Genomic DNA, 55188 nt, shown 5'->3' with positions numbered 1-55188 from the left:
TCTTCTGCCGTTGACACGTAGTGGTCGCCCCACGCGCTCGGCGCGCGTCTTTGACCGAGGCCAGGTCCGAGCCCGCGCCGGGCTCAGAATAGCCCTGGCACCACCAGTCGGCGCCGCTCAGGATGCGCGGCAGCCAGTAACGCTTCTGCGCTTCATTACCGTACTTGATGAGTACCGGGCCCAGCATGCTCACGCCGAACGGCACGATGCGCGGGCCGCCGGCCAGTGCGCATTCGGTATCGAAGATGAACTTCTCGACCGCGCTCCAGCCCGGGCCGCCGTGCTCCTGGGGCCAGTGGTTGGCCAGCCAGCCGCGCGCGTTCAGGATGGCGTGCCACTCCTCCTGGTCGGCCTTGGTCAGTCGCTGTCCGGCCTTGACCTTGGTAGCGATGCGCACCGGCAGCTCGGCCTTCAGGAAGGCCTGCACTTCGGTGCGGAAGGCTTCTTCCTGCGGTGTGAATTGGAGATCCATTTGCTATTTCCTCAGTCGTCCCTGGAACCAAGCGCCTTTCGCCCCCGCCGGGGAGACGGCGCACAGCGATTCAGGGGCATCAATACATCTCGAACAGGCCGGCCGCTCCCATGCCGCCAGCGATGCACATGGTCACCACGCCGTATTTCGCCTTGCGGCGCCGGCCTTCGAGCAGGATGTGGCCGGCCAGGCGCGCGCCCGTCATACCGAAAGGATGGCCGATGGAGATGGCTCCCCCATTGACGTTCAGGCGTTCCATGGGAATGCCCAGTTGTCGCTGGCAGTACAGGGCCTGCGAGGCGAAGGCTTCGTTCAGCTCCCACAGCCCGATGTCATCCACCGTGAGCCCATGGCGCTTCAGGAGCTTCGGCACTGCGAACACCGGGCCGATGCCCATCTCGTCCGGTTCGCAGCCCGCCACGGCCATGCCTCGAAAGACGCCCAGGGGCTGCAGGCCCAGGCGTTCGGCCTGCCTGGCTTCCATCAGCACGCAAGCGCTGGATCCATCGGACAGCTGCGAGGCATTGCCGGCTGTCACGAAGTGGCCCTCGCCTCTGACGGGTTCAAGTTTGGCCAGCCCCTCCAGCGTGGTGCCGGGGCGGTTGCAACTGTCCCGGGTGGCGATCACGTCGCGGTAGGTGACCTCCCCGGAGTCTTTGTTCTTCTCGGCCATGCGTGCGGCGCAGGCGATGATTTCCTCGGCGAACACGCCCTTGTCTTGCGCGGCGGCGGTGCGTTGCTGGCTCTGCAGCGAGAAGGCGTCCTGGTCTTCGCGCGTGATGCCATAGCGCTGGGCCACCACGTCGGCCGTGTCGATCATGGCCATGAACAACTCGGGCTTGCACTCCACCAGCCAGGGGTCCAGGTCGGCCGGGGTGCCCAGGGCGCGCGCGCCCGAGATGCTTTCCACCCCGCCAGCGATCATGGCATCCACGCCTTCGGCAACGATACGGCCGGCAGCGATGGACAGCGCCTGCAGACCCGAAGCGCAGAAACGCGTGACCGTGGTGCCAGCGATAGACAGCGGCAGCTCGGCCCGCAACACCGTTTGGCGGCCCAGATTCTTGCCCTGCATGCCCTCGGGATTGCCGCAACCCAGGATGAGGTCCTCGATCATCCCCGGGTCGATACCCGCGCGCTCCACGGCGGCCTTGACCGAATACGCCGCCAACTGGGGCGCAGGGGTGGCGTTGAACTCGCCGCGGTGGGACTTGGCCAGGGGCGTGCGGGCGGTGGAAACGATGACGGCTTCGCGCATTTTTTTCTCTTGTCTCGGTGGGTGGTTCACTGCGTTTTCAGTAGCGGCTTGCGCTGGCGCCACGGAAGACCCAGCGCCAAAGGCATCTGAATCTGCCGACAGTCCAACAGCAAACGCTCTCAGTTTTGATTTCGACCGACAGCGCCCGTCTCAGGCCTTTGCCACAGCTTGGTTCAGGCTGTCGAAGTTCCGGCCTTCGGCCACCAGCTTTTCCAGCAATGGCGCAGGCTGCCAGAACAGCGGGTCCTCCTTCGCGAACTCGCGGATGTCTGCCAGGATGGCGTCCAACCCCACCATGTCGGCGTACTTCATCGGTCCGCCGCGAAAACGCGGGAACCCGTAGCCCGACAGGAAGGTCACGTCCACATCCAGCGGGCGCAGGGCGATGCCCTCGTCCACGACCTTGGCGCCTTCGTTGACCATCGCGGCCATGTAGCGGCGAACGATCTCTTCCGGGGTGAAGCTGCGCGGCGTGATGCCTTTCCTGGCGCGCTCGGCATCGACGATGGCCAGCACCTCGGAGTCGGGCTGGCCCGCGCGGGCGCCCTGTGGATACACATAAAAGCCCCGGCCTGTCTTCTGACCGAACCAGCCGCGCTCGCAAATGCGGTCGGCGATCTCCACATAGCGGGCCTTCGGGTCGCGCGTAGCAGCGCGGCGCTTGCGCGTCGCCCAGCCGATGTCGCCACCCGCCAGGTCGGTCACCTGGAAAGGGCCCATGGGGTAGCCGAAGCCGCGCAACGCAGCGTCGATCTCATAGGGCGAAGCGCCGTCTTCCATCAGGAAGTCGGCGGCCTGCTTGTACACCGCCAAGATGCGGTTGCCGATGAAGCCATCGCACACGCCAGCGCGCACCGGAGTCTTCTTCATGCGCTTGGCCAATTCGAAGGCCGTCGTCACCACGTCGGGGGCGACCCGGGCCGGCACCACGATTTCCAGCAGCTTCATGATGTTGGCCGGGCTGAAGAAGTGCAGACCGATCACATCCTGCGGGCGCGAGGTGGCCGCCGCAATGGCATCGATGTCGAGGTACGAGGTATTGGTGGCCAGCACCGCACCGGGCTTGCAGACACGGTCCAGCTCTTTGAACACGGCCTTCTTGACCTCGATGTCCTCGAACACGGCCTCGATCACCAGGTCCACCGCCTGGATGTCTTCATAGCGGGTGGTCGGCACGTAGCGTGCCAGGATGGAAGCCTTGGCCTCATCACTCATGCGGCCCTTGGCGATCAGGCCGTCATAGACTTTTTCTACATTGGCCTGGCCCCGCGCGATGGCCTCGGCATCACGCTCCAACATCACCACCGAGAATCCGGCATCGAGTGCAGACACCGCAATGCCCGCGCCCATGGTGCCGCCCCCGATGACGGCGATCCGATCGACAGTGCGCGGCGCTGCGGCCCGGGCCTCGGGGATCTTGGCAGTCTCGCGCTCGGCAAAAAACGCATGAATGAGGCCAGCGCGCTGTGGGCTGTTCAGGCACTCCACGAACAGCGCGCGCTCCTTGGCCAGTCCCTCGTCGAACGGCAAGTCGACTGCGGCGCGCACGCATTCGACGATCTTCGAGGGTGAAAACAAGCCTCGGCTCTTTTTGGCCGTGTCGATTGCCAACGCGTCCAGATCGGCCAGCGCCGCAGCCGCGTCCGGAATGGGCAGGTCGCGCGTGCGGCGCACCGGAGCGTTCTGGGCCAGCAAGGCGTTGGCAAAGGCCAAGCCTGCAGCCGTGGCATCGGAACCCTCCACGCACTGGTCCAACAGGCCTGCGGCCAGCGCCGCCCGTGCCGACATGGGCTTGCCGCTCAGCATCAGTTCGGCTGCGGCCTTGGCACCCATCAGGCGCGGCGCACGCTGCGTGCCTCCAGCGCCTGGCAGCAGGCCCAGATTCACTTCGGGCAGGCCCAATTGCGCACCACCGGCAGCGTTGTGCAAGCCCAGGCGGTAATGGGCCGCCAGCGCCACCTCCAGCCCTCCGCCCAGCGCAGCACCATGGATGGCAGCGACGACCGGCTTGGTGCACGCCTCGATCCGTGCACAGACTTCAGGCAGCGACGGCAGCACGGCAGGCTGGCCGAATTCACGGATATCGGCACCAGCGATGAACGCCTTGCCCTCGCCCACGATCAGCACGGCCTTCACCGCTGCGCTGGCTTCGGCCTGCGCCACCGCAGCCAACAGGCCCTGGCGCACGGCAGCGCCCAAGGCATTGACGGGCGGATTGTGGATGCCGACCACCAGCACATCGCCTTGTTGGCGGGTTGGAACGACGGAAGCCGCTGCCTCACGGGTCATGCGTTTGTCTCCTTTGTTGTGGATCTCGTCCAGCATCCATTCTTACGGCGACAATGATTTCTAACAATCCCATGAATCATTGACAGACTGTCAAATGATTTAAACCAATACGCTTGAGACATGGACTCCCAATCGCTGACCCTGCTGGTGGAAATCATCGACAGCGGCAACCTGAGCCAGGCTGCCCGCAAGCTGAAGATGACGCGCGCCAACGTGAGCTACCACCTCGCCAAGCTGGAGAAGGACGTGGGCGTGCAGCTGGTGCAGCGCACCACGCGCCGCGTGGAGCCCACGGAGATCGGCCTGCGCCTTTACCAGCACGGACGCACCATCCACAACGAGATGCTGGCCGCGCGTGAAGCCATCACGACCCTGGGCCAGGGCTTGCAGGGCCGCGTAGGCATCAGCGTACCCAGTGGCTATGGACAGATCGTGGTGAGCGACTGGCTGATCGAGTTCAAGCGCGCTTACCCGGGCATCGTGCTGGACGTGCTGTTCGAGAACCGCGCCGACAATCTGCGCGACGAAGTCGATATCGCCATCCGCGTGGTGCAGGAGCCGCCACTGTCATTGGTGGCCCGCAGCCTGGGCACCGTGCGCTACCTCGCCTGCGCCTCCCTCGACTATGCTCATCGCCACGGGCTGCCGCGCACCCTGCATGCCCTGCGCACCAGCCCTGTGATCACCGCCGGCGTGACCGGGCGGCAACTGCGCCTGGCGGCCTACCAAGGCAGCGAACGGAATGAGGTGATGCTGGAGCCCACGCTGATCTCCGAGCATTTCCCTTTCCTGCGCCAGGGCATCCTGGCCGGCCTCGGAGTCGGTCTGGTGCCGGACTACGTGGTGCAGGACAAGCTGGAAAGCGGCGAGGTGCTGACCACGCTGGACGAGTACCGCCTGAGCATCTTCGGCACCCACATGTACCTGCTGTATCTGCCCAACCGCCACCAGACGCGGGCGGTGCGCACCTGTATTGACTTTCTTCTGGCCAAGGCCTCACCTGGAAGCGGTACCGTCGAGAGCGTGAGATGAACCTCCTGCCGCTGCCAAGTCTTTGCTCGCCGGCCGGGGTGCCATACATCGAAAGAGATGCGCTCAACGCGCCGCAGCCCTCGCTACCGCGCAGCATCGGGAAGCATGCGCAACATGGATTTTCCTCGGCCCAGCCAGTGCAATGCGTTGAAGGCTTCACGCAAGCCATGCTCGCACTGCGGCGCCTGCAGGTTCACCCATGCCAGTCGTCCTGATGCTCCCAGCTTGCCAGGGCGGCGGTTCGATGGGCCTCCACTCTAGCGGCGCTCTCGCCAAGCCAGGAAACCGCCCATTTGCAAACCGTGCGAGAGCACGTTGAGATATTCCTCGCGCCTTGGTTCAGCAGAGAGCGCATCGTGGGGCCAGGCGTCGAGCAGGCCTTGCAGCCGCTGCAGATCGAGTACACGGCACGCGAGAGGAGACGTGTGCAACCGATCGAGTTGCTGCTGCAGTGCTCCTCGCTGCGCGCTCAAGCGCGCGAACCAGTCACCGTGCTGCACACCCACCGCGCGGTTGGCATGCACCTCGGCTGGACCGCCTTGTGCCGCCAGCAGGCGCCGAGGCAGGGAGCGGCGAATGCCATCGCGCAGAAACTGGTCCAGCGGCAAAGCACCGAAGAAATCGATCACACGCCGGTCGCCCAGGGGCATGCGCACATCAGTGCCGGATATGGCACGCAGCGCACCCCATCCGTCCATCGCAGCGGCATTGCCCAGGAGCCATTCACGCAACACGCTCAACGATCGATGGCTTCCACCCAATCGAATCCTGTAGCGACCGCGGTCCAGCTTTTGGTGCATGCCGAGTTCCTGCGCCAGTGCGGGATGCAGGGCCCCGTGACGCTCCCATACCGCCGCTGGCAGACCATGCCAGTAACGCAGGAGCGTCGTCGGGGCAAATGGCCGCAGCAGATAGCGCTGAAAGGCTTTGCGCGCGCTCAACCCCTCGGCCTTCGCCAGGGCACGCGTCTGCCGCGCCAACGTCCGCCAATCGCCGTCGCGCAGCAGTTGCGGCAGGCGCAACAGGCCGTCGTAGCTGAAAAATGCATTGCCAAGCTCACCACCGATCAAAACGCGCCCGCCACGTGCATGCAGCAGACGGTAAAGCGGAAAGAACCAGGCCATGTTCAGCGGCGAGCGTGTTGGCTGGCCGCTCTCCTTCCACCAGCGCTCCGGATCGTGTTCGCCCCAATCGTCGCCATCATCGCCCACGGGATGCCAGTCGATATTGGAGCGGCTGGCAGCCAGCAGGCGCGCACGGGGCGATTCATCGTAATAGTGGTTCGCATTGGCCCTGGCAGTTTCCATCCTCGGAATCCGCGTGAGGGTCAGCAAGGGTGCGGGTGCCAGCTGCCGTGAGGCGGAAAGCACCATCGAGCCGCTGTCGAGCCCTCCAGTGAGGCACGCCGCCACGGGCCCCCGTGCCCGTAACGCATCGGCCACGGCACGGTCCACAACCTCGGCTGCGGCCGCCTCGACCTCGGCATCACTCCGCAGGCACAAAGAGCCTGCCTCGGGTGGCCGCCACCATCGTTCGCTATGGGTCGTCTCCCATGTCAGCACCATGAAATGCGCCATCGGCACCCTGTCAATGGCGCGGTAGATCGTGCGCGAGGCACGCGACGGGTCCATGACGAGCTGATCGGCCAAGGCCTGCTCGTCCAGATCGAGTGAAATCCCGGGAATCGCCAGTAAAGCCCTCAACCGCGTGGAAAACGCGATCATGCGCGGCCCGCGATGCACGAACAAAGAGCGCTGTCCTAAAGGGTCACGCGCAAGCAAAAGCTGCCGCCGCGTCGGACTGTAGAACGCCAGTGAAAAGGATCCATGAAGGCGCGACAGCGCATGAATATCCCATCGCTGCAAAGCATCCAACATCAGATCGCCGTCGGGACGTGCGGGGTGTGCCGTTACGCCCAGCGCAGTGGCCAGTTCAACACGTGCCCCCAGGCAAACGTCTGCCGCCAGTACGGCGCCCGAGTCACCAACCCGCGGCATGGTTTCACAGTGGTCTTCGTCTGTGAAAAAGTGCTGGCGGTGCACCATCGCCATGTCGCCGCCGTGCCAGATTACGGGAGGTCCGATGCCCCGCCCCTCTAATTCCTCCCCCAGCGTGATGACCCACTCACGGGGTACGGACTTTCCGTCCAGATGCCAGATTCCAGCGAAGTCGCTCATTCAACTCGCGGCGGCGGCAAATGCCGCATTCATGAACCGTTGGTCGAGCCAACGCCATCGTTGCCAATGGTGGGACCATTTGCTGTTTCTTCGATCGCCAGAAACGAGACCACTGGCGCCGTCCAAACCTTGCGCACAACTTGCGCCGGCTGATCGTTGCACACGGGAGGATTTTGTTCGTTCATCTCGGTATCCTTGCAGTTTCAGTCGCGAGACGCGGCGCCCGCCGCACCATCGGGCCGATGATACGACGGTCTGCTGGCCAGTCTCGCACGCGAGCCGTGGAAATCACCGTTCGCCAATGTTGGATCGCCCATGCACTTTCTTGCCGCCCGGCTTTGCCGGATCGACCGCCACACCAGGCCTGTCAGCACCCTGCCCAATGCACTCAGGGCGTGGTGTGGCAAAAAACCGTTTCCATGAGCTGGCCCGTCTTTGATTGGCGCAGTCTGCTGGAGCGCGTCGGAGGGCGCCTGCTCTACCGCGCGCTGCGTCATCGCGAGGGCCGCAGCTACGTCTGGCTGCGACTGACCTCTTCGGCACCGCTGTTCCAGGACTACGGCACCACTTCGATGAATCGATATCCTCGCCTGTTCGCGTTCGTACGTGAAGCACTGACAGACTGCGCGTCTCCCAGACTGCTTTCATTCGGCTGCTCCACGGGCGAGGAAGTCCTCAGCCTGCGCCAATACTTTCCCCACGCCGACATCACGGGCCTGGACATCCATCCAGGCCACATTTCCCGATGCCTTCAACAGCAGCAGGGGCAGCCGGATCCCGGCATGCGATTTCGCGTGGCAGGCGATACCGCTGCGGAGGCTACCGCCACGTACGATGCGATCTTCTGCCTGGCTGTGATGCGGCGGGGCGACTTGGCCAGGCACCGCGGCGAATGCTGCGACCATCTCATTCGCTTCCAGGATTTCGATGCCCAACTGGAAGATTTTGCCCGCTGTTTGCGACCTGGCGGCTTCCTGGTACTGCGTCACGCCAACTTCCGGTTGCGCGACGCCCGCGCGGCACGCTGGTTCGACCCGGTCCTGCGCGTGCCAACACCAGCACGGGCGGACACCCCCCTTTTTGGCCCGGACAACCGGCGGCTCGCAAAACAGGGTGACGACGAGGCAGTATTCCGGCGCCGATCCTCCCCTCATGCGGCTGGATCGGGCAGCGGGATTCAGTGACCGCTCCGAAATGCCACTATAGAATTTGAACTCCTGTGTCCCTGAGCGATGTGCCCTTTTTTGAACGAGAGAAGCCACGGATGAACGTCGATTCGGATGCCTTGATTGCCCAAACTCCGGATTGCCTCGCTGCTGACATGGGCGAGGAACTGGTCATCATGATCGCCGGACGTTCCATCTATCTGGCCTTGGATCCGATCGGACGGGATGTGTGGTCGCGCATTGCAACGCCTTGCACGTTCAGTGCCTTGTGCGACGGGCTGAGCGAGACCTACGAAGCATCCAGAACCAGCATTGAGGCGGATGTGGCCACGTTGCTCGGCACCCTTCACGATGCCGGCGCAGTCGCCATAAGCCACTGAACAGCGGCCTAACCAGGGCGATTGCAACATCCGACCAGGGACCTTGCCTGTGAGCCTATACGAGTACCAACTGTGCGGATGGCACGTTCGCAGCGAAATTTTCCTGCCCGAGCTGCCCGAATGGACGGGAGCCGGTGCGGGAGAAGACCTCATCATCGAGGAAGGGCCGGTGCCTGAGCGGCTTGACGGCTTTGAAGGCCCATCGCCCTGGTTGAGCGTGAGTCCGGATGGGAGCGTTCTGTTGAGCATTCAGAACTTGGTGCGCATCCTCATCCGGGACGGCCGTTCCATACGGGTGGATCGTGTGCAAACACAAGACGAGGGATGGCGCTTGTTTCTGCTCGGATCGGCACTGGCCTACTTGTGCCTTCAGCGCGGCCTCTTTCCGCTGCATGCAGCATGTGTGCGTGTCGGGACGCGCACACTGGCCATTGCGGGGCACAGCGGTGCTGGCAAGTCCACGCTCGCCGCGGTGCTGCTCCGGCGAGGCCATTGCCTCCTGAGCGACGACCTGACCGTTTTGCAGACGTCCCAGGACCGCGGCATTGAGGTGCTGCCCGCTTTCCCGCGGCTGAAACTGTGGCGCGAAACGATGGATGCACTGGAAATTCCCGTGAATGGGCTGCCGCAGATACGACCCGGCATGAACAAGTACGACCTGCGGCCGCATGCGGGCTTCGATGTTTCGACGAAACACCTGGATGCGGTACTGGTGCTGCGCGATGCGCCTTCCCCTCTATTGAAGCGTTGTACACCTTCGGAAGCCTTGCCGATGCTGCACGGTTATCTGTCGCGGCCGCAAGTCGCTCACCGCCTGGGCCTGCGTGCGGCCACATTCGCCCAGGCAGCTGCGGTAGGCCGGATAACCCCCGTCTGGGAATTGCACCGTCCGCGAAGTTTCGATGCACTTGATGCAACTGCCGATTTGATCGAAGCGAACTTCACCCCATGAACCGCCGCGGCATCTTCTGGATCGCCTCGTATCCAAAATCAGGCAATACGTGGGTGCGGTGTTTGATCACCAGTCTCCAAGCGCAGGGGGCGCCTGTGAAACTGCACGGCCTGGGCAAAGCCTTGCCCAATGCCGCAGTGCGCACCTGGCTGGAAGCCTATGTGGATGTGGCAAGCGAGGATCTGAATCCGGACGAACTGCGCGCCATGCGGTTGCAGGCATACCAGCTGTATGCAAAGCAGCACTGGGGCATGCTGAAGGTGCACGACCGCTATGACGCGGCGCTGTTCCCCGCAGATGCCAGCCTGGGAACGGTCTACATCGTTCGCGATCCGCGCGACATCGCTCCTTCTTGGGCCGACCACATGGGCGTGGATGTGGAGACCGCCATTGTGCGGATGGCCGATGCCGAATTCACTGTAGGCCGTGGCTTTTCTGCATTCACATTACAGGCTCCGCAACATCTTGCCTCCTGGTCCGAGCACGTGCGGTCTTGGCTGGATGATGCACCAAGTCCGCTATTGTTGTTGCACTACGAGGCCTTGCTGACTGAACCGCTGCGCGAAGCCGCGCGGCTTGCGGAGTTCCTGGGTCTGCCAGCGGATTCCGGGTGCGTGGCGCGTGCTGTCAGTGCGTGCAATTTCCAGACACTGCGCAGCATGGAGGAGGAGCATGGTTTCATTGAGCGCCGCGCGGTGCAGCAGCGGTTCTTCCGCCAAGGCCGGGCGGGTGCATGGCGTGGGACCTTGCAACCCGATCAGGCCGAGCGCTTGGCGGAACAACACGGGACCATCATGCAGCGGCTGGGTTACGCCTCTGACCGAGCGCCCATAGACAACCTGCAGGCCCGATGATGAAGGCCAACCCGCAGGTCACCGCAAGCTCGCACACCACGGCAGGGCCGGGTACGGCTCTGGAACGCATCGGGGTTCTATGCGCCCCGCTGGCAGCAGATCGCCCGCATCAATGGCGCCCGGGCCCATGATGCGCACATCAGCACAATGGTCGCCAGCGTTCCGCTACGCACTGCATCTTTGGCAAGCGGAGGCGAAGGCACCCACCGATGCGGCGCTGGCCCTGGTCGACGCACGGTCGTTCACGCATACGCTGGCGTGGCATCGGCTGGCGCTTGCACTGCCAGCGGCCGATACGTTGCCCCCGGGCATGCCAGAAACGCTGCGTGCCGTTCTGCGCCAACGCCAGCGCCAAATGACACTGCGAATGTTGCAACAGACGGCCGCATTGCGGGAGATCGTGGCATCCCTTGACCAGGCTGGCCTTCGCTACTGCCTGCTCAAGGGTCAGGGTTATGCCGCGCTGTTCGAAGCCGCGCAGCGCAGGGAAGCCTGCGATATCGACCTGTTGATCTCCGCGGCAGACCGGAACCCGGCACTACGGCATTTGCAGGCCCTGGGCTACAGGCTGGATCCCGCCGCCGCATCCGATCTGGAGCAATACTGCGTCGACAACCATGCCTTGCCGCTGCGACATGCGACGAGTGGCGTGGTGCTGGAGCTGCATCTCCGTCTCGCCAACCGTCCCGGCCAGTTCCAACTGGAAAATCTGCAACTGTGGGACCGGCACATCGCAAGAGTGATGGTGGGCGGCATGGAAGTCGCCACCCTGTCGGCGCCCGCCGCGGTGGCTTATGCGGCGTTCCATGGCACAAAACACAACTGGTGCCGGGCATTCTGGCTGGTGGACATGGCTTTGGCGATGCGCAGCACCACTATGGACTGGCCGCAGGTGCTGGACCTGGCGCAGCGCCTGGGAACCGAGCGCCATCTGGCGATGTCGGTCCTGCTTGCCGAGGCCACACTCGGTGTCGCAACGCCGGCGGTATTCCGTTCGCATGCCCTGCTGCTTCGTGCAGCGCGTCCCGCCGCCGACGCACTGCTGCCGCATCTGGACGCACTTGGCTCCGATCGCGGCGCCGACCTTGCCGCACGGATGGGCATGGTCCGCTACGGGCTGCGGCTGCTGTCGCTGGAATCCAGTTGGCATGGACGTCTGCAGCTCATACCCTTTCTGCTGGCTCCCACGAAGGATGACCGCGCGGCCGTGGCACTTCCCCCCTATCTGCGGTGGGCCTATCCGGGCGTGCGTGCGGTGCGGCTGGCGCACCAGCACATGACCAAGCGAAGACGTGTCTAGCCTTACCAGCCCAACCACCGAGTTCGATCGGGGGATGCCACTCTTCCTGAACAGGCGCGCCGCCGCAGGTGCGGCGTTAGCGCCCGAATGGCCTTGCGAACTTCGGGCATGCGTCGAATCAGGTCTTCGGCGAGGTGGTGCATGACTCCACCGCCGCGCCACCAGATATCCCACTTTGACCGGGTGCTGGCGTTTCTGCATTTGCCGCGCTTCGAGCGCTGGCTGCTTCTGCCGGCCTGGCTGCTTCTGGGTGCGGCCCGTGCGGCGGTGCGGTGCCTGGGTTTTCGCCGATTGGCACCGTGGCTGGGTCTAAGCGTGGCGGTGCCTCCTCCCATGCCGGCGCCGGACGAACGTGCGCAACGTCGTGCGGTGCAGATCGCGCGGACCATCAGGCTGGCCGCCGGGCACACGCCGTGGCAGTCCAACTGCCTGACCCAGGCGCTGGCAGCGCATTGCTTTCTCTGCCTGTTTCGGGTTGGTCACATAGTGTGCTTCGGCGTCGCGCGTTCCGAAGCGACGCAACTGCAAGCCCATTCCTGGGTGCTCGCCGGAGACTTTTGCGTCACTGGCGGCGCAGGTGCGAAGCGCTTCACCAGAGTGGCCTGCTACGTCAGCCGTCCCGGGAAGGCCCCATGACGGCGGCTCGGGCCCTGATGCGGCTGATGTCATGGGCGAGTCCGCAGCGTCGAATCTCGTTGTTCCTGCTGATGGTTCTGACCAGTGTCAGTGAAGGTCTGGGCGTGTTGCTGCTCGTGCCCTTGCTCAGTGCCTTGCAGGGTGACGCCGGTGGCGGCGAGAGCATGGTTGCACGCGCGGCCACCCAGGCCATCGCCGCTTTCGATCTGCGAGCGACGGCGTCGTTACCCTGGCTGCTGCTTTCTTTCTGCGCGCTGCTGCTGTTGCGCAACGTGGTTCAGCATGCACGCGAGTGCGCTGCGGCGCGGCTTCAGCAGGACGTGGCCGAGCGCCTGCGCGAAGCCAGCTTTTCCGCTTTGCTCGGCGCACAATGGCGTTGGCTCCAGGCGCAGCGCACCGCAGACCATGCCAGCCTGATGCTGAGCAATGCCAGCCGTGTGGGGGTGGGACTGGGTCACGGTCTGGCGATGCTGGCCTCTTTTGCCACTGCGGCGATCTACGTGCTTGCAGGATTCACGCTGGACTGGAAGCTGGCCTTGGCATCGACGCTGGGCGGAGCGCTGCTGCTGGCGCTTTTGGCCGGCCAACGCCGCAGTGTCTTGGCGCTGGGCCGACAGTTGACCTTGTCCAGCAAGCGGCTCCATGCCAGCCTGCAAGACAGCCTGGCCGGTTTGCGACTGGCCAAAATTCTGGGCGCCGAGTCGCGCTACGCCGCGTGGATCGCCCGTGACGCCAGCGCGCTGCGCGATCAGCACCTGCGTTTCGCATCCGCACTGAGCTTGTCAAAAGCGTTGCTGCACAGTAGCGGCGCGATGCTGCTTGCAGCCTACATCTACCTGGGGCTTCGGGTCTGGCAGGTGCCTGTCGCCGAATTGCTGACGTTGGTGTTGGTGTTCGCGCGCCTGCTGCCTCTTTTGGCGGCAACGCACCAGCAACACCAGTACTGGCTGCACGCGCTGCCGGCGTTCACCGAGATGGATCAGCAGATCGGCCAGGCCCGTGAGTGGGCCGAGCCAGATGCTGCGCAGCCCGCTGCGCAGCCGCAGGTGCGCAGGTCGATAACACTGCGTGCGGTAAGTGTCCGCTATGCCGAACGGACAGTACCGGCCTTGAACTCGGTGTCCTTGACGCTCCCCGTGCACACCACTACTGCGATCATTGGCGCTTCCGGTTCCGGCAAGAGCACGCTGGCCGACGTGCTGTGCGGTCTGCTGGGTCCGGACGAGGGCAGTCTGGCGATCGATGGAGTGCCGCTGGACGGACGGATGCGCAGGTCGTGGCGGCAGGCGGTGGCGTACGTCTCGCAGGACACATTCCTCTTCAATGACACCATCCACCACAATCTGCGCATTGCCGCACCGCAGGCCGACGATGAGATGTTGCGCGCCGCACTGGAAAAAGCCTCCGCCGGATTCGTGCATGCATTGCCGCAGGGGTGGGACACGATCGTGGGCGAGCGCGGCGTGTGCCTGTCCGGAGGTGAGCGGCAGAGGCTGGCGCTGGCACGCGCGCTGCTGCAGCGCCCGGCGCTGCTGATACTCGATGAGGCCACCAGCGCGCTGGACCACGAAAACGAGGCACGCATCCACGCCGCTATCGAGCAACTGCATGGCCAGTTGACCGTGGTCGTCATCGGCCACCGGCTGGGGCTGCTGGAGCGTGCGGACCAAGTCGTCCTGCTGGAGCAAGGGAGGGTTCGCGCACAAGGACTCTGGCATGAGGTGTCGCCGGCCTGGACGGAAGGTCCATGACGCTCGCTGGCGAGGACCGACCATGACTTCACTGAATCCGCGTCGTTGGCATGCAGGCGTCTGGGCACTGTCGGCGCAGTGGCTATCGGTGCTTGTGACGGCGGCCATATCGCTGGCCCTGTCTGTGTGGCTGGCGCGGCGCATGGAGCCGTCCGGCTTCGGCCGCTATGCTTACCTGCTGAACCTGGCCACGCTGCTGGCCCTTGCGCAGGACGCAGGGCTGCGCACTCTCGTGCTGAGAGAGCAAGTCTCACCCAGCCCCGCCCTCAAGTCGTTCGAGGCAGTACTGCCGGGGCTGGCCCGGGGCCACCTGCTGGTGACCACGTTGCTGCTCGTAGGCGGCTGTCTCGCACTGATACCTTTCGGCGCGGATCTCGCATTGCCTGCGGCTGTATGGTGCTTCGCTGCCGTGTCGCTCTCGCAGTTGGTATCGGTGCAGTTGAAGGCAGCGGGGCAGTGGCAGCGCGAAGGCCGGTGGCAGGCGGGAGCGCGCATGTCGAGTGCCCTGGCGATCATTTTCGGGGTGCTGCTGTTTGGGCCCGAGCCCGGCATCGTGTTCGGCGCCTGGGGGATAGGCCTGATGCTGGCGTATGCCGTACTTGGGCAGGATGTGCGCGATCGAACCCGGTGGCCGCCGCCTGCCCCGCTCTATCACGCCGCGGCAGGCTTTCTGTGGATCGATTTGGCCACGTGCCTTTACCGGCGCAGCGACATCGTGATCCTGCAAAGGATGGCGGATCCTGCAGAGATTGGGCAGTATGCTGCGGCGTATCGCCTGTTCGACGGTGTGCTGCTGCTGGCCATGCCACTGGCGCTGTTCTTTTTCCGTCGCCTGCGCAAAACCCGCGACCATGCGGCCGCGGCGCGCAGGCTGCTAAGGCGCAGCTTGTTCGCCGCAGGGGCCGCCGGCCTGGGGCTGGCCCTGGGCGGCGCCTGGCTGGGTCCGTGGCTGATCGAATTTCTGTTCGGCCCTGCATACCAGTCGGCAGGATCGCTGCTGGGCTGGCTGTTCGCGGCGTTCGTTTTCGTGCTGCCCAACTATGTGCTGACGCAGGCCGCGATCGCGCTGGATCGAGCACGTTGCTATGCATGGGGAGCGGGCTTGGCAGCAGTGACCAACCTGGCCCTCAATCTGCTGCTGGTCCCGCAGCATGGCGCGCGGGGCGCGGCCACGGCCGTGATCGCAACCGAAGCCATGCTGTGTGCCGCGCTGTGCATCGGCCTGTTTGGGCGGCACAAGCCAGAACGGCCGCGAATCCCTTCGCGGTGAGATTTGTGTGGCAAGATGTTTTCGTTTCTCGCCTCTGGCCGCATGCCTCGATGGAGACCCAGCATCGTGTCGGATGGAAGATGCACCCCCTGTAAATACATTGAACACCGGCCCATATTCCGATGCCAGGGATGAACAACGTGCGGGAGCGCGGCGACGATGTGTCGCTGGCCGACTTGCTGCTGGAACTGCTGCGCTTTTACCGCGAATTCGGCCGATTGCTGGTCCCGGTCGCTTTGCTGTTTGCCTTGGTCGCCGGGGCAGCCGTCGCATTGGTGCCGGTCTACAGCGCCGTCGCCCTGCTGGACACGGCACAGATGCCGCTGGACCAGTGGCGCAGGCTGCAGCCCATGCTGTCGGACCGGCATTTGGTCGCTGCGTCGTTGGCCGAAGCAAAGTTGCCTGACGGACAGCGAGACCGATTGCTGATGCAGTTTCAGCAACCGCGCTACTGGAGTTCCCGCGTGAGCTACCGGAGCACCGTGGGGCGCGATGACATCCGCGAGCAGATCAACATCGATCCCAAAAAGGTGGGCGCGCTGGGACTGGAAGTGTCTCTCCTGGTACGCAACGACGCGGCGGCGTCCCAGCAGTTCGAACTGATCGCGCAGCACATCCGCCAGGTTATGTGGTGGTCGGACCTGCGCGAATACCTGGACAAGCTGCAGCTCGAGGTACTTGAGCAGCGCGCACGTCTGCAGATCGAACAGATCAGGCAACAGTTCTCCATCGAACAAAACCTGAAGCAGGTCCAAGAGATGCAGAAGCTGCTGCAGCAGTACCCTGAGCTGCGGCATAACGGTTTCAGCACGGTGGTATCCGTCGGCGATGGAGGCGGCAAGTACCTGTCGCCGCTCGCGCAAACGGTCGCATTGCAGTCCACTGTCGCGGAGACACGGGCCAGCCTGCGCAAGGGGCAGCGCGAACTCGAACAACTGGACTGGAAGCAGCGCTATCTCGGCCGGGTCGATGCACGCATGCGCAGCTTGTATTCGGGGACTGCGCTGGCGGAATGGCTTCGGCTGAACCAGCATGAGATGTTTCCACCCGACGCCACCGTGGATGCGGCTCAGCAACAGGTTGGCAGCGAAATACAGATGACCTTGGGCCAACTGCAATACAAGGCCGAGCAATTGCGCTACAAGGCCCAGCCGGCGATTTCGGCAGCGCCGGTGCCGTCGCGCCGGCCGTGGCTGGTGGCCTTGGCGGCGTTCTTGTGCACCCTGGGTGTGCTGTCTCTGGCGCTTGCGTCCTACGCGGCACTGCGTCGCAGGGACAGCGCAGCGCAGCTGCCATGGTCGGCCCATAGCGACCCATTGTTTGCCTGGTTGCCCGCCGGCCTGCGGCGCAGGCTGCTGCCGGAGCGGGCGTCCATCGCTTACGACAAGGATCCAGCGTGAGGCGGGTGCTTGTCACCGGTGCGGCCGGCATGATTGGGCGCCGCCTCGTTTCCGCCTTGCTGCGCCGTGGCGATGCCGTGGCGGGCTTGGACAATTTGTCCAGTGGCATGCCGATGCCGCTGGGACTGACCCTCAGTGTGGTGGCTGATGTGTGCGATACCGCCACCGTGGAGGCCGCGCTGAGGGATCTCCGTGCGGACGCCATCGTTCATCTGGCAGCGGTGCATCACATTCCCACATGCGAGACACAGCGCATGCATTGTCTGCGGGTGAACGTGGAAGGCACCGAAAGCGTGCTGCATGCCGCGACGCAGACTGGTCTGCAACAGGTGGTCATCGCATCCAGCGGCGCTGTCTACGCGTGGGGCCGCGAGATGCTGACCGAGGCCGACAGCCCCACCGAAGCACGCGACAACTATGCGCTGTCCAAACTTTGCAACGAGAGCCAGTTGCGGTTGTGGTGCTCCCGCGCCCAAGGACGCCGCGGGCGCGTGGCGCGACTCTTCAACAGCATCGCGCACGACGATCCGAATGCCCATCTGATTCCAGACGTTCTGGCTCAATTCCGGGCGGACCCGGGGACAGAGCCGGTATTGCGACTTGGAAATCTTCAGCCTCGCCGCGACTACATGCATGCGGACGACGCGGCGGCCGGCGTTCTGGCACTGCTCGACGATTCCCATCTGACACCGGCTTTCGATGTTTTCAACCTTTGTTCGGGCGTAGAGCATTCGGTCGGCGATCTCGTCTCAGAAATCGGCAAATTGCTGGGACGCAGTCCACGGATCGAGGTGGATCCACAACGCCAGCGGCCCAACGACCGCGCCCACCAATTGGGCGATCCTGGCAAGGCGTGGTCACGTCTGGGCTGGCGCACGCGATGGAGCCTGCACCAAGCGCTGCAGATGACGCTCGATCCCCCATCCTCGGATGTCGATGGCCGTATGGGCTAGCTGCTGCAGGAAGTTCGGGCTGTCGCGGGCGTTCCGCGCAGGCAGCCGATGCGCATGATCCCCTTCGTGTGGTTTGGCAAACCTGCTGGTGAACGCTCGCATGCGAAAATTCCGCGCACATCGGCAGAACCGTATTAACCAGTTGCTCAGGGCGTGCCATGCGCCCTTCGGAGATTCAGAGTTGGATGCCGGCTTTCTTCATTGTGTGTGGGCATGGCGCGCGCTCCATCGTGTTTGCTCTAGCACCCATTCCTGCGTCTTTTGCGTCGGCGATCACGGTGTTCGCCCGGCTTGCGCTACCCGTCCAAGCCATGCGCCATCCGGCGTGGGGGCCTTGTTTCCGTGAACACGACCGCCCGCATGCAGACGGGCTTCGTCGCCGGTGCAGCCCTGTACACGCTCGGCCAGAGTTGCACGCTGCTGTTCCAGTGGCTCCTGGTACGCCAGTTCGGCCTGCAGGGCTATGGCGAGGTGGGGCTGGCGCACCTCTGGCTCATGAGCGTGCTGTTTGTGGCGGATCTGGGCTATGCATCCTGGTTCCTGCGCGAGGATCCGGCGTCTCCCGATTGGGGCGATCGATGGCGGCGGGCCCTGTTCCACCGCCTTCTTGCCACACTGTTCCTCGACTTGGTATGGACTGCAGCGGCATGGTGGAGCTATGGAGGGCAGGGAAACGCCTTTGAATACACGATCGCCGTGCTCCCGGCAACGCTGCTCGGGCTGGTCGGCTATTCCGCGCCTTTGCTGGCGCAGGGTAAACGGCTGCTCGGATTCGCGGTTCAACAGGTCGCCATGCCGGTGGCGATACTGGCCTGGCTGATTTTGCACCTGCATCCGGAGAGCGCCGGGGCAGCCGGTGCAGGCCTGGCCGTGAGCGTGGGATATCTGGTGCAAGCACTGGTCAATGTGGCTGCGTTCGGCATGCGCTGGCAATTGCTATGCCCCAGTCCAGGCCGCTCCCGGCAGATGCTCGGGATGTCGCTGCAGCTGTCCTTGATGGGCATGGTGGGAACTTTGCACGACCGCCTGACGCCCCTGCTTCTGGCCACCATCGCGCCAGCATTTCTGCCGATTTATCTCATGATTGGATATTTGGTCAACGGAGCCAGTGGCGTTTTCAATCAGTTCAACCGGCTCCTGCTGATCGAGGCGCGCAGCGAGGTGGGCGAGCGCTGGGCCACGGCGCTGATTTCACTGGTGCTGGGCTTTTCCGCGCTGGGCATGCAACTGCTGGTCGCGGTCATCGATGCGGCGGGCACTGCAGAGCAACGGGCCTGGATTGTCTGGGTTGCTCCGGTACTGGCCGCTGGTATGGTGATTCTGCCCAGCAGCGTACTGTCTGCACTGCTGATCGGGCGCCATCGCGAAGCCGCGCTGCTGCGGGTGCTGTTGTTGGGTTTCCTGTGCAGCGGCTTGCTGCAACTGGCCGCTGCGGCCTGGACAGCGCCGCAGTGGTTGCTATGGGCACGTCTGCTGTGTCTTCTGGGAATGGCTGGCGCAGCGCTGCGCCTGTGCGGTCTGTGGTTGAATCTGGGCGGGTACGCCGCGCTGCTGTCTGTGCTCTTAGCAGCGGCTCTCTGGAGCAGTCCTGTTGGACGCGGAATTGCCGCCATCCTCCTGCTAGCCACCGCATGGAAAGCGTGGCGCCACCACAATCTTTTGCGCGCCAGCGCACGATCTGCGCGATGGCGTGCGATCTCCTGGTAGCGGCATTCGGTAACCGATTGGGTTTTGTTCAATGTGCGGAATAGTCGCCCTGCGGAGTTTCGTGGCCGATTCGGCGCTGCAGCCACGCGCCCAGCATGCTCTGGATGCACTGTCGAGCCGCGGGCCGGATGCACAAGGTCTGCTGTGCCTGGACCAGCCCGTACCGACGGCGCTGGGCCACCGCCGGCTGGCGATCCTTGATCTGAGTGACGCTGCCACGCAACCGATGCGGTGTGCGGAGAGCGGCAACGTGGTGGTGTTCAATGGAGAAATCTACAACTTTCTGGAGTTGCGCCGCGAACTGGAAACGCTCGGCCATCGCTTCCGCACTGACAGCGACACCGAGGTGATCCTGCACGGTTGGCGAGCATGGGGCGAGGCATTGTTCACGCGCTGCAACGGAATGTGGGCAGTGGTGCTCCTGGAACAGGCGACCGGCGAACTGGTGTACTGCCGCGACCGGCTTGGCGTGAAGCCGCTCTACATGCACCACGACGGCCAGCGATTGGTGCTGGCGAGCGAAATCCGTGCGATCGCTTGTGCACTGGGCGGGTACCCGCCACCCAACCCGGCCGCAATCTTCGACTTCCTCGTCGCGGGCCTGTCCGATCACAATTGCGACACTTTCTACCAGGGGATCCGCGCCGTGCCCCCTGGCTGGCTGTACCGGGTATCGCCAACTGGCCACAGCCGCCGCCACCGCTATCACGACTGGCCCGCTCCAGGCGCCGCCGATCCCCTTGACGCAGAGGCAACCCGGGCCCTGCTCGAAGACGCCACGCGCCTGCGTCTGCGCTCAGATGTTCCCACCGTGACCCTCCTGTCCGGCGGGTTGGACAGTTCCATCCTGACCCGCATCAGCCTGCAAGCCGATTCCGCACCGCGCACCTGTTTTGCAGGCGCGTTCACCTACGGATATTGCGATGCTGCCCATGCAGCGTTCGATGAAACGGCCGACGCCGCCGCCCTGATGAAGGAGTGGGGTCAAATCACCCGGCACCACGTTCATCGCGCCCACGCGGTCCCGGACGAGGAGGAACTGCGGGCGCTGGTGGTCGCGCAGGAAGCGCCTTTCTGCACTCCATCGATCTTCGCCAGCTTCCGCATGTACCGGGCAATCCGCGAGGCAGGATACAAGGTGGTCCTCAACGGAGAAGGCGCCGACGAGTTGTTTGGCGGTTATGTGGGTTTGTACCTACCCCTGGCCGCACGGGACGCTCTGCGCGGCGCACACCTGCCTGCGCTGGTGAAACTGCTTGCCGGCGGCGCCGTGCTGCCCCGTGCGTTGCTCCACCGCCTGGCCTGGGATCTGCCAGGACCGCTGCTGGGCGCGATGCTGCGGCGAAACCGGCCCAGCGTGGCCTGCATGTCCGGCGCGCTCTGGCACGACCAGTCGCCGCGCCTGCGCGCATTGCAGGTCGACCGCCGGGCTGGCGTGGAGATGCGCATGCGCAGTGACGTGCTCTCCACCAATCTGCCAATGGTGCTGCGCATGGCCGATCGCAATAGCATGTCCGCCGGCATCGAGGTGCGAGCGCCTTTCCTGGACTACCGGCTGGTGGAGCGTGCGCTCGCGACCCGGGCAGACACCCGCATGGGCGACTACCACGGCAAAGCGCTGCTGCGGCGGGCCTTCGCTGCCGACATGCCTCCGCGCATCGTGGAACGGCGCAAGAGCACTGGCTTCGGTCACGCCGAGCAATTCCTGTTGGACCGCATGCCCGTGCAGCGGACCTTGTCATCGCTGCCGCCGGAGTTGGGCGAATTCCTCGACGTGCCCCGGCTGCGAACCGAACTGGCCCGGGGACGCGCACACACCACGCTCTGGCTCGCGGTGTCAGTCGCCCTGTGGCACCGGAGCATTTATGCATAGCGTCTGTCTGGTCAACCGAGGCGGTCAATGAATGCAGACTTCGCTCCTGACGACGGCCGTTGCCGTTGCTGCGGCGCGACCTGCGCGCAGCGCACGGTGTGGCGGGAGGTGTACCTCGGCAGCGGCCAGGAACTGCGGCGGTGCGGACTGTGTGCTGCTGCCTACCTCGCTCCGGACTTCAGCGAGGAGGCATTGGCGCGCTTCTACGCGCACGACTACCGCCGCTTGTTTCCGATGGAAGTGCCCTGGCGCAGCGAGGAACGCTTCTTCGCCTTGCGCGGCGACCGGTTGGTCGCAAATCGTCGGCTGCGCCGGATTTCGCCGAATCTTCCAAGGGGTGCGCGCCTGTTCGAGTTGGGCTCTGGCTTTGGTGCCTTCCTGGGCGCCGCCGCTGCGGTGCGTCCGGACCTGCATTTACTGGCGTCGGAGCCGGATATGGCGCACCGCGAGCGCCTGCTGGATGGCGCCCGCGTTCAGTTCCTGCCCCAGCAGCAGGTGATGGACGAAGCCACGCTTGATGCGGTCGTGGCCTTCCACGTGATGGAGCATTTACCGGATCCGCGCGATTTCCTGGCAACGGTGGCACGGGTTTTGGTCCCTGGCGGTCAGGCATGGATCGAGGTGCCGGACGTGATGAGCGACTGGCGTTCGCGGAACTATGTGCATCCTGCACATCTGAGCTATTTCTCGGCCTCGCTGTTGCAACGGCTGGCGCAAGCCGCAGGACTGGATGTGATCTACTGCGATGCCTACCCTGGCGGGGGCATGCTGGCGGACAACCTGTGGCTGCACCTGCGGCGTCCACGGCACGCGTGTGTGTCCAAGCCGTTGGCGGCGGCAACCGCGCAGGAGGTGCGCCTGCTCGATCGGCAACTCAATCGGGTGTCCTGGGCGCTGCGGGATCGGATGCGGCGCGTGCTCAAGCAGGCCATCGTGAGTCTGTTCGGCAGTGGCCTGGTTGGAGAACTGCAGCGTCGGCGGAACCAGTGGCGTGTGTTGCAAGAGGACTGCGATGCAATTCCGTGACTTTCATCGGACCCTGCGGATCCAGTATGGCGAAGACGCCGCAGCAGTGCGCCACGAACTCTATTTCCTGTCCTTGCGAGGTCGCAGCGCAGTGCTGCGTGCCGTACTCGCTTTGCTGCGGGATGCCTGGCTGTGTGCGACGCTGCCACGGCGCGCGATGCCAGTGGCGGGATGGGCCGCGCTGGCCACCCTACCGGGCAGCAATGGCTGGGGCGCCCTCGCACCGTGCGTTGCCGATCTGGCCCGGCGCGGCATCGCCTGCACCGTCCTCATCCATCCGCGCCTGCGCGGGCAGGTCGCTGGACAGCTTCCGGCCCGGCCGCCAGCATCGGCTTGGCGCCATGCCTGGTCAGCCTGGCGGCTCCGGCATGCGCCAGGCACGACACCGGTCGCCGCGCCCTGGCTGGTGCGCTGCTGCGTGTTTCGGCAACGCCTCTGGTGCGGCGCCTGGTCGAGCGTGATGTGCTCGGGCACGACCGCCACGCTGCTGCTGCACAACGATTTCGATCTCTACGCCGTGGCGGCACAGCAGGCCGCCGGCGCCGGCTGGCGCAGCATCTGCGTACAGCACGGCTTGCCTACCGAAGAATTCTTTCCCGTGCGGGCCCAGCACCATTTGCTGTGGGGACCAAGCAGCGCAGAGGTCTACGCCCGGCATGGTGTGGCCGCACATGCGTGCAGCTACGGTCCGGCGCGTCCCCAGGTTGAAGCCAGTGCCCATGCCGCGCCTTCAGTTCTGTATCTCGTATCGCAAACGCACACACCGGTGTATGGGCTCTCGCTCGCGGGCTATTTTCAAGCCCTGGCAGACGCCCTGATCCAGGCCCGGCTCGAGGGCATCACATTGCAAATCCTGCTGCATCCCGAGGAAGTGCGCAACGGTCATCCCTACGCTAAAAGCGCGATGGCCTCATTGTGCCGGCCGCCGCCACATGCCTTGTTGGAGGACACCGCAGCACCCGCGCTGGTAGTGGGTTTCTGTTCCACTGCGCTGTTGCAGGCGGCTTGTCGAGGCCACTATGTCATCGGCCTGGCATGGCCGGCCTCAGGGTCTGCGGATGCGCAGGAGATCGGGCGGCCGGCCCAGCAGGTGCCCGACGTGACGACGTTGTGCGAACTGGTCCGCCGACTGCGAGAGGATGCCTGCACGCGCGGCGCTTTCCTTGAACGGCAGCAACAATGGCTGTCACTCAGTTTCGCTTCCGACCCAGACTGGCCCAGCCATGTTGGAGCCAGCCAATGAAACGCTGGGGTCTGGCGTTGCTCATCCTTTGGGTGCATGTCGGCGATCCGCTGGTGGCGTGGTTGTACGGCGGTGGCACCTGGTTGCAGGCCACTTGGCTGCGCCCGGTACGGGACCTCACAGTGTTGGCGCTGGCAGCGCTGTGCCTGTTGACGGTGCGTATGCCGCGGGCGCTGCTGGTGTCGGTGCTGGCGTTCGGCGGATTGGCGCTTGCCTACGCGCCGGTGGGCCTCGTGCATGGCCTTCCAGCCGGGGTGGTACTGGGATCGCTTGGCGTCATTTTGGTGCCGATGGTGTTCCTGTTGGCGGGATACGGCTGCTTTTCGACACCTCGGAATCTCCGTTTCGGCGCGTCCGCCCTTGTCTGGCTGAGCTTGGCCAGCACTTTGTTTGGCATGTGGGAAATCGTCAACACCCAGTTCTGGGTGGACACCGTGCGCCTGCCTGACTACCTTGCGAACATCAAGGGCGTGATGCCAAAGGACACCGATCCCCATACCGGCCTGCCATGGAATTTTTTTGGCGGAGAAACGTATGCGCGCCGCGCTGGCGGCTTATTGGCGGCACCGCTGGCGCAGGGGCAGTTCCTGGTCACTGCGGCCCTGGCAGCGCTGGGGCTGTGGCAGACGCGCTTGCCGTGGCGCGCACTGCTGGTGTGTGCCGGGCTTTTCGTCGGTGTGTGGATGTCGGGAACCCGTGGTTCGATGCTCGCAGGCATCGTTGCGCTGCTCGGCTATTTGTTGACCAGCCGCGGTCTGGTCCGCTCCGCCACTGCGCGGGTGCTGCTGGTCGGCGCCGCATTGGTGGCGATGGTTTGGGCGTCCTACGGCATTGTGGTGGCCTCGTGGAATTTCCGTGACGGCTCCACGATTGGCCATTGGTGGGCACTGCAGCGCAACCTGGCCGACCTGGGCCAAGTCGCTCTATGGGGAGGTGGTCTGGGACGCCAGGGCGCTTTCGCCGCCCGGCAAGCGCTGACCGATCTGGGAGGCGGGGAAGGTGCCTTGTTCAGCATCGCCTACCAGATGGGAGTGCCCTGCGCGCTTTTGTTTCTTGGCCTGGTCTTTTGGTGCCTGCGCACCCTGTGGCAAGCCCACGTCCGACACGGTGACCGCCTGGCATTGGCCACTTTCTGGCTGCTGTGCGGGATGGTGACGACCTTCGTGTCTTCCGAAAATGCGTTGACCGTCTCCGGCGCCGGCGGATTCTGGCTGCTGCTCGGCGGCGTGCTGCGCCAATGCGCAGCAGCCACGCGCTTCGGCGCGGCTGTCGAGCCCGGAACCATCCGCGCACCGTGCATCCATGCGGCGAGGGCGTGACTCCATGCGCATCCTGCACGTCTACAAAGACTTTGCCCCCCATGGCGGGGGCGGCGGCGTCGCCCGGCATATCCATGGGCTGGCCGTGCTGGCCGTGGAAGCAGGCCATGCCGTGCGCGTTGCGGCACCGTCGGCTGCGAGCGGGCACGTGCACGCCTACGAAGTGGTGCGCGTGAGTGCCCGGGCGATGTGGCAGCACATCGGCTGGGCCGACGCCGTGCATGTCCATGGCGCGCGGACCCCCATTTCCGCGTTGGCAGCGTCAATGGCCTGGCTGCTTGGCAAGCGCTTGGTCTATACGCCCCACTGCTATTACGACGACGATCCCGCTTTGGGCAAGCGCCTGGGAAAACGGTGTTGGGACGGATTGATCGAGCGCGCGCTGCTGCGAGGCGCAGACCGGGTGGTGCTCCTGTCGGCCTACTGGCAGGACTACCTGACGCGGCGCGGTCTCCGTCCCGCGCACCCGGTGCTGCTGCCCAATGCGGTGCTCGAGGCGCAATTGCACGCTCCACCAATGGAAGTACCAGGGCTGGAAGGGGCGCCGGCTTTGCTCTCCGTGGGGCGGCTCGACGCGGTCAAGCGCCTGCACGATGCCATCGCGCTGCTGGGCGAGCCGGGCATGGAGCATGCCGTTCTGCATGTGGTTGGGCGGGGGCCGGATCGCGCGCGGCTTGAATCTTTCGCGCAGACACGCGGATGGGCCGATCGGGTGCGGCTCCATGGTTTTGTCGACGATGCCGATGTGGCCGCCATGGCCTCGGTCGCCGATCTGTTCGTCATGCCATCGGCGATGGAGGGCATGCCGACGGTACTGATCGAGATGCTATTGCTCGGTTGCCCGGTCGTGGCCAGCGACATCCCAGGCAACCGGGCGATTTTGGAGGCCGTCGGACTGTCCGATGCCCTCTATCCACTCGGTAACGTCGCCGCACTGGCAGCCTGCGCAGCCACCCAGCGGCAACGACGCGTGTTGCCGCACACCATTGCGCAGGTTCGCGCAGGCTTCACGTGGGAGCACATGCGATCGCGTGTAGGGGCACTGTACGATGCGCCGAAAAAAGGAGCCTGCGCCTTGATACACCGTCCCGAACGGATTCGTTTCTTCGATTGCCCATTGGATCTCGTCTCTCCCACGCAGTTGCTGCAGCGTGCACAGGAGGCCGCCCACGGTGGAGACCCGGTTCGCATCGAAGGGCTCAATGTGGCCAAGCTGATCGACGCAAGAGCGCAGGGACTGCTGCGTGACGCACTGGATGAGGCCGAGCTGGTTCACATCGACGGGAGCGGCATCAGTGCTGGCCTGCGCTGGCTGGGAGTCGATCCCCCGGCTCGACGCGCCGGCATTGACCTGATGCAAGACCTCTGCGGCCAGGCTGCACAGTCCGGTGTCGGGGTCTACCTGCTGGGTGCGCGGCCGGCCATCGTTTTGGCGGCCGCTCAACGGCTGCGTGACATGTTTCCCGGACTTCACATTGCCGGGACAAGCGACGGCTATTTCCGGGACGACGAAGTGACGCAAGTCGTCGCTGCGATCCGGAACTCGGGAGCGCGCTATCTTTTTGTCGGCATCAGCTCGCCGAAGAAGGAACTCTTTTTGCAGCGGCATTGGTATGAACTGGGTGTGGCACTGGCGATGGGGGTGGGAGGATCGTTCGATGTCGTGTCCGGCATGCTGCCGCGCGCTCCACTGCTGATGCAGAGATTCGGCATGGAATGGATGTTCCGTTTGTGGCTGGAGCCCAGGCGCCTGTTCGCCCGGTACCTGCGAACCAATTGCGCCTATCTACTGCTGCTGTTACGCGCGCGCATGAGCAGACGCCATCGTTCGCGTGCCATCGTCCGCACGGGTGCATGAACTCACGTTTCGATCCCTCCCCGGCGGCCGTACCGCCGCGCGGGCAACTGCTCCTGGTGAGCATTTGCCTGGCCCTTTATCTGCTGTTTTGCTTGCAGCAGATCGTGCTGCCGTTTCGGTTTTTCGGCATGGCCCTGTCACTGGGGTCCGTGACGATGCTGGGCTGCATGCTCGCCATTTCCGCAGGATCGCTCGTGCGGCATGGCGTGCCATCTGAATTGGTACGTCCCCTGCTGGCCATCCTGATGTGCATCGCGGCCCTGTCTGCATCGGTCCTGGCTTCGAACCACATCGGGCTGGCATGCGCATTCGCCGTGCGGTATGCCACCAGTCTTTTGGCGCTTTGGGCCATGCTCAACCTCGCTGCGGCCTGCCCGCGCTGGCCGCGTGCGGCGACGCTGGCAGCACTCATCGCCGTGTGGTTCAACCTGGCGCTGGCCGGGGCCGTCTGGTTCCAATGGCCTGGGGCGCTGCGCGTGACCCTGGCATTCCATCCAGAAGAGACTTTCAAGTACCTGCCGCGAATTTCGGGCATGTACGAGCACCCTGCACTGCTGGCCACGTCCGCGGCCATGGTGCTGCTGCTGGTGCTGAGGCTGCAGCAGCGGGGTGAAGTCGGGAAGATCTCGCTGGCGCTCGCGTTGGTGGGCGCCGTGTTGGCGCTGGCGTTGACCCAGGTACGCAACACCCTGCTGCCCGTCGGGGTGCTGATGGCATGGTGGGCATGGCCAAGGGCATGCACGTCCAATAGACAGCGCCACATCGCACGCGTGGCGTTGGGCGGAATCGCTGTGCTTGCCGTCTTCGTGTTGTGGCTACGTTATCCAGACATGACCAGCGCGGCACAGGAAAACATGATGACGGCCTTCACGCTAGGGCGGACGTACCTTTGGAGCGGCGCGCTGGATGCTTGGCGCGACCACCCCTGGTTCGGTCTTGGGGCAGGCGTGTTCCAGTTCATGGTTCCGGACTACACCGGCGGCCGCTTCCACCGCGGCGAACTGCACGCTCACAACCTGTTGCTGGCGGCACTGTCCGAAACGGGACTCTTCGGCCTGCTTGCCGGATTGGCGCTGATTTTTGCGCTGTGGCGTCCCCTGCTGCGCATTGCGGCCGAGCGTCAATGGGCGATCGCGTGGCTGATTCTCGTGCTGGGTCTGAGCACGTTTGATTTTTACTTCCCGTTTTTCCCGTTCTCGATGCATGCCGCATTGGCAGTGGCCTCACTGCACGCGGGACATTGCGCGCCCTTGCAGGCCGACGGCGTATCACGATCCACAACTTGACGGTTCAGCCAAAGCGCTCGGGCTTGGGTTTGCGGTCTGTGCACCGACGTGCATGTCGCGCTGCATCCGCCGCCGGATCTCTTGGACGAAAGGTTGCGCTGACGTCTGATCGTGAAAGCCGGCTTGCCTGCCCAGGCCGGTCAGTGAGTGGTTCTGTGGTGCCGATGGCGTGGGGACGATGTGTCTTCCTGGCCCTTCGCGAGCAGGATATCCAGAATGCGCCGGAAGGCGTTTCCATCACCCAAGGGATTGCTCCATGCCACTGCACGCGCCAGCAACTTTTCCAAAGCCGTCCGCAGGTCACCGTCGCTCAGGCTGGCCGGCAGCTCGGCACCGCCACGCTCTAGCGTCTCCGGGCGCTCGGTGCTGGTGCGCAGCAAAAGACACTTGCGCTGCAAGATGCAGGCTTCCTCCTGCACGCCGCCGCTGTCTGTCATGACCAGCGCAGCGCCCTGCAACAACGCCAGCATGTCCAGGTAGCCGACCGGCTCGATGGCCAGCAGCCCAGGTCGGCCAGCCAGCGTAGAACGCCCCATGGCGGCCAGGCGCGGGTGCATCGGAAACACCAGAGGCATGCCTGCAGACCACGACATCGCACACACGGCGTCCATCAGCCTCTCGAAATGCGTTTGCTCTTCGGTATTGGAACGGCGGTGACACGTCAGCAGCCAATAGCCGTTGCTGGGCAAGCCCAACCTGCGCAGGACGTCCGAGCGTTGCCGTGCAGCCGGAGCATAGGCCAGCGTCGCATCGACCACCGTGTTGCCTGTCACGTGGATGCGCCTTTCGGACACCCCTTCGTCACGCAGAATCTGCGCCTGCAGCGGGGTGGGGCAGAACAGGTGGTCCGCCATCTGATCGATCAGGATGCGGTTGATTTCCTCTGGCATGCGCCGGTCACCGCTCCGCAGCCCAGCTTCCACGTGCGCCACCGGAATACCAAGCTTGCTGGCAGCCAATGCACCGGCCAAGGCACTGTTGGTGTCGCCCTGCACGACCACAATGTCCGGCTGCATCTCCGCCAGGGCAGGCGCCAGGCCACACAGCATGCGCCCTATCTGTTCGCCTTGCGGTGCAGACCCCACCCCGAGATGAATGCCGGCCGGCGGCAGATCCAGTTGCTCGAAGATGACGCGGTCCATGGATTCCGCGTAGTGCTGGTTGGTGTGAATGACGCTATGGCCAATGCCCTCCCGCTGACTGGCGGCAATCAGGGAAGACATCTTGATGATTTCTGGGCGTGTGCCTAGCACATAGGCAATCTGAGAACGCATGGACTCCGGCCTTGTCAGTAAGCATCGCGATCGAACAGCACGATCGCGCAGGTCTGCGCAATGATGCTCAGATCCAGCCAGAGCGACCAATGCTGGATGTAGTACAGGTCGTACTCCACACGCTTGCGCATCTTTTCCAGCGAGTGGGTCTCTCCGCGCAACCCGTTGACCTGCGCCCATCCCGTCATGCCCGGCTTGACCCGGTGCCGCTGCAGATAGTTCGGGATCAGATCCTGATATTCCGCATTGTGTCGCAGTGCATGCGGCCGCGGCCCGACGATCGACATCCGTCCCTGCAGCACGTTCACGAACTGCGGCAGCTCATCGAGGCTGGTACGGCGCAGGAACGCACCAAAGCGGGTCACCCGCGAGTCCGTGCGCGAGGTCTGAAGCGGCGCTTCTGCCGGATCGTGGGCATGCATGCTCCGAAACTTCCACACCTCGAAAGCCTTCCCGTCCCACCCATGCCGCATCTGCCGGAAAATCACAGGCCCCGGGCTCGAGAGCTTGACGCCCACGGCCAGCGCCAGCAGCAACGGGCTCGCCAGAACGAGCACCGCGCTGGCGATCAGTTTGTCAACCACCAACTTGACGAGTTGCGAGGTGAGGGACAAGGGGCGCACCGACAACTCCAGCATGGGAGTTCCGACCACTTCAGCCATCCCATGGTGAATCAGACGGAACGCAAAAATGTCCGGAATCCATCGAATCTCGACACAGCTGGCGTCCAGATTGCGCACGCTCTCGCGAATCAGCCGCTCGTCGCGCATCGGCCAAGCCAGCCAGACTTCGATGACGCTGTGCTGACTCAACCAGTCTGGCAAAGCGGCGAAGTCCCCCGCATTGATCGCGGGCGGCACGGGAATCACCTCGATGCCTGACCAGGGGCCACGCTGGATGCGCTCCGACACCTGCGCCACCCTGTCCGGCGGCCCCAGGAGCGCAACCCGCCGATTGCCGATGCCACGGGAGTGCAGCCAGCGCAGCAGTCGATCCAGCAGCACCCGTGCGCCGACCAAACCGAGGATTCCGATCCCCGCCCAGTACAAGAACCACAGACGGGAAAAGCTCGGGCCCGTTTTACTTAAAAAACTCAGCGACGCCAGGGCGACCAGCACCAGGCACCATCCCCACAGCAGCCGCCCCAGCACCATGGAGGGAAGCGCCAAGCGCCAGCTTTGATACAGCGCCAGTTGCACGAACACGAACAAATTGAGAAGTGCTCCGGCCAGCAGGGCATAGAAATAGTGGGGCGCATCAGGCAACTCGACATGCCCTGTCCGCAACGCGTACGCGAGCAACCCGCTGGCAACCACCACCACCATGTCCGCCAGTTTCAACACTGCCGCGGCCATTGCCATCCCGTCGCCGGCCGCGCGCGGGGACACGGCCACGTGGGCCAACAATCGCTCCATCACGCTCATGCGGGATAGTCCTTCGGAGCGCGCGGGCGGGTCGCCGCGAAAATGAACCGCAACTGGTTCTCCTCCATACCGTCTTCTGTATTGTGGTTGCCTTGGTCGCATGCACCCCCGCCTCCAGGGCGATGCATACAGAATCTTAAGACTTCAGCTTTGCCGCAAACAGCAGGCCCATGCTCGCGCACAGCGTCAACTCGCCGCGTCAACGCGTCACTGGGCTTGCTGCCGGCCAATTCGCAGTTCATGGGCGATCAGGTCGTGGCGGAGACAAGGGAGCCGGCCGTTCGCCGTACGGCACCTGTCCCCGTGAGAACGTCACGATAGGCTTGAGCGGTGAGTTCGGCACACCGTTGCCAGCTGAATTGCGCGGCGCGTTGACGCCCTGCGGCGCTTGCGGCAGTGCGCCAGGCTTCGTCTTCCAAGCCGCGCGCCAGCTGGGCAGCCAGCGCTTTCACGTCCATCGGTTCAAACAAGGCTGCAGCCTCGCCGGAGACTTCTGGTAGCGCCGCCGCATCCGAGCACAGAACCGGTGTGCCCGTGGCCATGGCCTCCAAGACCGGCAGGCCGAACCCCTCGTACAGCGAAGGGAAAACGAAGAGCCGTGCGCCAGCGAAGAGTGCGGGCAGGCGAATGTCTTCGATATAGCCGAGGTAACGCAGCCAGCCGGCCTGTTCGGCCAGGCGCATGCGCTCGTGTTCAGCCGAGCTGTTCCAGCCAGGATGACCGACGACCACCAACGGCCATCTTGCACGCAATGCCGCAGGCAATTGGGCATAAGCGTCCATGAGGTTCAGCAGGTTCTTTCGTGGCTCGATCGTGCCCACGAAAAGACTGTAGCCATCCTGCCTCAATCCTGCCGCTTGCAAAGGCGCAACCAGTTCCGCGTCATTGTGAGGACGGAAAGCACCGCTGCATGCAAGCGGTATGGCCCGTATGTGCTGCAGCGGCCAATCAAACTGCGCCGCAATTTCGCGTCGGGAGAACTCCGACACCGTGAGGATGAGCTGCGTCCGGCGCAACGATAAAGCCACTTCCTTGCGCATGTAACGCACCCGATCTGCACGGTGGCACTGCGCCCAGCGGTAAATCGACATGTCGTGAAAAGTCACGACACAGGGCCCGTCGTGATGCGGCAAAGAATAGTTGCAACCGTGAAAGATCGCGGCGCCTGAACCGCGTAGCGCCTGCGCTTTGGCGACTTGATTCAAACGCTGATACGTGTCGAGAGTCCAGTGAAACCGTGAAAGACGATCTCCAATCCAAGGGATGACGGTCCTTGCGACCCCGGGCTCTGGCAGCTGTTCACTGAGCCGATGCCCGTGCAAGAACCGCAAGGATTCGATCTGCGGCAGTTCGGCAAGATGCCGTGCCAGTTCGTGCGTGTAGCGGCCAATCCCGGTCAACGGGTGTCGGATCGATTCCGTGGCCAGAATGACGTTCACTGCCGACTCACCTCTCGAGTTGACGGGATCTCCCTGGTGGACACAGGGGCTGCGGATGTGCCATTGACGAGCCTGCCGGGGCGCTCGACAGCGACTGCACTGGCATCCCTGCATTCCAAAGGAGTGCGGGAAAATGCCAGAGTGCAGCTGGTGGCGTCTGAACATGGCGGCTTGTCATGTTCAGAGTGGCGTTGATTGTATGTGGGCTGCCGAAGAGCGATCCAGTGGCCGAGCCCCTTGTGCAGGCCATGGCTGGGACATTCAGAACGCTCTTCTATGCAGGCTCCTTGATACCCACACCAATTCATATATGGGAGCATCAACCAGGAAAAGGCATGGGCTTGGAGCCGGAGCACCCACCTGGATGCCGAGGCTGATTCACGACCTGATTCGCGTTATTCTGGCCAATTAAAGTCGTAAACAGAGGTCCAGCATCCATGCGGCTGCGCGCGTTGATTGGCTATCTGCTTGTTTGCCTAAAGTCGTAAACACAGCTGAGTGTGGTGCGCGCATCCGAGACGTCACAGCCCTTAAAAGGCGTCCGGGAAATTGGGGGAAGCCCAACGTGTGCAGAGGGGGCATCGCGCAACGTACTGGACACATCCCCACGGGACTAGAGCAATCGTGCGCCAGAGATGCTGGCCACCATGGCAATTTGCTGCTCCAACAGGCCCACTTGCGCGCGACACCCGACTGCCATCTTCTTGCCATTGCGCCACGCCAATATTCCGAGAACAACCATAGGTGCGCCCACGATGGCCAGAATCAGCAGAACACCGATCAAGCCCATGAAAAGCCCGACATACTGAAGAACACGCCCCGTGGCAGCAGCTTTCTTCAAGCGAGCCACAGTGACGTCGGCGCCACGGCGCTTCATGTCGATGGCGTAAGTGTTGCCATCCGCGTCTCCAACCGCGATTGCCATGCTGGCAGCGTCCCCCGTGCGCACATTCTCCCCGTGTATCAAATGGAACGTTGCACCCTCTTTGCTGAGGGACTGTTTGAGTTTGCTCACCAGATCGGACATCACGGTCACGTTGTGCACACGGCCTGAATTGCGGAACTCCAGATACGCGTACTTTGTCGAGTTCAGATCGGACTCCGATGGTCCCATCTCGGTCAGTTGATCCTGCAGCACCTGTGGCTGCCATGGCTTCGGCGTCATTACCCCTCCCTGCGGCTATTTAAGCCAGTGAATGAATGCGTGCTGCATGGCTTGCGTGCCGACGAAGCCTGGACCGCCGCGTCAAGACAACTCCCGCCTTGATCATTGGACCGTCCCAATCCCAACACCACAAAAGTAGCGCTTCCAGCGATTGACTTCCTCGCGAAACTTCAGACTGTGCTTGCGCCATGCAACACAAAACTACCTCTACAAACAGCAATTATTTAGCTGTCTATAGACACGTGTCTAAAGTATACATAAATGCCAAATTTGTTCATGCGGCCGAGCACGAACCAAGCACTCATGAACGCGCTCGCATTGGAGTTGAAAGCCCGGCGCAAGGAGTTGGGACTCACGCAGGAAGATTTAGCAGGGCGATGCGATCTTGATCGCCCGTACATCAGCTTGATAGAAGTAGCGCGAAAACAGCCCACGTTGAGCGTGCTCTATCGACTCGCGGAAGCCCTTGAATTGCCACTAGGCGGGTTCATGGAGCGGGTGCAGAAGCGTTACCTCAAGGCTCCTTCATGAGAGACGTCAGTGTTGTCATCCAAGGACAAGAACAAGCTGTACGCCCTGCACGCGCCGGATGTAATCGTCAACGCTATTTGAGAATAGATGCAAATTTCGGGAGCTAAATGAGAATTTGAAGCACTCACGCTCAACGGTCAGTCGCAAAGGACTCAACTCAGGGACGACGGTGCCAAGTCCAACCATGGTGCGCTCTTGACGCTTATCCGCTTGCCGTATGAGGCAGAATTCGGCCAGGAACGGACGTTCCTCGCTGTGGCACGATTCAGCCCGAGCAGTCCCCTCTAGCAACCCATGCGACCCCTGTGGTCGTCAGAAACATGCCCGCAGAGCCATCGCCATCAACGCCTGATTCCGGTGGGTATCTCGACTGGATGTGCATCAGTTTGCGTCGCGTTTCCGACGACGACCGCGAGTGTGTCTACCAGTTCAGTAGCAATCTCTACCGTGCCGTCGGGCCGAACCGCAACGAACAGGCCGAAGCCGTCTCCGGGCGGCTGAAGCTTGTCAAGAAGACTGGGAAGTTCGATTTACTTGAGCCGATGCCCGGTGATGGCCAGCGTCGGGTCGCTGACCGTGCAGCTCAGAAGGTCTTCGCGCATTGGAAGGCCGGCGAGCTACCAGAAACCTCGATGTACGTCGCTGGGTAGTTCCTCATACGGCCAATACCAGTCGGTGGCCGTCGGAGAAAGCGGACGCTGAACGTTCGACTTAGGCAGGCGCTTCAGCGGCACTGAAAAGTGCCAATTGGAGAAGCAGGAAACCGAGCTACCTGGCTCTTTCATCTTTAACGGTGGCTGCGTTAAATTGCGCTTCGGGATCACTGTTGGCCAGCGAGACAAGGTGCCCAATTTCCGATGCCTGGTTTGCGAGAAAGACAATTGCGCCAAGTACCTTATCGCTAGGCGCGCGCACTTCTTGAAGCAAGCATTGACCGAACTCGCGAAGCATTGGCGATGCCGAATTTTCGTACAGTTTCAAACTCCCGGTCTTTCTGATTGAGACCGTATTCTCGAGGGTTCATCATTCGAATTCGTGAATAGAGTAGGGTGAATGGCAGTAACAGCGCGAAGAGAATGGTTCCAAGGATCACGCGGACTGTTGTGATCATTGATGCTTAACGTAGAGTTCAGCGGGCTGCGCGGCTGTTTGCGCAGCTCCGCTCGAACGCTGTGCTAGCCGCGTGTGCCATGAAGCACCTGACTTATCCATTTATTCAGATCATCTCGGTCGAGCTTACCCAACTGATAGCAATCCCTTTGGATTCTTTGAATGGCACCGCGTGTTAGATAGGTGCTGGTGACGATGAAAGCCTTGGATGCACCAAACTCATTTCGAGTATCCGCTAACTCCCGAACCACCGACAGTCCAACCTTGTTTCCGGGATTCTTCTTCTTCGCCTGCCAGAGTGTCTTAAATGGGCCGAGCGGCCCGTGATCCTTTACCGCGACTACGTCAACGCCACCGTCTTTGGTTCCTTGCATGAGTTCAACCGTGTAGCCATCTGCCTCTAATAGCTCGGCAATGAGTTTCTCGAATTGTCTCCAGTGCAATTCATCTAGGCTGCCAGGGCGCAAGAGCAAAGACTGAAGAACTGAGTGGCTTGGCGATAACCGAGCTACTTCCACCCGAGATTCTGGAAGCGCAATTACGTCAGATTGAAAAAAGTACTCCGCATCAACTTCGGTACCCCATCCGCCAACTTTGATTGCTTGATACGGCGTAAACAGAGCCAGTGACCGAGAACGCTTATTTGCAGCAAGCAGACGGCCAACATATTCCTCTAAGGGGGGATATGCGTCATGTGCTTCGTCAACAATGACAAGAAAGCTTGCATCCTTGCCCACCTCCAAAATGTCACGACCGAGATCGGAAGTATGCAAATTGTGGGAAGACACAGAAAGTCCAGTTGCCTTTCTGGTCTGAAGATCATCAGCAGAGGTTCCCCAGTTTAAATCGTCGTTTCCAGTCCGACGGCGCCAATATTCTGCGAGAGCGCCGTGATGGCTAATAACGAGTGCGTAATCATTTCCCTGTCGTCGTAGCACCTCACGGGCTGCGTACCGAGCAACTGTCGTTTTCCCCATTCCGTTGCTGGCAACCAAGCGTGTGCGCCGTTTGCCATCCGAGATGAACTGCTCGACAAATGATAATTGCCAATCGGCAAGCTGGATACCGGAATGATCTGAATGCGTCATGGAAGTAAGACCGGGAGACGATTGCCTGTAGCGGCTAACGTAATTTAGACTGCAAAACCTGCAGATTAAGCTGGGCGATGCGGGTTATTCTGGACACGATTTTCTCCTGAAAGTGACTTGCAGTCTGTGTTTTTGATGGTCTTACTGTGCAGCAACTGTAATCGTCAACGTTGTTTGAGAATAATATTAAACGAGAATTCAAGTTCTCTAGGTCCTAACAGAAGTCGCAAATGACTCAAGTCCGGAGCGATGTTGAGAGTACGGCTGTCCGTTCTTCCGTTTGGCGTAGGGAACAGAATTCGGCCAGAAGCGGACGCTGTGATGAGAATTGGACCTCGCTACCTGCACAAGCAACATCCCTTCCCCTCTGGTGATGCAGAGAGGGAGGCCCTCGTTACAGCGTTGAAGAGCGCACCGGGGCTCGTCTCAGTTTTCACCATCGAGCCTCATCGAAAGGGAGGTCACCGTGCCGAGCTTGAGGTGGACGGAGCCTCGCTTGCCGCGTTCATAGGTCATATGGACGCGCATGGGTGGCTCGACGCTCTGTAAGCGATGCGATGCCCTAGGCGCTGCGATGACCGCGTTCGGCCAGAAGCAGACATTCGCGGGAGCCGAATTTTTTGCAGGTGTTAATTAATACTTGAGGTCCAATACGGCAACTGGGGTTTTAAGTCAATGTTTAATTTTTTAGTATCTGGAAACCGCGACGCTTGGAATAGTTTTGGGTACGTCTATCCCCGCAGTAGGTTCCTTGAATATACTGATGCGGATGTTGCTGATAGCTTCAGAGAATTGGAGTCGCGGCAAATAGACGCTTTGCTCGAATTACCATGCATGTTTGCATACGAGGGAACGGATGAGCCTGTTCGTATCGGGCGCTTAAAAACTATCAAACATCGCAACCGAAATCAAGACCTTTATATTGAATTTGAATTTGATCCCAACATTGAACCCATTCCTTATGAATCAATACTGCCTCTTCAGGGGGCACTTGACATTCGTGATTGGGAAATGAATCGGACACACTGGGCAATTAAGGACGAAGATCTCTTTGACGTATTGTCAAGGGCTGGCGTGCCTGGGATTAATTTCGGCTCGAAAAAAATTTATCGTTCTGATTTGCCTGAGCCGGTTCCGCCTCAAAACCACGCAGACAACGTCGGAAGCTTTGTTGAGACGGTATTGCGTTTAAGTGTCGGCACTAGCGAGGTCTTTTATCGGGGACATTCAAAGCGCAAAGGCTATCTCTTAGAGCCTTCGTTGCTAAGGAAGGACGAAAAAGGCAACGTTATCTACCTAAATAACGAAGACGTCATGTACCGCGAGCTTCTCGTGTCCAATTCTGGAGATTTTCGCGAAGATGTTTACACACTAGATCGCCTTGTGAGGGCGCAGCATTATTCTCTGCCGACTAGGCTGCTGGATATTACATCAAACCCACTGATTAGCTTGTATTTTGCATGCATCTCCAATGCTCAACAGGACGGCGAGGTCATTATGTTTTTCATCCCGCCTGATAAAGTCAAATACTTTGACTCCGATACGGCTAGTTGTATTGCAAATCTCGCCAGACTTTCCCAAGAAGACAAGAGCAATATTGATTACTCAAGAATGGAAGATATAGAAGGCTTTAACAAACAGCAAGCAGTTAAAAGACTGCTCCATTTTATAAAAGAAGAAAAGCCATATTTCGAAGGTAGAATTTTACCTGCCGACATGCGTTCAGTCATTTGTGTAAAGGGCAAGCACACAAATAATCGCATATCCTTTCAATCAGGTGCCTTTCTATTGTTTGGGCATGACGCAGCACTCCCAGAAGAAGGAAGTGAGGACATGAAAATTCTTAGGATAGGAATCAGCAATAAAGTCGAGATACTAGCCCAGCTTGATCGGCTAAATATCAATGAACGAACAGTTTATCCAAACATTGATAATTCTGCAAAATACATCGCGAAGCGTTTCGCACTAAAGCCTAATCAAACACTATCTTAGTGGCTGCGCGACGTTTTTCAGTTATGGCTTAATATACCAACTGTCCGCTTTGGGCCCAAAGCAGACGCTCGCGCGTCACTTACGACCGACTGCTTCGCGATCGCAAACATTCGTATGCCGACTTGGGCTAGCTGCTATTAGCCAGCAGCGGTCCTGGAGAACGTCACACAGCCTATCCCTCGGCGACCCTTGTGAGTATAAGGCGGCCATAACTAAGTCTGATGTTCACCTACGAAAGCGAACGTCGCAACGCATCAGGAATCAACCTTCCTGCCGATTTGCGCACATCAGTCTCGATACTTCACAAGACAGAACGAATGAATTCCGAAAAATTCTTCAAGAGCGCGATTAAGCGCCCAACGCGAGCGGATTGGATTTCGCTGGTCTGCGGCTCCAATTGCATCTAAGAAATTCTGAAGCTGAGAATTTTTGCCGCGAAAAACCTCTTTAATAATAAATCGATTTATCTCAATGATTTGGTCCGGGCTCTCCCAGCCTTGCACCTCCATATTCCCAATAGCGCCTGAATATTTCTCTGTAATCAGAGATAGAAATGATCTGGAACCATCCGGTATATTTTTTGGACTCGAATGAAACGAAACTTCATTGGAGAAGTTGAATGCGTAGCTATGCTTGTACGTTTTAACTGGCGCATGAGGGAAGATCGAAACGAGGTTTTGCAGTACAGGAATGCTTGAACAGGAGAATTTTAATTTCCCCACTTGAATGGTAGACTGCTGCAAGACCATCGGCGAAAGATGGGAGTAGACATAGTGCCATGGAATGGCTAAAGAGTTTAGCAGGCTATCGTCTGTAAACGTGGGCGCGACATATATTGTGCGACCCGGGTATATCAATGAGAGTCGAAAAAGGCAATTATGCTGCAACTCTTCAGGAGTACTTATATTTTCTGGCGGCGCTCTTAGGCCAAAATGCATTACCCCCAATGTATCATCAAAGCCGAAGCTCTTGCGCCCCTTAATAAACTTGCTATTTTCTTGATAAGCATATTTTGCCACCTTGAATTGCATATAAACTTGATAGAGTGCTTCAACATCTGCGTCGTAACCAAGCTTTCTTTCCAAATGTTTGGATGCAGACCTAATGCTGAAATTTTTGTAGCTGGTCGAGCGCTCCAAGATGCGTGTAACAAAAATAAGTAAATCATCCTCATTGAATTTCGGGTTGGCAGGCATCAATCCTTTAATTTGGCTCATCACATCCCCTAATTTTTATCTGTCGCTATTTAAGCTTTCGCTTCTAGCCCCGATTCTGCCTCCGAAAGAGATGTCTGCTTGTGGCCGGAACCGGCCGTTGGACCCGGCGTTCGCATTCGTACTGGTCGATTTGGAGAAAGCCATATCGCGGTTGATACCCAAGCCGGCGGCCTCAGCACGGGACCTTCGCCGCATATCTCATACATGCGGAACCGGCGCGCCAGTCAGCTAGCATTCGATGTACGGAGGAGCACCGGTACCCGCCAAAGGTCGCTGAGCCTGGTGGCCACGGGCCACTTTCGGGACGAGATGCACTGCAAGGAAGAGATCCTTCAGACAGGGAGAAACCAACAATGCACCTGGCCAAACTGGTCATCAAGAACTTCCGCAAGCTCGCGCATGCGGAGCTGTCATTTCAGGCCGGCCTGAATGTCCTAGTCGGCGGCAACAACGTCGGCAAGACGGCGGTGGTCGACGCCTTGCGCGCGCTGCTGGCTGGGCACGACGAGCCTTACCCGCGCCTCGGCGAAGAGGACCTGCATCGACCCAAAGGCGGTGTCCCATCTGGCGACATCGTCTTCGAGTACGTGTTCAGCGGGCTGGACGAAGACGATGAAGCGGACTTCCTGGCCGCCCTCGTGCCTGACGCGGCAGGAAAACTCGAAGCGCACATCAAGATCCGCTACTCGGACCCCGACAAGGGCGGCCGCCTGCGCGCCAAGCGGTGGTGCGGTGAGCATGAGGACGTCGGCCTGACGACGGACATGATGGAGAACCTCAGAGGCGTCTACCTGCCGCCGCTGCGCGACGCGTCGCAAGGCCTCAAGCCCGGCCGCACCAGCCAGCTTGCACGGCTGCTGCAACTCTTGGCCGAGGAAGACGGTGTCAAAGGCATCGACAAAGCGCTGCAGGATCTCGACAAAGAGCTGAAGAAGCACCTGCCCATCGTCAATACACAGAAGGCCATCGACACCCGGCATCAGTCCATGCTGGGTACGCAGCTCGCGCAGTTGCTGGAAGTCGGCCTGAGCGCCAGCGACTTCAAGAGCTTGAAGTCCCGGCTGTCGTTGGTCGTGGACGCCTTCGAGATCGAGCAGAACGGGCTGGGATTCAACAACCTGATCTACATGGCGGTCGTGCTCAGCGAGCTGACCAAGAACCCAGACTCCTGCTACCGCGGACTGATCGTCGAGGAGCCGGAGGCACATCTGCACCCGCAGCTTCAAGCCGTGCTGCTGCAGTACCTGCAGTCCATCCAGGCCATCGACGGCGAGAAGCCGGTCCAGCTGTTTGTCACCAGCCACTCGCCCAACTTCGCAAGCATTGCCGACCTGGATAGCCTGGTGTGCCTCGTCGACACGGGCGCTGCGGTCGAGACCTTCCTTCCCCGCAGCATTACCTTCGACAAAGGGAAACGCGAGAAGCTAGAGCGCTACCTCGATGTCACACGCGCTGAGCTCTTCTTTGCTCGTCGGGTCATCTTTGTCGAAGGCGCGGCCGAGCTCATGATGGTAGACGCGCTCGCCGAGCGCATGGGCTTAAACCTGCGCCAGCATGGCGTGAGCCTGATCAGTGTCGAGGGGCTGAACTTCGATTCGTTCTTGCCTCTCTTCGGCGACAAGGCGCTGAAGATCCCGGTGGCGGTCCTCACAGATGCCGACCCAGTGGCGCCCAAGCCTGTCCCAGCGGGCGCAGTTGCTACGCCTTCAGCACCAGCGGTGGCCGCACCAGCGGTGGCCGCACCAGTTGCGGCACCGACAGTAGCGGCACCGGCAGTAGCACCGGCACCTGCGACCGAGGACGAAGACAACGAAGACGACGATGCCGAGCCGCTATATCCCGCGCCGGGAGACACCCTCACCGTCTCGGCGAACGCCGCGAAGATGAAGGCTCGCGAGGATAGCCACGTCAAAGTGTTCTATGGCCTCAAGACTTTCGAGTACGACCTGGCCCTGGATCCTGACAACCGCGCCGCCATGCTGAAAGCGCTGAAGGAACTGCGGCCTCGGATCGCCAAGTCACTCGGAACCACCGTCGCCGCGGAGGTCGGTGACGCTGCCAAGGCCAAGGCGCTGTTCTGCGGCATGTTCGAACGCAAGACAAAGAACGTCCAGAAAGGCAGCTTTGCTCAGTCGCTGGCGCAGGTCATTTCAGACGAGATGGTCTCCTTCAATGTGCCGGCCTACATACAGGACGCCATCAAGCACGTCTGCAAAGCAGCAGCGACGTCGGCCTTATGAGCGGCCTCACCCCTGAGCAGCAAGGCGTCGTCGACGCGCCGATGGTGCCGCTTTGCGTCATCGCTTGCGCTGGTAGTGGCAAGACCAAGACCGCCGTGCACCGCGTTGTGCAGATGCGGCGAAATCTCGGCGAGGCGCGCGGCCGCGTGGCGCTGCTATCCTTTTCCAACGTAGCGGTCGACACCTTCCGCAGGGCCTATGACGATCTGGCCGGCAGCCTGCCGTCCAACGCCGGCCGATCGCGGGTGGACATCGACACGCTCGACGGATTCATCACCACGCACATGATCCGGCCCCATTGCCATCGGACCATGCAGTCGCCGCGGGCGGCCTTCCTTGTGACGGGCGATGAAACGTTCCTGGAAGGCTTCAAGTTCTCGACGTCATCGTTTCCTCAGTCGATCAAGGAGTTGAAGCTGGCGTTTGTCAACGGCAAGGAGGTCTTCTTCTACGTGTTCAACGAACAGCCTGACCTGGTCGACACCTCCATCGCGCGCAACCTCATCGCGAAGCTGGGCCGCACGGGCGCCTATACCCACGACCTCGGGCGCTACTGGGCCTACCGGGCGCTGAAGGAGCAACCGAAACTTCTCGCCGCACTTGCACGTCGCTATCCGCACATCGTGATCGACGAGGCCCAAGACATCGGGTCGGTCCATCAGGCCATTCTGGAACTGCTGATAGGTGCCGGCTCTCGCGTGACGTTGATCGGCGACCCCAATCAGGGCATCTATGAGTTCGCGGGCGCCGACGGAAAGTTCCTCATCGAATACCACCAGCGCGCCGGTGTTCAGCAGCACTCGCTGAAGAAGAACTTCCGTTCGGCCCCCTGTATCGTGGACTTGGCCAATGGCCTGTGCGGCCGCGTCGACGTCGCCGAACGGCCCCCGCCTGGCACGCCACACGGTGCCTTCTTCACCGGCTATAAGGGAGACCAGCACCCCCAGCTCATCTCTTCATTCCAGGGTGCCATGTCAGCCACCGGCGCGGACATCAAGCGTTCCGCCATCTTGTGCCGAGCCAAGAAGTTGGCTGGGACACTTCGTGGCGACGAGGCACCGGTTGGCCAAGGCCTGGTCAAGCTGTTCGCCGCCGCCGCGGTGCTGCGTGATCGCCGCAAAGACTTCCTCAGGGCGTTCCAACGCGTAGCCGTCGCGGTGGTCGCACTGCTGGACAACGCACCTCACGGCCTGGTGAGCCAGATCACGCAACCGTCCAACAAGCCCGATGACCGGAAACTGCGCAAGGCGATCTGGGCCTTCACCCGCTACCCTGTAACCGGCCTGCCGTCGTCGTCCCTGGTGGGCGACAAGGAGTGGCATGCCCAGCTGCTGGCGCGCATCAAAGTGCTGCTGACCGACCTCGAAAACGACTTCGGCTTCACGCAAGTCGCCAACCTCGGCAACAAGATTTCTAAGAAGGCGTTGCCGAGCACGCCGCTGATCAGCGCCAAGGACTTGGCTGATGACAATGCAACGGCACTGCGGATCGACACTGTGCACAAGGCCAAGGGAGAAAGCCTGGACGCCGTCCTGTATGTGACTACCAAGGAGCACGTGAAGGAAATGCTGGGCGGCGTCACGACAGAGTTGGGCCGCATTGGTTACGTCGCGGCGACGCGAGCCCGGGACCTGCTCTGGGTAGCTGTACCTCACAACGCCCTGAAAGAGCTTCGGCCGGCGTTGATCGCCAAAGGATTCGTGGAAGTAGGTGCGGCGGCAGCGCCTGCAGCCAAAGCCACGGCGCACGTCATGATCGCGCCCGTTCTGGCAAGCCATCCGGTCGTCCCGACTGTCCTGCCGGTCGCAAGTCCGGACTCCATCCAAATGCCATGATGGACATGGACGACAAGCTGATCGGATTTCTCTACGCGGTCGTCGGCGCTGCCATCGCTTTGTTAGGCAAATGGGCGATCGACGCCATCACCCGGCACAGCGAGAAGAGCAACCACGCGGCCTACTTGTGCGTGCGGGTCGTCTGCGAACTGGACCGTTTCGCGACGGGTTGCGCCGCCGTAGCTCAGGATTTCGGCCCCGAGCCTAATGACGAAACTTCCGAGATGGCGGCGGTGCGCGACCCGAGCTTTGCTCCTCATGATCTTCCGGTCGACTGGAAGTCGATCGACATCCGGTTGGTCTACGACGTCCTGAATCTTCCCGGCGAGCAGGCGCTTGCCGAAAGCCGCATCACCGAGCACTGGAACCATGCCTGGACCGACGCCGAAAGCACCTTGGAGATGCGACGGGAGCTGTATCTCAAGCTCGGCCTCAAGGCGGCCAGGCTGTCCAGGTCCCTGCGGCGGATTGGCAAACTGCCGCCCGCCGATGATTCGTTGGACCGGCTGGAGGAGCTAGATGGAGAGGCTAAGGAGCGTGCCGCGGCCGTGGCCAAGCGGCTGACGGAGCTGCCGGAGACGCCCTGGCCGGCGTCGGCTGTCCCGAAAGCTTGAGTTCAACTAGCTAACCGTTCTGCGTGGTATGAATAACTGACAGCAACGGGTCATCTGAAACGGTCGCAGAACGCTGCAGCGGTCCCTCGGACGTCGTCAGCGCGGCCAGCAGTATCGTACGGCCGCCTTTCCGTCAAACCAGCCGGTTAGAATCTACGCCGGCCGGAACCTTGAAGACCGGGACTGGCGCAGGACCGGTCGCACGACGCCACTCGCCTAATGGCCGAGATCGCTGTAGAACAGACCTCCGGCGTGGCGGCTTCAGGCTGTGAGCGGTCTGTCGCCGGACGGCAGGCTTGATGGGACAGCGCTACAAACCTGAGATACCCATCAGCGGTCGTTCGTGTTGGCCAGCAATCGACCGAGGCTGTGTGAAAACCCTCACCCGGCGTGACATCTGCGCCAGTAGTCTTCACAGGCATATTGAGCACCGAGGTCAATATGTCCATATACATCGAAGGCCAGGATCGGCAACAGGTCATGCTGTTGCCAGAGTGCCTGGATGACTTCATCGCCGAGGACAACCCGATCCGTGTGGTTGATGTCTTCGTCGGCGAGTTGAACTTGGCGTCACTGGGTTTCGAAGGCTCAACGCCTGCCTTTACGGGGCGCCCGTCCTACCACCCCGCAGTGCTGCTGAAGATCTATATCTACGGTTACCTCATCATCAGCGCGTCCACCACGAGCTGCGAGGTCAGCAGCCCAGAGAGGTGTCTTGTGGCGCATCAAGGATGCGGACAATGTCAACTCAGTGGTTGAAATAGCCGCATTTTTAGCCGCAAATAGTTCTCTGAATTCACGGATAGATTCAGCAAAATCATAGACTTACATGAGTCCCTTATCCGCAAATGGTCATGCAATCTGTCGCGCTGTTGACGCCTCTCACCCTACGGCACTTTGCATCAGTTTTCGCCTCAGCGCACGCTGGACTTCTGGGTCAGAAAGCCCGGTAGTGCCCTCACAAGCTACCAAATTGCCGATGGCGAGCGGGGGCCAGTCCTCGATGTCATCGTCCAGCGCGATCCAGTGGCGCGGTTTTCTCCGCTGCACATCTGCCAGTATCTGCATGCCTCGCGGGGTGCTGCGGAACGACGCCAGGCTCCATGGATCGGCCCCATGGACGCGCTTGTGGTACGTGCCGCCAATGAATCGCGCTCGCAGTTGCTCGGGCAGCCGCTGGAGCGTCTTGGCATAACCTGGGCGGGTGCACCAGGTGCTGCTCAACACCAGGGCTACAGATGGATGCAGGGCCAGTTCCTCTTCCAAAATAGGAAGCCATTCAAACAGCGTATTGCGTGTTCCGGACGCACCTGAACACTGAGTCCATTTCGACCTGACCACTATGCCAGCACCGATGACAGATCGCCAATCACACTATCCAGGCGCGCCTCTAGGGCAGGATTCGGCCAAGAGCGGTTGCCCAGGCGTCTTTTGAAAATACCCGAAAGCGGACCCCCAAAACATGCGTCTTCAATTCGCGATTGCTATTCTCTTGGCGACAAGTTGCTCATTTTCTTGGGCAGGTTCGTGCGACAAACTGCTCGCAAATGACCAACTGATAGATTGCCTCGGACGCGAGTTCACTGCTATCGATGCTCGCCTAAACAGAATCTACGGCCAGCTTCGCAATCGACTCAGCGACGAAAAAAAAGGAGACCCTTCGGAAGGGCGAGATTGCTTGGCTCTCCTATCGAGATGCTCATTGCGAACTTCTCGCCTCGGGTGCCGCCGGTGGTCAAGGCTACCAACCCATGTACATCAGCTGCCAGGCCTCTGAGACTGCCCGCCGCGTGCGCGAATTGCAGGAGCTGACAAAGTCAGTTCCCCAAGACTAAGCGGAATGCTTTACCCCCTACAGCCAATCATCCGGCAGAATTCGGCCAAAAGCAGTCGGTAGCGGCTAGCGGAAACGAAGCTCAACGCTCGAACTAAGGCGCCCGTGGAGGCGACACCGCTTAGCCGCGAAAGTCTATTTACTCCAATGCCTGGAGCGGCCAAGCGGTGTTCACCGCAGTGGGTCGCCGCTTGGGTAGGTTCTCATTGCTCTTGCAAAGATTTTCGCTACTTGCAAATGGCAATGCGAACACGCGTCACGGTGCAGCGCGATTTCCATCATAATGAAGGCAGGCGGCCGCCTCGGTTCTCGCGCTCCGAAAAAAGCCTGGTTCTACTTTTTCCGACTCTGATTCCCCCAACGTCCGACTGGACCTATCAGGGGCGTAATGCGCGTGGCCCCTGTAAGGAAAAATCATGTCGAACGAAACAACCCCCGACTACGTCCGCGAGGCGGCATTCCATCTTCGTCATGTTGCCGAGCAGCATGGCCACAAGCTTCGCTCAGCAACTGCACATGAACTGATCGCCGGATATTTCGGCTTCAAGTCCACCGGTGGCTACAAGGAGACTCATTTAATCGAGTCGCTGGTATTTATGCCTGCGCATGGTGCGCCGAAGACCATGATGATTGAGGTTCCTGTGGACGGCGTTCCCTCTCCGGACGAACAATTTCCGCATCACATTGAGCCGAATGTGCCTTCCCTTGAGCGAGCCATCGCCAAGGTTGGTAGCCGTGCTGGTCTTGATGTCAAGGATGCCTTGTGGCTCGCCCGGGGCATTCAGACGGGTTTAGCGCCAGCGTGCATGTCAACCGGTGTGAAATCCATCGACAACCTGCCGGTGTACGACACCGACGACGTGCTGATTGGCTTTGGAAGCTCCGTCGCGGTCAACCGAGGCGAGTTCAGTACATGCCACTGCTGTGGGCCCGATCGCCTGTACCCTTCGAGCGAGATGTACCCAAACGGGCTTTGCCGAGAGCATCGTGACGAGTTCACCCTGGATGCGGAGGAGGCCCAGGACCACGCAGACTTCGCGGAGTACCACCGCAACCGGTAAGGGAAGCTTCCAGAATGAGAGGCCCGCTTGACGGGCCTTTTTTCATCGCTTCATCGGGCGCCAAATCGCAGCCGAAGCCCCTATGCGGTAGGTTTTTAGCGGTCTATGGGAATGGCACCTCGATCCGTTCTCACTGAATCTACGGTTTTCACGGGCATGCATGGCTCTGGGTTTGCAAATCCAATGAGAACCTAATGCTTGAGCGAAGGTTTAGACGACCGGGCGCCGCGACTCGCCGTATGGCTTGTAGTTTTTGTCTTCGTAGAACTGGTCAGAATATCTTGATCCCGATACCTCCGGCAGCAGATCGCGGTACTTTCCCCAGTTTAAAACATGCACCCCATACAGCTCTTTTCCGAACCCCACGTTGAGTCCAGAGGATTTTCCTGCAGGCCAGTGAGAATAGATCAGCAGTCTTTCGACAAGCGTTATGTGCTTTGTCCAAACAGAGTCTCTTGGCGTCTTGTTATATCCTGAGATGCGGCCGACGTAGAAACACAATCGCGTTGAGTCTTGATTGTGGAAGTTCCAGCCTTCCTGGGAAAGGCGTACGCCAAACGTCTGCTTGTCCGCTTTTCCTATATAGAGCAGTACATCCGATCCATAAACTGGATGCGCGCCATAAACTTGGTAGACACCGTAGTCAATAAACTCATCTTTGAGTCGCTTGGCAGCGTCGTACGAATGTGGGCCATCCCATTCGACGTGCAGATGTGTTGTGATTGGTTCCAAAATCACTCCCGAAGTGGATAGTTCTGTTCTCGGCCGCCTAAGGGGCTAGGTAAGCCGAATGCCGTAGGTGGATCTGCTTGAGCGAAGGGTTATCTTTAAATCTCGGTTCTCTTTGAGTAATGAATTATTAGGTCGTAAAGTTCATTGGCAGCCGATTTTGCTTTAGATATCTCAATTTTTTTGAAAGATATCAGCAAATCACTTGCTTGGTACTCCGATCGATGGTCTGCATATTTCTTGAAAAGCAAAATTGCTTTATCCCGCAGCTCTCCATTTAAATTCTTAAAAGCGTCATCGAATTCAGTCGAATACGCTATGTAATCCCATTCAACATCTGCAAGCGTTGTCCTGCATCTCAAAATAATGAAGGGAATCGCGTGTTTTCTGCAATATTCGAACCAATCGTTGTTGGCTTTTGATTGTGGATCGTTTTTTGGTAATTCGAAATACTTTTGCATAAATATATTTAAAGCCATCTAACGTGATGCACCCGTAAACCTTGCGAATTAAGATAGACTGTGCGGGATATTCTGACAACTATAGCTTGCCAATAGGCAGGCACCGCGCCAGACCGATCGGTTTGGACAGCAAGCCAGCTAGTAGTAAGTCAACGGCAGCTTTGGGGTCGTTTCGTCTACCGGCTGCTTAGGGCCCAAAGCGGCCAAGCACTAAGAGTGGCTAACAAAACCTCTCGACGAAGCGCAAGCAGATGATGGAGCAGGCGAGCTTGAGCAAGGCCAGATGGGTGTCCAGCTGTCGCTCGAAACGGATGCGCAATTTGCCAAAGCCTGCAATCCAGGCATGCGTGCGCTCGACCACCCAGCGATGGCGCCCGAGCCGTTCACTGCTCTCGAGGCCACGTCGTGCAATGCGCACTTGGATGCCACGCTCGAGTAGTGCCTTGCGGCACTTGTCGTAGTCGTAGCCCTTGTCTGCGTGCAGCTTGTCCGGTCGTCTCCTTGGCCTGCCTTGCAAACCTCCTACAGGTCGCACGGCGTCGATCACACTCTCCAAGAACATCGAGTCGTGCCTATTGGCTGCGCTCACCAATATCGCCAGCGGCACGCCGCGAGCATCGGTCAGGACATGGCGCTTGCTGCCGAGCTTGCCCCGGTCGGTCGGGTTGGGACCGGTCGCTTCGCCCCCCGGGGGCTTGCAACGCTCGCGCCATCGATGCTTGCGCGGCTCCAGTCGATTTGGTCGTACTGGCGCAGGCGATGGAGCAGCGCCTGATGCAGTCGATCCCAGACGCCTTCGTGTTGCCACTGCCGCAGACGTCGCCAGCAGGTCATGCCGCTGCCGAAGCCGAGTTCTTTCGGCAGGTCTTCCCATGGGATGCCAGTCATCAGGACGAAGAGGATGCCGTTGAAGGCGGCGCGGTAGTCGCTCCGCGGCCGGCCTCCCTTGGGCGAGGGTTTCGGCTGTGGTACCAGTGGCTCGAATTCTTGCCAGAGTTTTGGCTGATCAAGGCTCGTTTCATGTACACGGTGACGCTGCTCAGCCTTGCAAGTTCCCGGTTTTGTTAGCGACTCTAAGAGCAACTCACGTTGCATAGCAAGCGACCAGTGCTGCGGCTCAGGGCGATTCATAATTCTGAGTAATTTAAAAATGGAATTGTTTAGATGAGTGATCTGATAACACAGTTGACCAGGGGAGAGCGGCTGCTTCTGGATACGACTCTTAAAAGCTACAGTCCATTCGAGGGCCGTGATCGCGCGATGCAGCTACACGCCGATGTGTTGATGGAGGTTACGAAGAAGATTCCGAAAGACACGGTCGAGGACGCTGTGTTGCCCTATCCAGTGGAGTACCAACAGCTGACCCTGTCAGCAGAAACTCAGCAAGTTATTGATCGGGCATTTGCGGGCGGTAGCGCATTCCGGAATGAGCCCGTAACTGCTGAGCACATTCGCCAGGCACGGGAGTTTATTCAGCAGCGCTATGAGTTTGACGCTTCTGCGGTACCGGTGCATATTTCACGAGTACCCCAAACGGAAAGCGTCGAAGGTTTCTTCATGTCTTGCGGCATCGCCGACGGAGCCGTCTTTCTACCTTCTGTGTTCTGCTCGCCCGTCGAACTGATCGTTCACAAGCTCGGACACGCGATGCATACGACAATTCGTCGACAGCAGCGGCCCACCGACTACCGTTTCTGGATGGAGCGATACCCGATCGAGTCTGAGATGTGCGCGTATCACGCGCAATTCAGCTACCTGCTCATGTATGGCACCCGAGTGCAGTTCTATGTGGCACTCGGAGCGTTGCTCACCCAGGTGTCGCAGCTTCTGTGTTTACAAGCTTTGAGCGCAGGGAAGTCTCTGACGGACTTTCAAACATGGCCGCCAGTGCAGGCTTACCGTAACACTGGAGCATGGCAAGCGCTACTCGATATGTATGGGGGAATGCATCCAACACATCCAAACTCAGAGCAAAACACCGCCGTTGCGGTAAGTGCGTACCCCAGGGGTATGGGGTTGGCGCTCGCTCTGAAGTTGATCGATGAGCCGGAGGGACTCGTTGCCTTTATGAAGGAGGACAGTGCAGCGAAGCCGATCCTGCTTAAGCTTAACGAAGCGTTCCCGCACCGTAAGAGTCTGGGCAGTTTGAATGACATCAACGAAGTGATCCATCAAATCAGCGCCCGAATGCAGACATAACGTGGGGCGGTAACCACAGCCGCCCCCAGTATTGTCGATTCGCGAAGGGCCTTGGAGGTTGACAGCTCCTGAGTCTAGCCTTACTACGGGCATAGTAGCGTCAGACGGTTTAGCGAATGTCCGGTTCTGGCCGGTTGCCGCCATCGTAGCAGGGGCAGCATCGGGCCCGAAGCGGTCCTAGCATTCGCTCCATGGCGGAAATTGGCGGGGAGGCTAGGCCTGCGTCACAGCGCTGTCGCCATCCGACGCTTCTGGCCCGTAGATGTCGAGTGACAACTGTATGCCGCGCTGCCCCAAAGCAACCATAGTCTCGGGCGAAATTGCCACACCCTCGTTTCGACTGCCCATGAACCATCCGCAAAACAAGTCAACGCGAAACTGAGCCGCAATGCGGCTCCAGACTGATAAGTCTGACGTGACTTGAGCAAGCAACTCAGAGACCTGACTATCAAGGTATTCCGGCTTGGTTTCCTTCGCGCTTAGACGCCACATGCCAGAGTTCCTTATGACAATGCGCCCAGATGAGGCCGACAGGAACTGATGTCCTTTTGCATGACTGAATGTCGGCTCCGCTCTTAGGAGCCTCGAAATCTTCTCGGGAATTAGGTCGTTGCCCATGATGCGCAACGTTGCCACAGACCGCTCAAGATGCGCCATCAGTGAAGCCTATTCAGATTGACGAACGACCGGTGTTGACCGAGGCTGTGTGAAAACGCGCATCACGCCCTGGACTTTCCGGCCTGCCAAGAAATCGACCGCTCAGATCGGCCTACAACGCACGATCTCGATGCGAGCAATGGTTGAAGTACCCCTGCAAAAGTCGTCTATCGACGTTTTCACACACCCTCGGCCGATACCGGAAGTCTAGCCCACCGCCCCCACTCTGTTCCTCAGCGAGGGTTTCGCAGGCCATGTGCAGCCCTGTGCTCGCGGTGCCGAATTCTGTGTCCACGGTGCCGAACCGGCTGTCTAGGAGAGCCGAAATACGCACAATGGGAACAGATGGGGTGGTGTTACTTCACGCTAGGCGATTTGTCAAACCCTACAGGGGACACCAGCGCTGCGATGAAAACCGGTATAGGGCAGAGAGATTCCGGCCCTTAACGGCATGCTTGGGCATCGTCCTCATGGCGCAGCATCCCCCCAGTAGGGTTTCGTTTCTGCGCATGACGGCGGGAGACTTACTTCATGAACCCCAGACACATCTTTCGCCAGCTGAAGCGCCTTGCCAAGGCAATGGGCAAGTCGTTCTGGCTGCCCCTCTCGTTGGCAGCCGCCTTTTTGGCCGGGCCGGCCTACTGGCAAGGCCGTCCGTTCGAGCTCTCTTTATCGCCGATGCACGGCCTGCACTTCTCTGCTCAAGGCCCAATGAATGCGCCGCCCGTTGCCCAGCAGTTCCCACCGCACGGAGCGGCAAGCCGGGAGAAGTGACGGAGCACCGCGCTCATCGGATGTCGCATTCATAGCGACTGACCGACAGTACGGGTGAGCACAGATCTCCATCGCAGCACCCCTGTGTGAAAGCACCTGTAAAACCCAGTGCACTCGGCCTCCGGACTTCGAAAACAAAGCCGTCGAATGCTCCAATCGGCAGTCCCATTTTTTTGCAGCCTGATCGCAGTGATTCTGAAATTTTTTTTGGTCGCCCCGAGTGCGTTTTTCTTATGCGCTGGTCCTGTCATTGGTTGGCGCCTTCTCAAGTGTTTCGTCCGCCCGCACGCCTCAACATGGCGCCCGCAGGCGATATGCCGACGCCGACCGCCATGGCGCAGAGCTTCAGTCTGGCGAACATGGTTCCTCAGAATTCACAACACAACGGAGGTGCGTGGAACAAGATCGAGCAGGACACGCGCCGCTATGTGCTGCGGGCCAAAGGGGATGTGTATGTGATCACGGGGCCAGTGTTCACGGACAGCGGTCCAACGATTGGTGCGAATCAGGTGAAAGTACCAACGTACCTTTACAAGCTGGTTTATGACGCGACCACGCAGCGGGCTTGGGCGCATTGGCAGCAGAACAAGGCAGGAGAATCGGTTGGCCAGCCCATCAGCTATCAGGAACTGGTCAAGCGGACTGGGGTGGAGTTTCTGCCGAGGATGGCAATGCAGCACTGATCTTGGAGTGCGCCCTAGGAGGCTGCTTTGCAGCGGGAGCGGTCGGTCGTCGGCGGATACCAAGCTCCCGGTCTTGGCTTCAATGCGGTCATTGAACTACCCACTCAATTGCGGCTCCATCGACCGATCAAAAGAGTTGCTGATATTGCCCAATTCGGCCCGGGTACTCCCCGTGCTGCCCCTGCACCATCCTCACCGCGCGCTCGAGTACCTCGAGCGAGAACTTGTTCGACTTGCTCATGGCTCAATCCTCCTAGAGTGTTGAGCCTCCGAAAAAACCGGGGCAGTTCAGACCGTCTTGAACGTGCCCCCTTCTGGGTATCTACTCAACGTGATAGCACTTCTGCGAGTTGCTTATTGATTCAGTCCCGGCGGGGGCGCCATCATGGCGGCTTCAGCCCGTCGAGTCTACGTCCTAGCGCGCCGAACTCAGCCAGCTCGCGTTTGACTGCGGCGGCCCCTCCCACTCTAGTGCTCCGGACAGCGAGGCTGTCATGACATCCCCCAAGCTGTACCTACCCGTCGAGTTCAGAGATTTGCTTGAGAAGACCAGGGTGCTTAGTAAAACTCAAAGCTTCGGCAATATCGGCGGAAGCGTCTAGTTGCAGCGCACGCTTGACCTTGATCCGCTGCAGAAGAAAGCTGCTGCGGTACCTCTCGTTCGCGCCAACCGCAGCGGTTACGGACTCGTCGATCAGCGCTAGTGCTTCCGGAAGCTTGCCCAACGCAAGTTTGACCTGCGACAAATTATGGGCCAGCCAAGGGCGCCCCGGATCGTCGCTGATGGTCTCGAGAATAGCCTCTGCATCGATGAATCGATCCAGCCTGTAGAGCGTCTCACCCCATTTGCGCCGTTGGTAGGCGTTGGGAGACTGGAGAGTCTCAAACGCTTGCAGCGCCTGGCTCAAGTACGTCTCGTTCTCGCTCGCTTGCGCTGCGATCATCATGATTTCGGCGTAAGCGCCTCGGCTCTGATCATCGTCCAGCATCAAAGGGGTAGGTTCAGGCAGGCGCGCCAGCACCCCCTCGACTCGCTCAGGGGCATGCCAGATGAGCGCTCGCACAAAGTTCGCCAGCGAGTGATAGCCCTGCGGAACACCAATCCCGGCGCTGTACAGCGCCTCGCCAAGAAACATCTCCTCGTGTTGGTCGAGAAGCTCTCCCGCCCATGTCTTGCGAGCTAGGTTGAGTGTGTCTCCAAGTGCCAGGAGCAGAGATGGCGAGACGCCTGCGTCCTCTAGCTTTGCGGCAATGATGTCTGTGGCGTATTGCTTTGCCGCCGCATAGCCCTCGGGCCTGAGGCCGAGGGACCTCACCAGCTGGAGCTTGGCATCGTTCAGGGGATAACTGGCGACCACCTCCTGGAATAGCTCCTCGGCTTCGGAATCCCTCCCGAGAGTGCGCAACACTTTAGCCTGGTGGTGCTTGATCTCAGCCACTTGGCGAGCACTTTGGTCTGCCATGCCAGCGAGCGCTCCGTAGGCTTGCATCACTGAATTGAGCCAGCTGGTGACCGCAACTTCTCCCATGGTGTGCTTAAGAAAGCGCGCCTTAGCTTCGATCGTCTCCAGCACGACCAGGATCGCCACTTCGTTTTCGCGAGCGCTGAGAGCGCTTGTATGTTTCAGACCAGACCAGCGCGGTAGAGTTTGACTGCCGATGAGGCGGCCAGACCGGTCCGTGCAGCGTGGTATGCGCTGGGGCGTTGAAGCCCGTGACTGAGTACATCGCGCACGGTCGCCGTGCTGGTCTTCCTGAAGCCCGAACGGTTACGCGCGCCGGCTCGTCCGAGAGCGCATTCACAAGCAAGGGATCTGAAGACCATGTCTATTTCCTCAGTGGTGGTGGGCATCGACATCGCCAAGGCGCATGTCGATGTTGCGGTGCTGGGTGCCAAGCTCGATGCCCAGCGTTTTGACAACGAGGCCGAAGCTCACTCGGCGCTGGCGGCGGCCTTGCAGCCGCTGGGCGTGGCGCTGGTGGTGATGGAGGCCACTGGCGGCTACGAAGCGGCGTTGGCCTGCGCATTGCAGGCTGCGGGTCTGCCGGTGGCGGTGGTCAACCCACGCCAGGCGCGCGACTTCGCCAAGTCCATGGGGCGACTGGCTAAGACCGACCGCATCGACGCCCGCATGCTCGCCGAGTTCGCCGCCGTGCTCGCGCGCCGCGACGACCTGGCCAGCTTGATCCGCCCTCTGGCCGATGCGCAGCAGCAGGCGTTGGCGGCGATGGTCACGCGCAGGCGCCAACTCGTGACGATGATGCTGTCCGAGCGACAGCGGCTGCAACTGGCCATCGCTGTCGTGCGCCCGAGCATCCAGGCCATGATCGAGGCGATCCGTATACAGCTCGATGATGTCGAGGCCCAGATGGTCGGCCACGTTCAGACTCACTATGCCGAGTTGGACAAGCTGTTGCGTTCGGCCCGCGGCATCGGAGCGGTGGCCAGTGCCACCCTGATTGCTGAACTGCCTGAGTTGGGCAAGCTCAACCGCCGCGAGATCGCGGCCTTGGTTGGGGTCGCCCCGATGGCCGATGACTCCGGCAACACGAAGGGACGACGACGCGTGCAGGGCGGGCGCTTCGAGATCCGTCGCGTGCTCTACATGGCAACGCTTACCGCTGCGCGCCACAACCCCGCCATCAAGGCCTTCTACGA

The 55188-nt window shown here is 60.9% G+C and carries 45 protein-coding genes and 3 pseudogenes (1 of these 48 cut by a window edge); 31 read left to right on the top strand and 17 right to left on the bottom strand.

The genetic code is table 11. From position 1 onward, the window contains the following. The 3 genes from AC27KI_RS01130 to AC27KI_RS01120 form a co-directional block, all read right to left on the bottom strand. The coding region (locus AC27KI_RS01130; protein WP_487112214.1) for an acyl-CoA dehydrogenase family protein at positions 1 to 472 on the bottom strand (472 nt) is incomplete at its 3' end. A gap of 79 nt (positions 473 to 551) precedes the next feature. After that, the gene (locus AC27KI_RS01125) at positions 552 to 1730 is read right to left on the bottom strand and encodes an acetyl-CoA C-acyltransferase (RefSeq protein ID WP_487112212.1); all 1179 of its coding nucleotides are present in this window, start codon (positions 1728 to 1730) and stop codon (positions 552 to 554) included. Between the two features lie 150 nt (positions 1731 to 1880). Beyond that, complete coding sequence (locus AC27KI_RS01120; RefSeq protein WP_487087574.1) at positions 1881 to 4019, bottom strand: 3-hydroxyacyl-CoA dehydrogenase NAD-binding domain-containing protein; 2139 nt, start codon at positions 4017 to 4019, stop codon at positions 1881 to 1883. Positions 4020 to 4139: 120 nt separating this feature from the next. Here AC27KI_RS01120 and AC27KI_RS01115 point away from each other — a divergent pair, with 120 nt between their 5' ends. After that, entirely contained in the window at positions 4140 to 5051 is a 912-nt protein-coding gene (locus AC27KI_RS01115) for a LysR family transcriptional regulator (protein WP_317352957.1), read from the top strand. A gap of 257 nt (positions 5052 to 5308) precedes the next feature. Here the strand turns inward: AC27KI_RS01115 and AC27KI_RS01110 are convergent, their stop codons facing one another. Then, entirely contained in the window at positions 5309 to 7228 is a 1920-nt protein-coding gene (locus AC27KI_RS01110; RefSeq protein WP_487087572.1) for an asparagine synthase-related protein, read from the bottom strand. Between the two features lie 29 nt (positions 7229 to 7257). Next, positions 7258 to 7413, bottom strand: a complete 156-nt coding sequence (locus AC27KI_RS01105; RefSeq protein WP_317352963.1) for a hypothetical protein — start codon at positions 7411 to 7413, stop codon at positions 7258 to 7260. Positions 7414 to 7647: 234 nt separating this feature from the next. On the opposite strand from AC27KI_RS01105, the gene AC27KI_RS01100 reads away from it, so the two are divergent. From AC27KI_RS01100 to AC27KI_RS01020, 17 genes are all read left to right on the top strand, one after another. Beyond that, positions 7648 to 8412, top strand: coding sequence for a class I SAM-dependent methyltransferase (locus AC27KI_RS01100; protein WP_487112210.1), 765 nt, complete (start codon positions 7648 to 7650; stop codon positions 8410 to 8412). 80 nt (positions 8413 to 8492) lie between these two features. Next, on the top strand, positions 8493 to 8774 hold the full coding sequence (locus AC27KI_RS01095) for a PqqD family protein (RefSeq protein ID WP_317352968.1): 282 nt from the start codon (positions 8493 to 8495) through the stop codon (positions 8772 to 8774). Between the two features lie 49 nt (positions 8775 to 8823). Next, on the top strand, positions 8824 to 9726 hold the full coding sequence (locus AC27KI_RS01090) for a hypothetical protein (RefSeq protein WP_317352971.1): 903 nt from the start codon (positions 8824 to 8826) through the stop codon (positions 9724 to 9726). Then, the gene (locus tag AC27KI_RS01085; RefSeq protein WP_487087567.1) at positions 9723 to 10580 is read left to right on the top strand and encodes a sulfotransferase domain-containing protein; all 858 of its coding nucleotides are present in this window, start codon (positions 9723 to 9725) and stop codon (positions 10578 to 10580) included. The genes AC27KI_RS01090 and AC27KI_RS01085 overlap by 4 nt, the downstream gene beginning before the upstream one ends. Before the next feature lie 127 nt (positions 10581 to 10707). Further along, positions 10708 to 11880 (top strand): nucleotidyltransferase family protein, encoded by a 1173-nt coding sequence (locus AC27KI_RS01080; RefSeq protein WP_487087565.1) that lies wholly within the window; start codon positions 10708 to 10710, stop codon positions 11878 to 11880. Between the two features lie 141 nt (positions 11881 to 12021). Next, positions 12022 to 12516, top strand: coding sequence for a lasso peptide biosynthesis B2 protein (locus AC27KI_RS01075; RefSeq protein ID WP_487087563.1), 495 nt, complete (start codon positions 12022 to 12024; stop codon positions 12514 to 12516). Further along, entirely contained in the window at positions 12513 to 14267 is a 1755-nt protein-coding gene (locus AC27KI_RS01070; protein WP_487087561.1) for an ABC transporter ATP-binding protein, read from the top strand. The genes AC27KI_RS01075 and AC27KI_RS01070 overlap by 4 nt, the downstream gene beginning before the upstream one ends. Next, positions 14233 to 15537 (top strand): lipopolysaccharide biosynthesis protein, encoded by a 1305-nt coding sequence (locus AC27KI_RS01065; RefSeq protein WP_487087559.1) that lies wholly within the window; start codon positions 14233 to 14235, stop codon positions 15535 to 15537. The genes AC27KI_RS01070 and AC27KI_RS01065 overlap by 35 nt, the downstream gene beginning before the upstream one ends. Before the next feature lie 131 nt (positions 15538 to 15668). Beyond that, positions 15669 to 16937: a hypothetical protein gene (locus AC27KI_RS01060; RefSeq protein ID WP_487112208.1), complete on the top strand. Its 1269-nt coding sequence runs from the start codon at positions 15669 to 15671 to the stop codon at positions 16935 to 16937. Continuing rightward, positions 16934 to 17890, top strand: coding sequence for an NAD-dependent epimerase/dehydratase family protein (locus tag AC27KI_RS01055; protein ID WP_487087553.1), 957 nt, complete (start codon positions 16934 to 16936; stop codon positions 17888 to 17890). Before AC27KI_RS01060 ends, AC27KI_RS01055 begins: the two co-directional genes overlap by 4 nt. A 342-nt stretch (positions 17891 to 18232) precedes the next feature. Continuing rightward, positions 18233 to 19597 (top strand): hypothetical protein, encoded by a 1365-nt coding sequence (locus AC27KI_RS01050; RefSeq protein ID WP_487087551.1) that lies wholly within the window; start codon positions 18233 to 18235, stop codon positions 19595 to 19597. Positions 19598 to 19628: 31 nt separating this feature from the next. After that, positions 19629 to 21470, top strand: coding sequence for an asparagine synthase (glutamine-hydrolyzing) (gene asnB, locus AC27KI_RS01045; RefSeq protein WP_487087549.1), 1842 nt, complete (start codon positions 19629 to 19631; stop codon positions 21468 to 21470). Between the two features lie 27 nt (positions 21471 to 21497). Beyond that, the gene (locus AC27KI_RS01040) at positions 21498 to 22496 is read left to right on the top strand and encodes a class I SAM-dependent methyltransferase (RefSeq protein ID WP_284429776.1); all 999 of its coding nucleotides are present in this window, start codon (positions 21498 to 21500) and stop codon (positions 22494 to 22496) included. After that, complete coding sequence (locus tag AC27KI_RS01035) at positions 22483 to 23739, top strand: hypothetical protein (protein ID WP_487087547.1); 1257 nt, start codon at positions 22483 to 22485, stop codon at positions 23737 to 23739. Before AC27KI_RS01040 ends, AC27KI_RS01035 begins: the two co-directional genes overlap by 14 nt. Beyond that, positions 23736 to 25058 (top strand): hypothetical protein, encoded by a 1323-nt coding sequence (locus tag AC27KI_RS01030; RefSeq protein WP_487112206.1) that lies wholly within the window; start codon positions 23736 to 23738, stop codon positions 25056 to 25058. The genes AC27KI_RS01035 and AC27KI_RS01030 overlap by 4 nt, the downstream gene beginning before the upstream one ends. Before the next feature lie 4 nt (positions 25059 to 25062). Next, positions 25063 to 26916 carry a WecB/TagA/CpsF family glycosyltransferase gene (locus AC27KI_RS01025; protein ID WP_487112204.1) on the top strand — a complete coding sequence of 618 codons (1854 nt, stop codon included), beginning with the start codon at positions 25063 to 25065 and terminating at the stop codon, positions 26914 to 26916. Further along, positions 26913 to 28202: an O-antigen ligase family protein gene (locus tag AC27KI_RS01020; protein WP_487087539.1), complete on the top strand. Its 1290-nt coding sequence runs from the start codon at positions 26913 to 26915 to the stop codon at positions 28200 to 28202. Before AC27KI_RS01025 ends, AC27KI_RS01020 begins: the two co-directional genes overlap by 4 nt. A gap of 140 nt (positions 28203 to 28342) precedes the next feature. Here the strand turns inward: AC27KI_RS01020 and wecB are convergent, their stop codons facing one another. From wecB to AC27KI_RS01000, 4 genes are all read right to left on the bottom strand, one after another. Then, positions 28343 to 29476 (bottom strand): non-hydrolyzing UDP-N-acetylglucosamine 2-epimerase, encoded by a 1134-nt coding sequence (gene wecB / locus AC27KI_RS01015; RefSeq protein WP_487087537.1) that lies wholly within the window; start codon positions 29474 to 29476, stop codon positions 28343 to 28345. 14 nt (positions 29477 to 29490) lie between these two features. Continuing rightward, positions 29491 to 30900 carry an undecaprenyl-phosphate glucose phosphotransferase gene (locus AC27KI_RS01010; protein WP_487087535.1) on the bottom strand — a complete coding sequence of 470 codons (1410 nt, stop codon included), beginning with the start codon at positions 30898 to 30900 and terminating at the stop codon, positions 29491 to 29493. 248 nt (positions 30901 to 31148) lie between these two features. Beyond that, complete coding sequence (locus AC27KI_RS01005; RefSeq protein ID WP_487087533.1) at positions 31149 to 32339, bottom strand: glycosyltransferase family 4 protein; 1191 nt, start codon at positions 32337 to 32339, stop codon at positions 31149 to 31151. A gap of 613 nt (positions 32340 to 32952) precedes the next feature. Beyond that, the gene (locus AC27KI_RS01000; RefSeq protein WP_487087531.1) at positions 32953 to 33504 is read right to left on the bottom strand and encodes a hypothetical protein; all 552 of its coding nucleotides are present in this window, start codon (positions 33502 to 33504) and stop codon (positions 32953 to 32955) included. A gap of 303 nt (positions 33505 to 33807) precedes the next feature. Here AC27KI_RS01000 and AC27KI_RS00995 point away from each other — a divergent pair, with 303 nt between their 5' ends. Further along, complete coding sequence (locus AC27KI_RS00995) at positions 33808 to 34035, top strand: helix-turn-helix domain-containing protein (protein WP_487087529.1); 228 nt, start codon at positions 33808 to 33810, stop codon at positions 34033 to 34035. 320 nt (positions 34036 to 34355) lie between these two features. Further along, entirely contained in the window at positions 34356 to 34685 is a 330-nt protein-coding gene (locus AC27KI_RS00990; RefSeq protein WP_317357230.1) for a hypothetical protein, read from the top strand. A gap of 118 nt (positions 34686 to 34803) precedes the next feature. On the opposite strand, the gene AC27KI_RS00985 is transcribed toward AC27KI_RS00990, so the two are convergent. Continuing rightward, the gene (locus tag AC27KI_RS00985) at positions 34804 to 35016 is read right to left on the bottom strand and encodes a hypothetical protein (RefSeq protein WP_487087527.1); all 213 of its coding nucleotides are present in this window, start codon (positions 35014 to 35016) and stop codon (positions 34804 to 34806) included. Between the two features lie 194 nt (positions 35017 to 35210). Beyond that, positions 35211 to 36233 carry a restriction endonuclease gene (locus AC27KI_RS00980; RefSeq protein WP_487087525.1) on the bottom strand — a complete coding sequence of 341 codons (1023 nt, stop codon included), beginning with the start codon at positions 36231 to 36233 and terminating at the stop codon, positions 35211 to 35213. 834 nt (positions 36234 to 37067) lie between these two features. On the opposite strand from AC27KI_RS00980, the gene AC27KI_RS00975 reads away from it, so the two are divergent. Then, the gene (locus AC27KI_RS00975; protein WP_487087523.1) at positions 37068 to 38225 is read left to right on the top strand and encodes an FRG domain-containing protein; all 1158 of its coding nucleotides are present in this window, start codon (positions 37068 to 37070) and stop codon (positions 38223 to 38225) included. A gap of 287 nt (positions 38226 to 38512) precedes the next feature. On the opposite strand, the gene AC27KI_RS00970 is transcribed toward AC27KI_RS00975, so the two are convergent. Next, the gene (locus AC27KI_RS00970) at positions 38513 to 39442 is read right to left on the bottom strand and encodes a hypothetical protein (RefSeq protein ID WP_487112202.1); all 930 of its coding nucleotides are present in this window, start codon (positions 39440 to 39442) and stop codon (positions 38513 to 38515) included. A gap of 353 nt (positions 39443 to 39795) precedes the next feature. On the opposite strand from AC27KI_RS00970, the gene AC27KI_RS00965 reads away from it, so the two are divergent. The 4 genes and pseudogenes from AC27KI_RS00965 to AC27KI_RS00950 form a co-directional block, all read left to right on the top strand. Next, positions 39796 to 41682, top strand: coding sequence for an ATP-dependent nuclease (locus tag AC27KI_RS00965; protein ID WP_487087519.1), 1887 nt, complete (start codon positions 39796 to 39798; stop codon positions 41680 to 41682). Continuing rightward, positions 41679 to 43517: a UvrD-helicase domain-containing protein gene (locus AC27KI_RS00960; protein ID WP_487112200.1), complete on the top strand. Its 1839-nt coding sequence runs from the start codon at positions 41679 to 41681 to the stop codon at positions 43515 to 43517. The genes AC27KI_RS00965 and AC27KI_RS00960 overlap by 4 nt, the downstream gene beginning before the upstream one ends. After that, positions 43514 to 44131: a hypothetical protein gene (locus tag AC27KI_RS00955; protein WP_487112198.1), complete on the top strand. Its 618-nt coding sequence runs from the start codon at positions 43514 to 43516 to the stop codon at positions 44129 to 44131. Before AC27KI_RS00960 ends, AC27KI_RS00955 begins: the two co-directional genes overlap by 4 nt. Before the next feature lie 441 nt (positions 44132 to 44572). Beyond that, a pseudogene (locus AC27KI_RS00950) lies at positions 44573 to 44794 on the top strand (transposase); the annotation flags it as partial. 219 nt (positions 44795 to 45013) lie between these two features. On the opposite strand, the gene AC27KI_RS00945 reads toward AC27KI_RS00950, so the two are convergent. Further along, a complete protein-coding gene (locus tag AC27KI_RS00945) occupies positions 45014 to 45472 on the bottom strand; it encodes an HAD domain-containing protein (protein ID WP_487087513.1) in 459 nt (152 codons plus the stop codon). 121 nt (positions 45473 to 45593) lie between these two features. Between AC27KI_RS00945 and AC27KI_RS00940 the strand changes: the two are divergent. Both AC27KI_RS00940 and AC27KI_RS00935 read left to right on the top strand, forming a co-directional pair. Continuing rightward, positions 45594 to 45966: pseudogene (locus AC27KI_RS00940) on the top strand (lysozyme inhibitor LprI family protein). Between the two features lie 415 nt (positions 45967 to 46381). Then, positions 46382 to 47026 (top strand): hypothetical protein, encoded by a 645-nt coding sequence (locus AC27KI_RS00935; RefSeq protein WP_317357234.1) that lies wholly within the window; start codon positions 46382 to 46384, stop codon positions 47024 to 47026. 210 nt (positions 47027 to 47236) lie between these two features. Here the strand turns inward: AC27KI_RS00935 and AC27KI_RS00930 are convergent, their stop codons facing one another. Together AC27KI_RS00930 and AC27KI_RS00925 are read right to left on the bottom strand one after the other, a co-directional pair. Then, positions 47237 to 47758: a hypothetical protein gene (locus tag AC27KI_RS00930; RefSeq protein WP_487112196.1), complete on the bottom strand. Its 522-nt coding sequence runs from the start codon at positions 47756 to 47758 to the stop codon at positions 47237 to 47239. A 678-nt stretch (positions 47759 to 48436) separates the two neighbouring features. Further along, positions 48437 to 49191, bottom strand: a protein-coding gene (locus AC27KI_RS00925; RefSeq protein ID WP_487087580.1) for an IS5 family transposase whose coding sequence is annotated in 2 segments (ribosomal slippage) — positions 48437 to 48912 and positions 48912 to 49191 — 756 coding nt in all. Because the reading frame shifts where the segments join, the coding sequence is not laid out codon by codon here. 189 nt (positions 49192 to 49380) lie between these two features. Here AC27KI_RS00925 and AC27KI_RS00920 point away from each other — a divergent pair. Further along, on the top strand, positions 49381 to 50415 hold the full coding sequence (locus AC27KI_RS00920; protein ID WP_487112194.1) for a hypothetical protein: 1035 nt from the start codon (positions 49381 to 49383) through the stop codon (positions 50413 to 50415). 213 nt (positions 50416 to 50628) lie between these two features. On the opposite strand, the gene AC27KI_RS00915 is transcribed toward AC27KI_RS00920, so the two are convergent. Then, complete coding sequence (locus AC27KI_RS00915; RefSeq protein ID WP_487112192.1) at positions 50629 to 51072, bottom strand: DUF4279 domain-containing protein; 444 nt, start codon at positions 51070 to 51072, stop codon at positions 50629 to 50631. 531 nt (positions 51073 to 51603) lie between these two features. Between AC27KI_RS00915 and AC27KI_RS00910 the strand changes: the two genes are divergently transcribed. Together AC27KI_RS00910 and AC27KI_RS00905 are read left to right on the top strand one after the other, a co-directional pair. Continuing rightward, positions 51604 to 51846, top strand: coding sequence for a hypothetical protein (locus AC27KI_RS00910; RefSeq protein WP_487087504.1), 243 nt, complete (start codon positions 51604 to 51606; stop codon positions 51844 to 51846). A 284-nt stretch (positions 51847 to 52130) separates the two neighbouring features. Further along, positions 52131 to 52529: pseudogene (locus AC27KI_RS00905) on the top strand (DNA/RNA non-specific endonuclease); the annotation flags it as partial. 515 nt (positions 52530 to 53044) lie between these two features. Here the strand turns inward: AC27KI_RS00905 and AC27KI_RS00900 are convergent. Further along, positions 53045 to 54118, bottom strand: a complete 1074-nt coding sequence (locus AC27KI_RS00900) for a hypothetical protein (protein ID WP_487112190.1) — start codon at positions 54116 to 54118, stop codon at positions 53045 to 53047. A 234-nt stretch (positions 54119 to 54352) separates the two neighbouring features. Here AC27KI_RS00900 and AC27KI_RS00895 point away from each other — a divergent pair, with 234 nt between their 5' ends. Next, positions 54353 to 55188 carry the 5' portion of an IS110 family RNA-guided transposase gene (locus AC27KI_RS00895; protein ID WP_487090646.1) on the top strand. It continues 127 nt past the right edge of the window, so only the first 836 of its 963 coding nucleotides appear in the window; it begins with the start codon at positions 54353 to 54355; its stop codon lies off the right edge, out of view.

The sequence above is a fragment of the Acidovorax sp. KPB24-03 genome (assembly GCF_057546605.1).
This window is presented reverse-complemented; position numbering and strand designations above follow the sequence as displayed.

Excerpts from the sequence above, each read along its gene's own strand:
- AC27KI_RS01125 (WP_487112212.1), bottom strand. The coding sequence starts at position 1,730 with ATGCGCGAAGCCGTCATCGTTTCCACCGCCCGCACGCCCCTGGCCAAG.
- AC27KI_RS01120 (WP_487087574.1), bottom strand. The coding sequence starts at position 4,019 with ATGACCCGTGAGGCAGCGGCTTCCGTCGTTCCAACCCGCCAACAAGGC.
- AC27KI_RS01115 (WP_317352957.1), top strand. The coding sequence starts at position 4,140 with ATGGACTCCCAATCGCTGACCCTGCTGGTGGAAATCATCGACAGCGGC.
- AC27KI_RS01110 (WP_487087572.1), bottom strand. The coding sequence starts at position 7,228 with ATGAGCGACTTCGCTGGAATCTGGCATCTGGACGGAAAGTCCGTACCC.
- AC27KI_RS01105 (WP_317352963.1), bottom strand. The coding sequence starts at position 7,413 with ATGAACGAACAAAATCCTCCCGTGTGCAACGATCAGCCGGCGCAAGTT.
- AC27KI_RS01100 (WP_487112210.1), top strand. The coding sequence starts at position 7,648 with ATGAGCTGGCCCGTCTTTGATTGGCGCAGTCTGCTGGAGCGCGTCGGA.
- AC27KI_RS01095 (WP_317352968.1), top strand. The coding sequence starts at position 8,493 with ATGAACGTCGATTCGGATGCCTTGATTGCCCAAACTCCGGATTGCCTC.
- AC27KI_RS01085 (WP_487087567.1), top strand. The coding sequence starts at position 9,723 with ATGAACCGCCGCGGCATCTTCTGGATCGCCTCGTATCCAAAATCAGGC.
- AC27KI_RS01080 (WP_487087565.1), top strand. The coding sequence starts at position 10,708 with ATGATGCGCACATCAGCACAATGGTCGCCAGCGTTCCGCTACGCACTG.
- AC27KI_RS01075 (WP_487087563.1), top strand. The coding sequence starts at position 12,022 with ATGACTCCACCGCCGCGCCACCAGATATCCCACTTTGACCGGGTGCTG.
- AC27KI_RS01070 (WP_487087561.1), top strand. The coding sequence starts at position 12,513 with ATGACGGCGGCTCGGGCCCTGATGCGGCTGATGTCATGGGCGAGTCCG.
- AC27KI_RS01065 (WP_487087559.1), top strand. The coding sequence starts at position 14,233 with ATGAGGTGTCGCCGGCCTGGACGGAAGGTCCATGACGCTCGCTGGCGA.
- AC27KI_RS01060 (WP_487112208.1), top strand. The coding sequence starts at position 15,669 with ATGAACAACGTGCGGGAGCGCGGCGACGATGTGTCGCTGGCCGACTTG.
- asnB (WP_487087549.1), top strand. The coding sequence starts at position 19,629 with ATGTGCGGAATAGTCGCCCTGCGGAGTTTCGTGGCCGATTCGGCGCTG.
- AC27KI_RS01040 (WP_284429776.1), top strand. The coding sequence starts at position 21,498 with ATGAATGCAGACTTCGCTCCTGACGACGGCCGTTGCCGTTGCTGCGGC.
- AC27KI_RS01035 (WP_487087547.1), top strand. The coding sequence starts at position 22,483 with ATGCAATTCCGTGACTTTCATCGGACCCTGCGGATCCAGTATGGCGAA.
- AC27KI_RS01030 (WP_487112206.1), top strand. The coding sequence starts at position 23,736 with ATGAAACGCTGGGGTCTGGCGTTGCTCATCCTTTGGGTGCATGTCGGC.
- AC27KI_RS01025 (WP_487112204.1), top strand. The coding sequence starts at position 25,063 with ATGCGCATCCTGCACGTCTACAAAGACTTTGCCCCCCATGGCGGGGGC.
- AC27KI_RS01020 (WP_487087539.1), top strand. The coding sequence starts at position 26,913 with ATGAACTCACGTTTCGATCCCTCCCCGGCGGCCGTACCGCCGCGCGGG.
- wecB (WP_487087537.1), bottom strand. The coding sequence starts at position 29,476 with ATGCGTTCTCAGATTGCCTATGTGCTAGGCACACGCCCAGAAATCATC.
- AC27KI_RS01010 (WP_487087535.1), bottom strand. The coding sequence starts at position 30,900 with ATGAGCGTGATGGAGCGATTGTTGGCCCACGTGGCCGTGTCCCCGCGC.
- AC27KI_RS01000 (WP_487087531.1), bottom strand. The coding sequence starts at position 33,504 with ATGACGCCGAAGCCATGGCAGCCACAGGTGCTGCAGGATCAACTGACC.
- AC27KI_RS00995 (WP_487087529.1), top strand. The coding sequence starts at position 33,808 with ATGAACGCGCTCGCATTGGAGTTGAAAGCCCGGCGCAAGGAGTTGGGA.
- AC27KI_RS00990 (WP_317357230.1), top strand. The coding sequence starts at position 34,356 with ATGCCCGCAGAGCCATCGCCATCAACGCCTGATTCCGGTGGGTATCTC.
- AC27KI_RS00980 (WP_487087525.1), bottom strand. The coding sequence starts at position 36,233 with ATGACGCATTCAGATCATTCCGGTATCCAGCTTGCCGATTGGCAATTA.
- AC27KI_RS00975 (WP_487087523.1), top strand. The coding sequence starts at position 37,068 with ATGTTTGCATACGAGGGAACGGATGAGCCTGTTCGTATCGGGCGCTTA.
- AC27KI_RS00970 (WP_487112202.1), bottom strand. The coding sequence starts at position 39,442 with ATGAGCCAAATTAAAGGATTGATGCCTGCCAACCCGAAATTCAATGAG.
- AC27KI_RS00965 (WP_487087519.1), top strand. The coding sequence starts at position 39,796 with ATGCACCTGGCCAAACTGGTCATCAAGAACTTCCGCAAGCTCGCGCAT.
- AC27KI_RS00960 (WP_487112200.1), top strand. The coding sequence starts at position 41,679 with ATGAGCGGCCTCACCCCTGAGCAGCAAGGCGTCGTCGACGCGCCGATG.
- AC27KI_RS00955 (WP_487112198.1), top strand. The coding sequence starts at position 43,514 with ATGATGGACATGGACGACAAGCTGATCGGATTTCTCTACGCGGTCGTC.
- AC27KI_RS00935 (WP_317357234.1), top strand. The coding sequence starts at position 46,382 with ATGTCGAACGAAACAACCCCCGACTACGTCCGCGAGGCGGCATTCCAT.
- AC27KI_RS00920 (WP_487112194.1), top strand. The coding sequence starts at position 49,381 with ATGAGTGATCTGATAACACAGTTGACCAGGGGAGAGCGGCTGCTTCTG.
- AC27KI_RS00915 (WP_487112192.1), bottom strand. The coding sequence starts at position 51,072 with ATGGCGCATCTTGAGCGGTCTGTGGCAACGTTGCGCATCATGGGCAAC.
- AC27KI_RS00910 (WP_487087504.1), top strand. The coding sequence starts at position 51,604 with ATGAACCCCAGACACATCTTTCGCCAGCTGAAGCGCCTTGCCAAGGCA.